Here is a 57,671-nt window from a genome sequence, read left to right as displayed (position 1 = left end):
CGACATTATTTGGTCAGGAAGTGATTGGAGGTATCGCTTTGGGATTGGTATTGGGATACGTGACTTATAAATTACTCAAGTCTATTGACGATTATGAAGTGGAGGTCATTATTACCTTGGCTACAGTTATGGGAGGAAGTTTACTAGCGCATCACTGGCATTTATCAGCGCCATTGGCCATGGTGACTGCTGGCTTAATAGTAGGTAATGATACGGTAAGACAATCGGCTATGTCTCAAATCACTGAGACCTATGTAGATAAATTTTGGGAACTCATAGATGTATTACTCAATACTGTTCTGTTTGTAATGATTGGTATGGAAATGCTTGTACTGACCTTCGATTTTGAATATGTATTGGCCGGATTAATTGCGGTGCCATTAGTGCTTTTAAGTCGATTTGTCTCGTTGTGGTTGCCTATTAAATTCTTTGACAAGAAATTACAATTTGTCAAGCATACCAATGTTATTATGACTTGGGGAGGATTAAGAGGTGGCATATCTATTGCACTCGCGCTAAGTCTTACACCCGAAATGCATCGAGAATTATTTTTATTGATTACTTATATTATTGTCGTTTTTTCCATTATTGGTCAAGGTTTAACTGTAGAACCTATTATCAAGCGCCTTTCAAGGGAAGCAGATTAGTAAATGTTTAAAAACTGACCAACCGCTTCAAAAGGAACGGTAAACTCAATTATGCCTTGTGCATAGGAGGCAATTTCATAAGGATTGTAGAGAATTATTAATCCTTCATCACTGAAACCTAACGACTCTGGAAGTTGAAAATCCTTTCCGAAGAAAGCGTCTTCCATTGGCTGATTGTCAGTCCTAGAAATCATCTCTTTCTTTAAGTGTTCCTCTATGATTTTTGAGAGACCATCAAGGTCGTCTATGAGGTCATTTTTTGAATATTGTTTGCCAGTTTGAGGGTTGAAGTTTAAAAACTTAACATGGGTGTTTCCATGAGCGCCACCTGTATTGAGATAAGAATTAATGGCAATGGAAATGACGTCTGCGGAACGATAAGTGACTTCGCCATCAATAAGAGCTTCCCAAGGTAAGGAGGTTTCAGGAAAGTCGGAATTGAAGGTTTTATAACTATTATGAAACCTCTTAATGGCCTCATCAATGGATATGTGTGATAAGGAATCGGCTTGTAAATTAGTTTGGTTGACAATATAGCCTTCTACGGCATTATTGATACGCTGGGCAACCTCCTTCGTGCCTTCAGCTTTTGGATAATTTATAGCTATAATAGCTGGTTCTGAACTTTCTTTGTTTTCTTCGGAAAATTGAATAGAAACCTCCTTATTGCAAGAAACAACCAAGATTAGAAAAGAAAATAATAGCGTCGCTTTTTTCAAATCACCATAGATTTTGTTAAACATTCAATAAAGGTATTATATAGATTTGAATAGAACGAATTAAACCTTAAATTTGTTGTTCACTACTAAAAACCGAAATGATTTAAGCCAGAGTATGAGCTTAAGGACTTTCAAAACAATGCAATTATTTTATGAAATTTAATACAAAAACAATACACGGCGGACAACAGCATGATCCGGCTTATGGAAGTGTGATGCCACCGATTTATCAAACATCAACATATGCACAGTCTACACCAGGAGGTCATAAAGGCTTTGAATACTCTAGAAGTGGTAATCCTACGCGAAGTGCTTTAGAAAATTCACTAGCGAGTATTGAAAATGGTAATTATGGTCTTGCTTTTGGTTCTGGACTAGCTGCCATCGATGCTGTTATTAAATTATTAGAACCAGGTGATGAGGTCGTTTCTACAAATGATTTGTACGGTGGGACCTACAGATTGTTTAGTAGTATCTTTAAAAAATTTGGAATAAAGTTTCATTTTATTGGGATGGAGAACGCTTCAAATATTGAAAACTATATTAATGATAAGACGAAATTGATTTGGGTGGAAACACCAACCAACCCAATGATGAATGTCATAGATATTAAGGCTACTTCAGAAATAGCTAAAAAACATCAAGTTTTGTTGGCCGTTGATAATACGTTTGCGACACCCTATTTACAGCAACCACTGGATCTTGGTGCCGATATTGTGATGCATTCTGCGACCAAATATTTAGGAGGTCATAGTGATTTAGTCATGGGTGCGCTTATTGTCAAGGACAAAGATCTGGCAGATCGTTTATATTTTATTCAAAATGCGAGTGGTGCTGTTTGCGGACCACAAGACAGTTTCTTAGCTTTAAGAGGGATTAAAACCTTACATATTAGAATGCAACGTCACTGTGAAAATGGCAAGGCAGTAGCTCATTTTTTAGCCAACCATCCAAAAATAGAGAACGTCTATTGGCCAGGATTCGAAACGCATCCAAATCATGATATTGCAAAAGCACAAATGAAAGATTTTGGAGGTATGGTATCTTTCACGACCAAAGGAAATAATTATGAAGAGGCCATAAAAATTGTCGAAAATCTGAAAGTGTTTACATTAGCTGAATCTTTAGGTGGTGTTGAATCATTAGCTGGACATCCAGCGAGTATGACACATGCGAGTATCCCGAAAGAAGAAAGAGAGAAAACAGGTGTGGTGGACTCCCTCATTCGATTGAGTGTTGGAATTGAGGATGAAGAAGATTTAATTGCCGACTTAAAACAAGCTATTGGATAGTTCAATCTTCTAATATACCATAAAAAAAGACCAATTAATTTTGGTCTTTTTTTATGGTATAAAGTGTTGTTATTAATCTAAATAATAAATGTAGCCAAAGTTGAGCCAAACGAGCCAATCATTCGCCTTGTTAGAGCTTAAATTATGGTCAAGCCCATCAACTTCATCATGGAAAAAATATTGCCATCTTAAATCTAACATCAAATCAGAGAGTACCGTTAACTTATAACGTGTACCAACACTGCCTACAACAGACCAAGTTGTTCCGCTTCCATTAAATAAAAAAGGATCTTCATTGGTATTTGGGTTGGCTGCATCTGCCCAAAAACTATAAAAATTATTCATGTTTTCAATATTACCATCTCCATAGGTAGTCTCTACCTCAGGGTTGTAAGAGGTAAAATGAACTCCTAGACTCACGAATGGCGCAAATGAATAACTAAAGGCTTGAAATGACCGAATACTTTTAGGAAAGAACTCAATTTGAGTACCGATGTCAAAATTCTGTGCAACGCCTGTATGGGCACGCAAACGATCAGCATTATCACTTGTTCTCGAGGCATCTACCCACTTACCAAAATGGTTCAAAGATGTTTTATTCCAAGAAATTTCATTGCGTAATTTAAAGTGATCATTAAAAAAAGTATCCGTAGAATAACAGTTACAATCAGCTCTATAGGCAAAATTGATATAGTGTACGATACCAATACCAATACCTGTATTACCAGCATTGGTTTCAAGGTCTTTTCTAACTCCAAAATCAGATTGAAAAGCTACTGGCCCAGCTATAACGCCTATTTCATGAGAAAAACCGAGTTGAGAATAACCTACATTTATGTTTAGTATAAAAACTAAGACAAATGATAATTGTTTAAAATTAAGCGTCATAGGTCTAATTTTACAGAGGGCTTGTTTGTTAACAAATATATAAAAACCGATTTAACTACCAAACAAATAAAAAAATGTAGTGTATTAAAAAACAGATATATATCATAAAATGAAAATTTCACTATGAAACCATTGAGAATATGAAAAAAAATACGCTTACATTTTAAAGATAATGTATCTTTGCGGTGTAAAAATCAACAAAGATTATTAATACTTTAATAAATGAAAGATAAAATTGAAGCTTTTTTAAAACTTGTAGAAGAAAAGAACGGTCACGAGACTGAGTTTTTACAAGCTGTACATGAGGTAGCAGAAACTGTTATTCCTTTTATTGAGGATCATCCTAAATATCAGGGTAAAATGCTTTTAGAGCGCATGGTAGAACCTGAGCGTACTATTATTTTTAGAGTCCCATGGATTGATGATGAGGGGAATACCCAAGTAAATAGAGGTTTTAGAGTAGAATTTAATTCTGCTATTGGTCCTTATAAAGGAGGATTGAGATTTCACCCTTCTGTTAACCTTAGTATCCTTAAATTTTTAGGGTTTGAGCAAGTTTTTAAAAACTCACTTACGACCTTGCCAATGGGTGGAGGTAAAGGAGGTTCAGACTTTAATCCGAAAGGGAAGAGTGATAATGAAGTGATGCGTTTTTGTCAATCCTTTATGTCAGAATTGTTTAGACACATTGGTCCAAATACAGATGTGCCTGCTGGTGACATTGGTGTAGGAGGTCGTGAAATAGGCTATCTATTTGGTCAATATAAAAGATTACAGAATGAATTTACAGGTGTGTTGACTGGAAAAGGAATTTCTTATGGAGGTTCTTTAATTAGACCAGAAGCAACGGGTTATGGTTGTGTATATTTTGCGAAGAATATGCTGGCTACTCAAGATAAGTCTTTTGAGGGTAAAACGGTCATTATTTCTGGTTCTGGTAACGTGGCGCAGTATGCTTGTGAAAAAGCGACTCAGCTTGGTGCAAAAGTGGTAACGCTGTCAGATTCGTCTGGTTATATTTACGATAAAGATGGTATCGACGAAGAGAAACTAGCATTCGTTATGGAACTTAAAAATGTGAAACGCGGACGTATTAGTGAATATGTTGATAAATATAGTTCAGCGACCTACCATGAAGGAGAAAGACCTTGGTCTGTCAACTGTGATATCGCTTTACCGTGTGCCACCCAAAATGAATTAAATGAAGAAGAGGCGCAACAATTAATTAGCAATGGTGTTATTGCAGTAGCTGAAGGAGCTAATATGCCAACGACTCCTGAGGCTATAGAAGCTTTACAAAAAGCAAAGGTGTTGTTTTCTCCTGGAAAAGCATCAAATGCTGGCGGTGTGGCGACTTCAGGATTGGAAATGAGTCAAAACTCGTTACGATTGAGTTGGACGCGAGAAGAGGTCGACGAAAAGTTAAATAAAATCATGAACGACATCCATGAGTCTTGCGTTGAGTATGGCAAGCGATCAGACGGTTATGTTGATTATGTAAAAGGCGCAAACGTTGCTGGATTTGTTAAAATAGCAGATGCTATGCTTGCTCAAGGCGTCGTATAATAATTATTTTTTGAAGAAAATGAGAGCTCTCAGAATTATTCTGAGGGCTTTTTTATTTGCTAACTATATATGATAATCAAGAAAAAGTCGTTAGTTATAAATATATTTGACAAAAATAATGACCATGTTTAAAAGATACTTATTCCTCCTAACTGTGCTGATTTCTTTTGAAGGTATTTCTCAAGATTTTTCAACACTATGGGAAGGGTATTTTTCTTACGCTGAAATAAAAGATATCAGTAAAGGCAACGATAAGATTTTTGCAGCTTCTGAAAACGCTATTTTTAGTTACGATTTGTTGACCAATGAGATAGAGACCATTACTACTGTTGATGGATTGTCTGGAGAAACGATTTCAACCATTAAGTATAGTGAGGCTTTTGACTTGCTAATGGTTGGTTATGAAACGGGGTTGATTGAAATAGTATTTGATGGAGAACAAGATCTACTTTCTGTAGTTGATATATTAGATAAGGAGTCTATTTCTCCTGTCTTGAAGGTTATTAATCATTTTTATGAAGATGATACTGGGCTTGTCTACATTGCAACAGATTTTGGGATTTCAGTATATGACTTAAACCAATTACAATTTGGTGACACCTATTTTATCGGTGATGGCGGAAGTCAAATAGGAGTTAAGGAGATTACAATCTATGAAGACGCTATTTACGCAGCATGTGGTTCTAATGGAGCCATCCGCAAAGCCGCTTTGTCAAATCCTAATTTGATAGATTACCAGCAATGGACTACAGTATCATTCGGTAACTTTAAAGCTATTCAAACCGTGGGAAGTAAGCTTTATGTTATGAGACTTAATAATAGACTATTTGAAATTGTGAACGATAATTTAAGTCTAATTTTTAATTTTGCAGATTTAGTAACAGATATTCGGTCTGTTGATGGTAAATTAGTTGTTACTTTAACAGAGGAAGTTTTTGTTTATGACGAAAACTTTGTGCAATTGCAGTCGGCCTCAACCAATGAGAATTACGACACCAACTTTACAGCGTCCACAATCTCTGAAAACGATTTGTATATTGGCACAGGAACCACGGGTGTTTTAAAAATAATAGATGGTTTTCCAGAGGAATATGAGGTCATTTTACCAGAAGGACCATCCAGCAATAGTGCCTTTAAACTTCAAGCAGGTGACAATACCTTATGGGTGACCTATGGAGATTACACCACTTCATTTAATCCAGCACCACTGAGGTCAAGGGGTGTGAGTGTTTTTAGGGAGGAACTTTGGAATAATATTCCATTTGATAGCTTACTAAACGCGAGGAATCTTGTTGACATCGCTATCAATCCTTTTAATACGGAACAAGTGTTTATTAGTTCATTCCAACAAGGGATTCTGGAAATGAATAATGAGGAAGCCACAGTGCTCTATGACCAAACCAATAGTGGATTAGAATCCTTGGTGGTTGAAGGCAACCCGAATATAATAAGTATAAGGCAATCAGCTTCAAAATTTGACAGAAATGGGATTATGTGGACCTTAACTAGTAAAGTAGACAGAGGCTTGAAGTCTTACGATCCATCATCCAATCAATGGCAAGGTTATAGTTTATCGAATATTATAGCAGATCCTTTATTTGGGGAGGAAGGATTTTCTGATATCGAGATTGGAAATGGTGGGATGAAATGGATTGCCTGTTACTCAAATGGCGTGATTGGCTATAATACAGAAACAGGAGAAAGTAATCATGTTTTTAGTGAAGAACACAATATGCCGTCTCCTTACGCTAAGGCCATTGCGTTGGATAGCCGTAACCAACTCTGGATAGGAACAATTAAAGGCCTTAGGGTGTTGTATAATACTTCAAATTTTGTAAATGATCCCGATCCTAGTGTTAATGAGATTGTCATTTTAGAGAATGGGATTCCTACCGAATTATTGTCGAATCAATTCATAACAGACATTAAAGTGGATGGCTCAGACAACAAGTGGGTTGGGACCTTAGATTCAGGAATCTTCTATTTTTCTCCCGACGGTCAAGAAACTATTTACCAATTTACTAAAGATAACTCACCTTTACCTTCCAATTCAATTTCAGATATTTCCATAGACCCGCAGTCTGGTAAAGTATATATAGCAACGTCAAAAGGCATTGTATCATTTTCTTCGGGAGGCACAAAACCTAAGGAGACTTTGGATGAAGTTTATGTATATCCCAATCCTGTAAGACCTGAATATAATATTTTAGGTTTTGATGATTTAAATAATATCAATAAAGGCATTAAAATTTCAGGTTTAACCGAAAACGTCAATGTGAAAATTACCGATATTGAAGGCAATCTTGTTGCCGAAGCGCAATCTAGAATCAACCAAAGATCTTCAAAAGCTAATTATAATTTTGCTATCGATGGCGGAACAGGGATTTGGAATGGTAAAAACCTAAGAGGAAACATAGTGGCCTCTGGCGTCTACCTCTTTTTGATTTCTGATCTCGATTCCTTCGAGACCAAAGTGCTAAAATTGCTCATTGTTAGACAATAGTTCATATGCTTATAAAGACTAAGGCCATTGTACTTTCCAAATTAAGATATAAAGACAACGACCTAATTGTTAAATGCTTTACGAAGCATAGAGGTGTAGTAAGTTACATGTTGAGAGGGGTTCTGAATAGTAAAAAAGGCACCTCTAAAGCGGCTTATTATCAGCTGTTATCTCAACTACAGATTGAAGAAAATTACAAGCAAACAAAGACACTTCAGACAATTAAGGAAGTTCGTTTAGACTATGCCTTTGAAAGCCTACATACACATATTTTAAAGAGTTCTATCGTCATGTTTCTGTCTGAAGTTTTGTCTACCGTTCTCCGTGAGGAAGAAGAGAACCCATCACTGTATCACTATTTGGAAACGACCTTCAGATGGCTGGATGTGCAAGATGAATTTTCAAATTTCCATTTACTCTTTTTACTCAATTTGACCAAGCATTTAGGATGCTATCCAGACACCACTCTTATGGAAGCTACTTATTTCAATTTAAGTAACGGCTTATTTGAAACGAAAAAGGACTCAAGATATAGTGTTTCTGGGGAAAACTTTATCATCTTGAAGCAGTTGTTGGGCATGAATTTTGATGAAGTAAATGATATCAAATTGAATTCAAAACAAAGACAATCGTTTCTGAATATGTTACTGATGTATTTTGAATTACATTTGGGCAGTTTTAAAAAACCAAAATCATTACAAATCTTCAATCAAGTTTTTAATTAATTTATGAAGTTTTTAATTTCATTTTTCATTATATCATTATCATTCATTGGTCACTCACAAACAATTAAGGTGCTTGATGAAGCCACAAATCAGCCTATTCCTGGTGTGACGCTTTTTAATACTAACAAAACAAAATCAGCAATCACCAACATCAATGGTGAGGCGAGTTTGGAGGTGTTCAATGAAGATGAACTCATATATTTTCAGAATATTCTATACACTAAAAAAGGACTAAAAAAATCTGAAATTATTGCAGGTGATTTTACCGTTTACTTGAGTGCGAGTGTAGAAGATTTAACTCAGATTGTGATCTCGGCATCTAAGTTTGAGCAAAGTAAGCGTGATATTCCGCAAACCATAGTTAATATTAGTGCTAAGGATATTCAGTTTGAAAACCCACAAACTAGTGCGGATTTACTCGAAAGCTCGGGTAATGTTTTTATTCAAAAAAGTCAGTTAGGTGGTGGAAGTCCTATGATTCGCGGTTTTTCTACTAACAGATTATTAATTACTGTAGATGGCGTGAGAATGAATAATGCTATTTTTCGTGGTGGTAATTTACAAAATGTGATATCGATAGATCCTTTCGCTATTAAAAATACTGAAATTACGCTTGGTGCTGGTTCCGTTGTCTATGGGAGTGATGCCATTGGTGGTGTGATGAGTTTTTACACACAAAAACCACAATTATCCTATAGAGACTCTCTATATTTCAAAGCCAATGCTACGGTAAGATATGCCACTGCCAATCGAGAGAAAACAGGTCATATAGATTTGAATTTTGGATTGAAGAATTGGGCGTTTTTAAGTAGTGTAAGTTATACTGATTTTGATGACCTAAGAATGGGAAAGTATGGTCCTGATGATTACCTAAGGCCAGAGTATGTAGAAACAATTGATGGTGTAGATACCATTGTACAAAATGATAATCCCCTTGTTCAGGTGCCTACGGGTTATGATCAAATTAACTTTATGCAAAAGGCACGATATGAACCTCAAGAAGATTTGAGTTTTGATGTTGGCTTGTTCTATTCAACAACCTCTGATTATGCGCGATATGATCGACTTATAAGATATAGAGGAGAAAATTTACGTTCAGCTGAATGGAATTACGGACCGCAACGTTGGTTCATGGGTAATCTTCAAGCAACAAAGTTAAGTAGTCTGTCCAATTTATACGATAAAATTCAGGCGACCATGGCTTATCAAAATTTTCAAGAAAGCCGATCGGATCGTGATTTTGGATCTCAAATTCGAAACATAAGGGAAGAGGCAGTGGATGCGTATTCCTTCAATTTAGATCTGGAAAAAAGCTTAAGTAAAACAAGTAAACTTTTTTACGGCTTAGAGTATGTTTATAACAATGTGGCTTCGTCAGGAACAGAGAACAATATTGAAACTGGTATAACATCGCCTACGGTTTCGAGATATCCATCAGGATCAAATTGGCAATCTTTGGCCGCCTACGGCAGTTTTAAATACAAGCCTCACGAGACCTTTGTATTTCAATCTGGATTGCGCTACAATCATATTATAGCAAATGCTAATTTTTCCGAAAATAATGCTTTTTTAAACCTGCCTTTTGAAAGTACCAATCTGAATACAGGTGCCTTAACAGGAACCGCTGGTATTAGGTGGATACCAAGTGACATGATCCAATGGAAATTAAATGCTTCTACAGCCTTTAGAGCTCCGAATATTGATGATATCGGAAAAGTTTTCGACTCCGAACCTGGCTCTGTAGTTGTGCCAAATCCTAACTTAAAGCCAGAATATGCCTATGGTGGTGAATTGGGACTGCTGCTAAATTTTAATGATGTTTTTATCATGGATATGGCGACATATTATACATTTTTGGACAATGCCCTCGTAAGAAGTGATTTTACTTTAAATGGTGAGTCGCAGATTGAATATGATGGCGAATTGAGCAATATTCAGGCCATTCAAAATGTTTCAAAATCATGGATCTATGGATTTGAATTGGGTGTTCAATTAAAAGTTTCGGAACAGATGAAAGTGATGTCTCAATATAATGTTATTGGTGGTACTGAAGAAGACAACGGCATTGAAGTGCCAGTTAGGCATATCGCGCCAAATTTCGGTAATACACATTTCATCTGGAAAACAGACAAATTGTTAATTGATGCCTTTGCAGAATACAATATTGAATTATCTTTTAATCAATTGGCACCTTCAGAACAATCTAAAACATTTATCTATGCTTTAGATGGCAATGGCAACCCTTTTGCACCTTCATGGTATACATTTAATTTGAGAACGCAATACCAATTATCAAAGGAAACAACCGTTATAGCTTCTCTAGAAAATATTACAGATCAACGCTATCAAACCTATTCGTCCGGAATAGCTGCTGCAGGAAGAAATTTGATTGTATCGTTGCGATATAGTTTGTAAAATAAGATTTGTATGGAAGCCAAAAAATAAGATTCATAGTTTCCGTATTGAAAATAAGAAAAGCGATTTCAACAAGTATATTGAAATCGCTCTCTCATGTAGTACTTAAATTGTTATTATAGTTTTATGGCTTTCTTGGTGATAACTTGTCCGTTAGAAAGCGTCACTTTTGCTATATAAGTTGATTGACTTAACCTTGAAAGATTGTAGACCTCTACGGCATTGTTTCCTGTTAAATCATAAACGATACTTCCCAATAAATCAATAATTTGAACATTTTTAATACGTAGCTGTTGTCCAACTGAAAATTGAACATCACCATCGCCTAAGTCATTAATGATTAAGTCTTGTGAACCAACTTCGTTCTCACTTACTGAAAGTGCCTCAGGCATAAATACAATTTCGAAACGTGCATTAAATTCTCCAACTTCAGAAGTAAAATTATAATCGCTATCACTTAAATTATGAGTAATATTCAACAAGTTATCTTTTAAATAAACTGTATTGTCGTTCATAAAATCACCTTCAAGTTGTGAAATTTTCAACGTATAAATAGCAGGTGTATCAATGATGGTATAAAAGCCTAACGGAATGACTTCGTCGAGTGATAGACTATTAGGAGCTTTCCCTTGAATCGCAAACTTTTTATCGCTATTAATACCATCCAATGAGTATAAAACAGAACTGGCATTTGCTGATAAGTTCTTTCGAGCGTCATAATACATGCCATCATCACCATCAGTGGCTCCATTTACATATCCAATTAATATTTGGTTAAAGATGCCATTATCAGATGTTAAATCTAATCGAATCTTATTATCTGTGTTAGCATTAGACAATCTAAAGAATTGCGCGTTATTACCAGTAACCCTCATGCTGTTGTTGAATACAACATCAGTGGTTCTAATGGTTCCTGAGACTACGGATGATGCTGCAGCATCAGACATTGAAACAAAAAAGCCTTGTCCTGAAGGTATAAAGCGATCTGGTACGATACCATCACCTCCTGCTGTTTCTCCTGTACCATTAATAATTGCATAATCACTTTGAGCGTAATTCAGTACTTCATTACCATTTGTAGTGGCATTAGCACCTGTATTGTGTGACCAAAAGAAAATAGCACCATTTGTAGCACCCACTGTTTGATCTATACTGGCATTGGCCAAGAGAAATGCATCCGCATCAATGGCAGACGGGTAAGGATTACCGATGAAGTTCCAATTATTGTCGTTGGTTTCAATGTCATTTCGATAAATAGGGATATTATAAATACCATTGTTAAACGGACCTTCAAATGTGTATTTGTATTGCGCTGGATTAATAAAACCGACCGCATCATGAGTGGCCGCATAACCAACACCAGGTAACATCGTCATGCCTGCATTAGCAAATTGCCAGTCATTGGCGTCATCATCAATATCATCTTGTCCTAGGGCAGACGTATTATCATTATTGGTTTCTTGTGTAGAATCTCTAAAGTTTTGACCATTGAACCAAAAACGTCTGTCAGCGGCAGATTCATTTAAGCCATCTCCTATGATTTCACCAGATACCGGAGAGCTCCAATACGTGTATTCTTGAGGTGAGTTCATAAAGGCTGTTTCCTTCTCTACAGTAATTCTTGTCTTATCAGATAATACGGCTCCGTTCACTAATCCGCTATTATTATTTTGTACAAAAGAGCCAGCTGTTTCCACTAAAATTTCACCGTTTACAGTCACATTATTTTGAACTTCTACATAGGTGTTATCTGAAATCGTCAATAAATAAGTTGGATCAACTATTAACTGACAGGCACTAAAACTACCATTTGTTCCTGTATCATAATTACCTTGAAGGATGGCAATTGTATTTAAGTCTGGAGGCGTTGAATTGGTCCAATCCGTTCCATCCCAAACAGTGCTATCAATATGGAGTCTTACAGCGTTAGAAGCTTTGTAACAGGTAGCTGTGTCTTCTCTCACTTCACAGTAATACTGGTAATTATCAAGTGTTAGGGCGTCTAAAATATTTAATGTATTACTAGTAGCACCACTATAGGTTGCACCATTCGATACGGCAGTCCAGCCAGCATCACCAGGAGCGCTAAAATACCATTGATAAACAAGTGGATTACCGTTTAAAACCCCTTCAGCGGCAGTAATGCTAATGGTCGCAGTTAAGTCGCAATTGGTAGCTGGTAAATTAGGTTGAGCCGTAATTGAAGGAGGTGTTCCTGTGGAAAAATCATAAATCCCAATGTCTGAATAATCATTCGTACTTTGACAAGATGTTGACCCAGAACCTGTCCAATCGATAATATTCCAATCACTTGCATTAAAGGTGGTTGTAGGCAATGGAGTAGCCGTATTTAGACGTCTAAAATTATAGCCTCTATCTCCTGTAATACCTGTGCCATTCATCCAATTGTTCACACCGAACTCACCAAAAGCGTCAACGAGTGTTCCAGAATTATAAAGCCCGATAAAATCATGCTCATCAGTAACCACATTAACACCAGAAACAGTGTTACTCACTTGGTCTCCATAAGAACCGTCACCACCTGGTGTTGAACATACAGCATTGCCTAATACGCCAAAAGTACCAGTTGTAAGAACAAATGTATCGCCAGAATTGATGGTGCCACTTAAGGTTTGTGATGTAAAAGTACTTGTACTTCCATTGCCATAGACTCTTATTTCATAATTCGCTAAGTTGATAGCAGTACCTGTGGCATTATAAATTTCAACGTATGTCAAACTACCATAAGTAGCATCGGTCACCTCACTAATGAAAAGTTCACTTAAAGCAGAGCCACCTTCACAGGAGCCAATTTGATTATCAATAACAGCAAAAGCCGCTGTACCCGGACAGCCTGAGTCATCTGTGATTTCTAAATTACCAGAAAAGGCACCAGGAGGAACCGTGACTTCTATTACAGTATTCGAGATATTGTTTACTGTTGCTGACACACCATTAAAAGCAGCAGTAGCAGTACTTAAATCGGTGCCAGTAACTGTTACAATGGTTCCAACAGGTCCAGAACTTGGGGAAATAGTGATGGCATTGGCAACACAGTTGCCTGTACCTCTTACCCTAAACGTGTAGGTTCCTTCATCGGCGTCGTTATTGGTTATGATGATATCCGCTTCTCGAACACCAGCTGCGAGAGGTGAAAAGGATACTTCAAAGACAGTAACTCCAGAAACAGCAACGGTCGCGGCTGGAGCAATAGAAATGGTAAAATCACCTGGATTAGTTCCACCTACAGTTATATTAGAAACATTCAGTACATCTGTACCTATATTTTGAATTCTAAATGTTTTTTCCTGTGATGATCCAATAAGTTGCGCCGCAAATAAGGTGTTGTCGAATCCGGCTGGTGTTGTATCACCATCAGCAATGTCTGGAAAACCTCCAATATCACCTTCCACATTTATTTCAGGTTGAGGTGTTGTCCCAATTCCGTCAAGATCAACAGTACACGCAGATTCATCACTATCATCATTATTAATGGTTAGTAATGCTGCTCTTGAACCAATAGCGCTTGGCGTAAACCTGATAGTTACCGTTTGCGTATTACCTGCTGAAATAACGAAAGGTGCAGCAGGCGACACAATTGAAAAGTCACCAGCGTTGGCTCCAGAAATATTAAGAGATGATACCGTTAAATCTGACGAACCAACATTATCAATATCAAAGGTGACGTCGGTATCAAATCCAGTCGCTTGAGAACCAAAATTGATAGTAAAAGCACCACAGGCTCGATCTGTATTTGAAGCATCGACTAATTGCAATTCTGGCATGGTACAAGGAGAGACCAAGGTATTGTTGCCTGGAGATCCTCCTGTAATGACGGCTTGCCAGTTCGAGTTTGTATCAGAATTGTCTAAAGTTGCATCAATCACATGAAAAGAGCTACCGTTACCATCCGTAGCATTACTATCCGCATCGTCATAAACCACAATGTCAGCTACGGAAGTGGTGTTTGGTGCTACCAATTCAACCGTTGCACCTCCATTAGGCAGGAAATTTGTCGTGCCAGGAGGATTTGAATAATCTGGAGTAAACGGACAATCGATGGTTACTGTACCTCCATCATATCCAATTAAAACAGTGATACAGCTATTTGCAGGAATGCTTGTGCTTCCTGGAAACGTAAACCTCACAGTGCCATTCACGTCAATGGTATAATTACTAATATCTTCAGGTGCACCGTTTAAATTACATATTTCAATCCATTCGTAATCATTTCCTGGTGTTGGCGTGTTGTACATGATTTCTGTTATCACAACATCTGCAACAGGAGGATCATTGACAACTAGTGTCCCATTATTATTGGTTGCATCCCAAAAATTACCCGTATTATCAGCCTGAATTCCACCGTAACTAAACTCACTTCCATTAAGTCGGAAACGGCTCGCATAGTAATACGTACCTGCTGGTAGGGCAGAACCAATTTCAGCTATATATTGATCATTTTGTATGCCATTGGCATCAGAATCATAGGTAGCAGGAACCCATGTCCAACCAGTAGTTTGCCATGGTTGGTAGTTGATCCCAATAGTGTTGTAGCCAATCCACGCTTCTAAATTACTACCTTGTCCTGCAGCATCAGTCACGCCAGGCTCGTAAGCCTGCGCATAAACAAAATGGTTATCACCAGTTGTAATCGTAGCCGTTTTTGGAAAATCTACATTACAGAAATTGACTTGGTCAGGATTGACGGTTAATTCAACAGAGTCGTTATTCCAAATTCCAGCAGTTCCTCCATATTCAAAGCCACAACCATTGAGTTGAAATCTACTAGCGTAGTAATAGGTGCCAGGAACCGTAATGGCTGCACCAATATCAGCAAGATATTCGTCATCATTACCTACTTGTACGTTATAGGTCGCAGGCACCCAATTCGTCCAAGTGCTCGGGTTTGTATTATTAGTGCTGTAACCAATCCAAGCAGTAATATTGGCCTGAGGTCCAACAGTTGGTGTAACACCAGGTTCATAAGCGCGCGCATAGACGTTAAGGTTGTCTCCCACAGTAATGGTTTGAGGAGTATTTGGGAATTGTATATTCGCGAAATCTACGGCGTCGGTACACGACGTGTAAACATTACCATTTAAAATTATATCATCTCCTGAGCCTTCAAAACCTCCAGTGCCAAAAGGTGATTCTGCCCAACCATAGACTCTGTAGGTTACAGGAGAGGTCTGATTCGTATGGTTTACAGTAAAATTGATAACCTGTGTTGCAGTATTATCTACTATCACTTTTTCATTATCTATATCTGAAGCATAACCATCTAAGGAACTTCGTAATGCAATACCTCTAGGGCCAGTTCCTGACCTTTGAAAATTTACAACAATGGTAGTGATTTCAAACTGAAATCCAGGTAATGGCGATATTGTGAATTCCATATAGTCATCACCAGAAACAGCATTAGCAATACTAGTGAAAGCCCAATTTGTGGCATTGAATCGGTTAGCATTACCATTAGCTATAAGTCCAGCACCTCTTGTAATAGTAGATGTATTAAGATTAGGATCATTGAAATTTGAAGTTGCAGAAACTTCATCTCCAGTTAAACCATTAAAATCGAAAGTGATTATTTGTCCAAAACAAGACATAACAGCACATAGGAATGCGATTAAGATAAGGGCGTAATTTTTTTTCATAGGGATGAATTAATAATTTTTTTGCGTTTAAGCAAACATGCAAATTTAAGCAAAATTACTTATAAAAGTGTGGTTTTCAGCGTTTCAATTATTAACAAAATGTTATATTTTTACACAATGAATCCACCAAAAACATATACGGTCGACGAAGCGCAAAAAGCCTTAGAAAGGTATTGTGCTTATCAAGATCGATGTCACAAAGAAGTCTCGCAAAAACTTTTTGATATGCGTATGATTCCTGAAGCAAGAGATCAAATTATTGTGCATCTGATACAACATGACTTTCTAAACGAAGAACGGTATGTGAATTCTTATGTTCGTGGAAAATTTAGGATTAAAAAATGGGGGAAACAACGTTTAAAATTAGAGTTAAAAAGAAAAGGCATCCATGCTTCTCTCATTGAGAAAGCACTTGATGCTATAGATTCTGATATGTATCTCGAGACATTTAACGAACTGGCACAAAAGAAGTGTGATGCCACACGTGAAACCAATAAACAAAAGAAGCGAAAAAAACTCGCCGATTATCTGTTTTACAGAGGCTGGGAGTCACATTTGGTCTATGATAAAATAAGAGAATTAGTTCCATAAAAAAAGCACTCATTTTGCAGAGTGCTTCTTTATTTTTGTTATTGGAACAACCTATTACAAATTGAAAGATGCCCCAATATTTACAGCAAATTGGTTGTGAATATAGTAGCCTATATCGGTTTGATCATTGCTATATTTTGCTAACGGAAAGGTTGCTTCAGTAAAAATTCCAAAGCCATCACTAAAAAAGTAACGTGCACCAACATGACCACCAAAGTTTTTAAGGCTTAGACTTAATCCAGGGTAAAGGTCAAAGTTGTCGTCAACATTAATTACGTTTCCGAGGTTCGCATTAAATCTTGCCTTTAAGTCGAAACGGTCGCCAAAATCAGCATTTAATCGGCTATCAATGCCTAAGGCATATGACGAAGAAATACCTACGGAAATGTTTTCTCCTAAGCCATAGTCATAAGTTAAAGTGATTCCTGTAGCTTCGTCCTGAATATTGGCACCCACTTGAAATTTTTGATCACCTTGTCCTTCAAAAACCTGAGCATTCAGCATCGTTGCATTAATCAAAGCGATAAGTAAAATTAATTTTTTCATAATTTATTGTGTAAAAATTCGAGGTTGCAAATATATTATAACTTTTTTTACTGCGAGCTTGATTTAATCAAATCTCTTTGAAGTTCGAGTAATCGCTTGTTCATTTTTCCAATCAATCCATTTTTGCCCTTTAATGCGACGCATCAAATTATCAAAATGCCGCAGGATTAAAACATTATATAAGGCCTTACCTAAATTTTTAGGATGTCTTGCAATAGCCCGTAAACTCATGGAGAAACCAGGAGTTAGATATTTCATATAGTGCCAGTAGCCTTCTGGCATATACAAAACTTCACCATGCTTTAATTCACATTCCCAACCCTTAGCCTTTTTTAAAGCAGGCCATTTGTCAAAATCAGGATTCGAAAAATCGATATCTTCCCGAGTGATTAATGAATGCGGAATCTTGTATAAATAGTCATTTTGTTTCTGATCAAATAAAATGCATTGTTTTTTACCTTCAAAATGAAAGTGAAAAATATTTGCGAGATCAATATCGTAGTGCATGAATGTATGTGAATTGGTGCCACCAAAAAACAACATCGGAAGACTTTTCATTAACTTCAAACCAAAGTCTGGATAGGAGTAATCATTTTGCAACTGAGGAATTTCCTTCAGAATGTTCCAGAGAAAAATGCGATATTTAGTGGGTTCCTTTTTCAGTAAATCCACATAATCGCTCATTTTCATTTTAGCATGAGGCTCATTAAAACCATCTTTGTAATCGACTGGTCTATCATCGTATAGCGGAACTATTTTATCTCCTGCTACAGCTTTCATGTAATCTAAACTCCATTTAGAATAAGCAGGCCAATCTTCTATAAATCGCTCTATAACCACAGGCTTTTGTGGCTTGAAATATTGCGAAATAAATTCCTCCTTGGTTATGGTTTGAACTCGAGGAATGTCTTGAAGATCCAATGCAGACATCGAAAAAAAAGTTAGTTTGCAAAGTTAATAAAACGTTATGAAACCTTATTAATTGCATGTTAAAATTTATGGCAGTTGAGTGCTAGAATTCTTTTGGTATCAACTCAACTTTAACTCAAAAAGAATGGCCTTATTTAGCGGCTTTAGCTTTTTGTTTAGCTTCTTCGTTTCTCTCTATCTTGTGGTCAGGCCTTGACCATTTTGGTTTTTCTCCTAAGGCCTGAAATTGAGAATTTTCAGCCTCAACTGTAGGTGGCTGCATTTTCTTAATGAATGGTTTTTGTGGCTGTAAACCCAGTAGTTTGAACATTTCCATATCTTGATTCACATCTGGATTTGGTGTGGTTAAAAGTTTGTCACCAGCAAAAATAGAGTTGGCACCAGCAAAAAAGCACATCGCTTGTCCTTCTCGAGTCATTTCTGTACGTCCTGCACTCAAACGCACTTGAGTCTCTGGCATCACAATACGTGTTGTTGCCACCATTCTCACCATATCCCAAATTGAAACAGGTTCTTGGCTTTCCATTGGTGTTCCTTCAACGGCCACAAGTGCATTTATAGGCACCGATTCAGGTTGTGGGTTCAAGGTTGACAAAGCCACAAGCATTCCTGCTCTGTCTTCAACATGCTCTCCCATTCCGATAATGCCTCCCGAACAAACTGTGACATTCGTTTTTCTAACATTGTCTATAGTTTCCAAACGGTCTTCATAGCCTCTCGTAGAAATCACTTCCTTGTAATACTCTTCAGACGAGTCTAAATTATGGTTATAAGCATATAAACCAGCTTCTGCTAATCGCTGTGCCTGATTTTCAGTAATCATTCCTAAAGTGCAGCAAACTTCCATGTCCAGTTTATTAATGGTGCGCACCATTTCCAAAACCTGATCAAACTCTTCACCATCTTTCACATTTCGCCATGCGGCTCCCATACAAACTCTTGAACTTCCTGAAGATTTTGCGCGTAAGGCTTGGGCTTTTACTTGCTGTACCGTCATTAAATCATTGCCTTCAATATTGGTATGATATCTTGCAGCCTGCGGACAATATCCACAATCTTCTGGGCAACCTCCAGTTTTTATGGATAATAAGGTCGATACTTGAACAGTGTTGGGATCGTGGTGTTTTCTATGAACCGTTGCGGCATCATACAACAACTCCATTAATGGTTTATTATAAATCTCTAAAATTTCGTCTTTTGTCCAATTATTTCTCGTTTCACTCATGGGGAATTTCATCTTTATTGAATTCAAAAATACCTATTTTATACCCATAAACTCCTCGAAAATCATATAAAATTTTTCAGGTTCTTCAAGGTAAGGGTTATGTCCGCTTTGTTCAAACATTTCGAATTGCGCTTGTGGCATAAATGTCTTGTATTGAATAGCGAACTCTGGTGTGGATACACCGTCATAGCGTCCGGCAACAATGAGTGTTTTTGCTTTTACAGCTTTCAATTGGCGTCGGTAATCTTGATTTATCATACTTCCGGAGACATCGAAGTCACCATCAGGACCTATGATGGTTGTATAGACATCACCAGACCAACCTCTATAGTCTGTTTTAGGCGTTTTGGAGGTTAGTTTGGTGTCATGGTAATAAATATACTTAATAGGAAAATTACCATAGACTGTCTTCAACGGCTCTTCACTTGAGAGATACCCTAAGCTTCGCAAAGAGTCTACAACTTGCCATTTTTCAGGGAAATGTGTTTTTGCATAATGGTTATAGCTATCGCAGTTGGCTTGCCACATAGCACCCGAATGAAAGCCATTGATTAATACCAGTTTATCTACACGATCCTTATACTTAATGGCATATGCTTGAGCTGGAACTGTTCCGTAGGAATGTCCAACAATAGAAATTTTATCGAGTTTTAAGATTTTACGAAGTGCTTCAATCATCGCAACATCATTTTCGACACTGTATTCAGAACTATCCTTGGCATCGTCACTTTTACCGCGACCTAACCAATCGAAAAAGACAACTTGATTTGACTTATAATACTGGCCAAAGGCACCTTGCATATAATCATGGGAATTACCAGGACCACCTGGTAAAAAGAAAATGGGATCTCCTTCTCCAAGGACTTCTACGTTGATGTTATAACCATCAATGGTGTAAAACTTAGATTCAAATTTATCAAAGATGTTAGGGTCTGTTTGAGCTTGAAGGTTCAGTACAGATTGCAAGAGCACACAAATCAAGAAAAGATACGTTTTCATTTTTTTCGATTTATGATAAAGATACTTATAAAGTTAACAACAAAAAAAATCCGCTCTAAAGCGGATTCTCTTATTATTGATGGTCATCTTTTTTTGTCTTTGGAAGCGCATCAGCTTCTTTAGACTCTGACTTGTCTTTACCCTTTAAGTACTCTGGTAAATCCATACCTGCCATATTAAAGACTTCTTGAAGAGGAGGAACCGATTTATACATTCCTGATAAGAAATTGGCAGTTGATGATTTGCCATCTTCACCTTTACCACTGTCCCAAACGGTCACTTTGTCTATCTTGATATTCTTTATGGCATCGGCTTGAGTTTTCACTAATTCTGGTAATTTATCTGCGATTAATAATAATACAGCGTCACGACTAGAATTACCTGCGGCTTTTACAATTTGTTCCATACCTGCTGCTTGCTTGGTAAGGATTTCAAATTGACCTTGAGCTTCCGCTTGCGCTTTGAATAAAATCGCATCTGCTTCCCCTTTTGCTTTACGTCGAATACGCTCAGCTTCAGCTTCTGCATCAATCTCTACTTTGCGTTTATCAATTTCCGCAGGAACAATAACATCTGCCATTTGAGACGAACGTTCACGCTCTGCTCTGGCAGTTTCTGCCTCTTGCTCTGCAGCATAAGATTCTTGCAATGCTTTTGCACTTTGTACTTTTTCAGCAGCGATAGCCACACGCTCTGCTTCTGCTTCACGTTGACGACGCAATGAATCGGAATTAGCCACTGCAATTTTTGCTGTGTTTTCACCTTCAACTGCTTGTGCGTTGGCTGCAGCAACTTGTGTTCTTTCGTCTTGTACAGCATTAGCTTCACCAATGGAACCATCTCTCGTTTTTTCAGCAACTGATTTACGCGCAGCGTTGATGGCATGTGCCGCAGCTTCTTTACCTAGCGCTTCAATGTAGCCTGATTCATCAACGATGTCTGTAATGTTTACGTTGATTAATTTCAGACCAACTTTCTTTAATTCGGTTTCAACACTTTGTGAAATATTGGTTAAAAATTTATCGCGATCGTTATTAATTTCTTCAATGTCCATAGAGGCCACAACCAAACGAAGTTGTCCGAAAATGATTTCCTTTGCCAGTTCTTGTACATCTTGCATTGCCAAACCTAAAAGACGTTCCGCAGCATTTTGCATCACACCAGGCTCCGTAGAGACACCAATAGTGAAACGAGACGGCACATTGACACGAATGTTTTGCTTGGATAAGGCATTGACTAAGTTGACCTCAATGGAGATAGGTGTTAAGTCTAAGAATTCATAATCTTGAATAACTGGAAAAATAAAGGCAGCACCACCATGAATACACTTAGCAGATTGTCCACCACCCACTTTTCCGTAGACCACTAAAATGCGGTCAGAAGGACAACGTTTGTAACGTTTGATCAAAATGATTAAGAAGACAAATACAATAAGGATTGCAATCACGATCACAATCGGAAAGCCTAAATCAAAGTTTTGTTGTGTCAGAAGGTAGTTCATAGGTTTCTGTTTTAATTGGTTCTATAGGTTTTTTAGTTTGTTCAACGATTAGGATGCCGTTGCTGGTTACGTCAACGACTTGGATAAGCGTCCCTGATTTTAGTTCGACCAGTGAGTCTGAAAGCGCTTCCAATTCTCTTAACGATCCTTGGACTCTCACACTTACTTTGCCCATTTTAGTGCGATTTGCACCAACGGTGAGATAAATTTCACCAATAGCACCAATAGCATTTTTATAATTCAATGTCCCACTGTCTGCTAATTTTCGCATTGAAAAAAACATAGCAGCCATGATAGCCATCATTAATAAGCCACAACCAAAAGCTGTAATAACACTTACGGGTTTTGAAAATCCAGCGTTTATGCAGGCGACACCAGTCCACCCAAAAATGGTAAAAAATCCAACGAGATTTTTAAAGGTGATAAATTGAAAACCGATACCTGTGTCAGCATCCATATCCGTGTCTAAGTCGCCTATATCATCACCACCATCCACACCAATAAATGTCGTGATCATTACAAAAACAAACATTAATGAGCCAATGAGTGCAATGATCCAAAAGAATTTAGAGAACCCATCTAAAGCAGAAAACCATTCCATAAGGGTTAGTGTTTAAAATTAATATTGAAATATAAGACCTTTAAATCGGTCTAACAATTTTATTTTGAAAGTAAAATAGACACGGCATTTCCACCAAATCCAACCGCATTAATTAGGATATTTTTGATGTGTTTGGGCGCCACGGATTTTAAATAGGGAACGGGAATAAACTTTTGATGTTGAAGCATCAAAATTGCCATTTCCACACTAAAAAGCCCAGAGGCTCCAAGGCTGTGACCTATCTTCCACTTATTAGTAGTAAGTGCAGGAGTTTTGTTACAAAAAATTTTGTCTATGGCATTTAGTTCAGCCTGATCTCCCTTGATAGTGCCTGGTGTATGAGTCACAATGATATCAATAGCATCAGGGCTTAAATCACCTATAGCCATACGCATGGAATGTTGAAAACAGGTGGCGTTAGCAGATAATGACGCGCCGTGCTCTAATAGTTCTGTAGCGTAACCAATACCACCGATATGTGCTAAAGCGTTGGGTTTTATACCAGGTTCCAAGCAAGCAACAGCAGCGCCTTCTCCCAAAATCATACCGTTATGTTTTTTATGAATATTAAGCGCCTGATTGGGATAGGGTGAATCTTTTAGTTTGTTTAAGTTATTCTCGGGTCTCGCATAAATTTTTAATGATTTCATTTGTGCAATCGTAAAGGGCGTTAATGGAGCTTCACTACCACCTACTAGAAATTTATCTGTCAAACCTGCGGCAATCCATGCGATCCCATTCAGCATGGCATGTAGTGCCGTGGAACAAGTAATAGAATGTGATATTTCTGGACCTTTAGTTTGCAGATCATGTGCGACCCAAGATGAAATGTTACCAAGTGTTGTGGTAGGAGATGTTAACGTTTCTGTACTTTGTTGTTCCAGAAACTGCTTATGATAGTTTTCAAATAGTGATGTGGCACCTCGTGAGGATCCAATATTAATTCCGAAGTTATCGGAGGCGTCCCATTGGGCATTTTTAATGGCCTTGCGAGCAGCATAAATGGCAAATAGCACAGAATCGTCTAATGATTTGTACTTGGGGTTGGCGTTTTTCAGATGATCAATATCCTGTCGTGATTCAGGTTTTATTTTGGCTATAAGACCTTCATCACCGCTTGAAAAACAATGTTCATGGTGGTTATAGTGATTCCAAATATCACTTGATTTTGATCCAAGCGGTGAAATGGAAGCTAGAGCTGTTATGGATATGGGTTGTTTTAGCAAGCACATGGTTTTGTGCAAAAATAGGATATTGTATATTTATGATTAAATAATACCATTAGAATATGGAAGAAAAGAAACAAAAAAACTGGTTTGGAAGAAATTGGTTATGGGTATTACCTGTTGGTGGCTGTTTAACAGTCATTTTACTATTTGTTTTTGGAATTGGAGCTGCTATTTTTGGCGTTTCAAAAATTGTTAAGAATTCAGAGCCGTATGAACATGCCGTGAGCTTGGCCAAATCCAATGATCAGGTGATGAATGCTTTAGGAGCTCCCATTGACACCTATGGTATTTTTAAAGGTAATATCAGTATAGAGAACAATCGAGGCGAAGCAGACCTTAAAATCCCGATTGAAGGAAAAAATGGCGAAGGAACGATTGTTGTTTTAGCCGAAAAGGCTAATGGAACCTGGGACTATGATAGTTTGTATGTACTTGTTAAAGACTCTCAAGAAAAAATACAATTGCAACCCAAGTTACTCGAAGTTGACTAAATAATGTCTAGAGCCGCTTCGATGGTATCATAAACATGTTTTAGTTCTTTATCTGAAATCACGTAAGGTGCTAAAATGTATATCGTGTTTCCTAAGGGTCTTAAAAAGACACCATGAGTCATAAAAAACTGGAATAATTTATCTCTTAAATGACCGTATCGTTGCATTTCTACATCAAGATCTAAAGCGAATATAACACCTGTTTGTCTTGTTGTTTTTACTTTAGGGTGGGATGACATATGTTGTGCAAATGCGTTGTGAGAATTTATGATTCGTTGAATATGCCGTTGTATGTCTTTAGATGTCAATAGTTCTATCCCAGCAAGTGCCGCTCTGCAAGCCAAAGGATTTGCTGAGTAAGTATGGCCATGAAAAAAACCTTTACTCATATCGTCACTATAAAAAGCGTCATAAATCTTATCCGAACAACTCGTAATAGCCATAGGCAATAATCCTGCAGTAAGTGCCTTACTCATACAGATTATATCTGGTTGAGTCGTCATTTGTTCTGAAGCAAAATAAGTACCGGTTTTGCCAAATCCCGTCATGACTTCATCGGCCACGGTAATAATGTCATTCGATTTGCAGGATTGTAAAATCAATTCTAATCCCTCTGCGTTATGCATTTTCATAGCAGCAGCTCCTTGAACCAAAGGTTCGTAGACAAAACCTGCTATTTGATATTTGGCAGCAAGGATTTCGATTTGTTTTAGGATATCTTGATGATTGGTGCCATTTGGTGTTGGAATACGGATGACTTCTAAAAAATATTCCTCAAAAGGACCGTTATAGACAGAAAGCCCAGAAACACTCATCGCTCCGAAAGTGTCGCCGTGAAAGCCGTCTTCAAAAGCTAATAATACATGACGATGTTGTCCTTTGTTATAGTGATATTGAAGTGCCATCTTTATGCCGATTTCAACTGCTGTAGAACCATTATCACTAAAAAACAGCTTGTTTTGGTTTTTGGGAAGTATTTTTATCAGTGCTTCCGAAAGCGCTACAGCTGGCTCGTGGGTAAAGCCACTGAAAACAACTTGATCCAGCTGTTGCATTTGCTCCATGACCTGATTGGTAATGTGAGGGTTGCAATGACCATACATACAGGTATACCATGAGGCAATAGCATCAATATAGCTGTTGCCATCTTCATCCGTTAGAATGCAACCTTTTGCCTTAGAAATTGCAATAGATTCCGGGTGTAATTTGTGCTGCGTCAGAGGATGCCACAGGTGCTTTTGATCGCGTTTTTTTAAACTCATAAATGGTCTTTAAATTTGTTGGCATATTCTTTAATGACATTTCTATCAAAGTAAGGTTCTTCATCAATGCGCCCAATAATATGGACGTTGGTCATTGATTTGATTATTGCTTCGGTTGTTTCATGCTGATTACCGCTAAACACGACGGATACGTCAAACCCTTTATTTTTTAACAAGTTAATGGTTAGTAAGGAATGGTTGATACTCCCGAGATAATGTCTTGATACGACAATCACTTTATAATGCGGTTGAATGAGATCCAAAATGGTATGCGTTTTATTGATGGGAACGAGTAATCCACCAGCACCTTCAATGACCAAATTATTTTTTGTCTTTGGCGGTTTAATGCGCTTTAAGTCTATCACCACGTCGTCAATATCTGCAGCCGCATGTGGACTCATTGGTGTTTTTAAAGCATAGCTATTCCTGTGAAATTTCGACTGATTATTGGAGATGAAACGCGACACCTTATGAGTGTCACTATTGTCAAGTTCTCCAGCTTGAATAGGCTTCCAATAGTCGGCTTCTAGCGCTTCAGTGATGATGGCTGAAGCAATTGTTTTTCCAACGTCGGTACCAATACCTGTGATAAAGTAAGTGTTCATTTCAAATTAAATTCTGTTTGGCAATTTTCACATTTGTACTTGTAGCGCGTATGAAATGGTAAGGTGCCTGATAGAAAGCCAATCAAAAACGCAAAAAACGACTTCAAATCGGTGATGGTAGAGACTAATTCGGCCTTTTCACTTTGACAATTCGGACATCGAATCGGGTTACCTTCATCATCTAATGCATACGGTTTAATCATGCTCAATATGTGCTGAGCCTTCATAGCGTCTTCCGCACGAACCTTCATTTTTACACCACCAATCGCATGGCTTACTAAAGGATCGGTATCAATGGTCATATGATCTTGTAAAAAGACTTCTATACCTTCAGCTTCCAAACGACCTTTGATTATTTGGGCTTCAGTGGTATATTGAAACCTTGCAATGGTTTTAAAAGTTGGGCTCATTCATCTTCCTTAAAAAAGGGTTTCATAATGTTTTTACAAAGGTACTAAGTAAGAACAAGACTTCCGATATTTCTTCTTCAGTATTGAAACTATGTAAGCAAAAACGTAGTCTTTCTGTCCCTTTAGGAACTGTAGGTGAACGAATGGCTTTGACATTAAAACCTTGATCTTGAAGAAGTGCTTCTCCTTTTTTAACCATCTCATTACTAGGAATAATACAACTTTGGATGGCGGATTCACTATGAATAAATAACGGTTGAAGCTGCATTGTTTGAACCGTTTTCTTGAAACATAAAATAAGACGCTGTAAATGGTTTCTTTCAGAAGTTTTAGCCAGCAACTCATAAGCTATTTTTATATTCGCCAAGCTGTGTGGAGGGAGTGCCGTGGTATAGATAAGTGATCTTGAAAAGTTGATAAGATACTTTTTAAGGTCATGGCTACCTAAAATTGCGGCACCATGACAGCCAAGTGCTTTACCAAACGTAATGATTCTAGCAAACACTGAGTTTTCAAGATGATGCTGGTTTACTAGTCCTTCACCTGAGGTTCCAAAAAGTCCAAAGGCATGAGCTTCATCTATAATAAGGTGAGCATTAAATGTGTTACAAATAGATGCTAAAGCCTTTAAATTTGGTGTGTCACCATCCATGGAAAATACAGATTCAGTAACGACAAATACGGTATGTTCCTTATCATTTTTTTCAATTAATTCTTTTAAATGAGATAAATTATTGTGTTGAAATTTGTAAGATTTGGCATTGCTCATGATAATCCCATCGCGTATAGAGGCATGGCAGTATTCATCGTATAATACGATATCATGACGCTGAAGAACACATGAAAAAAACCCTAAGTTGGCATCGTAGCCAGAATTAAAAATGAGAGCGCTATCAGCTTTATGAAACGCGCTTATTTGTTGTTCTACTTGTGAGTATAGTGGGTGGTTTCCTGATAAGAGTCGGGATCCCGTTGCTCCATTTTGGTTAATGTTTCGTTCTTTAAGGAATTCGTGAGTCTTATCAAAGAGCTCCTTAGACTTGGCAAAGCCCAAATAATCGTTAGAGCAGAAATCAATGCCGCGGTTCGATGCATCTAATGATCGTAAGCTTTGTTCCTCGGCTCTTTGATTTAATTTATGTTGGAGTTTTTGGGGAAGCATGATCTAAATTTATTCTACATAAACAATTTTTCCTTCGTCCCTTAGGATGTTTTTGTCTACCCATTGATAATCTCCTTTTTTCGTCGCGTCCAATACATCTATTAATAAGGCATCAGCAATATGGGAAGCCACATCGAAAGCATCTTTAAGATTATTAGTTGCGTAAATAGGAAATTTTTTATTGCGATCATAAAATAGATTCAATAATATAATGTCTCTCGTATTGGTGGTTTGAGCTGAAACAGCTCTTACCGTGATGTCTTCAGTAGTTGCAAATACAGAGATATATTCGGCTTGAGGTAGCGGTTGCCATTTACCAATCCTTATCCCGAGGAATGATTGTATTTTTCGGTAGGTTTTTGACTCCAAATCAATCTCTGATCCTTCCGTTTTCATTAGTAAGAATGCCAATATAATAAATATAATGCCATTAAAGACGCTGACGAATATGAAGCCATATACGCTCATAAACACTAATGCAAAACCTAGTATAACTTTCCAAGTAGGTACTTTTCTTGTGTATCTTATAACTGAATCCATGACACAAATATAGTCATTGTGTTTTTATGATTTGGCAGCGGTTTTTAATCGTTATTGTCGCCTATTAGCTAAGAGTGGAGGTGGTTCTCCGGTAAAGGGGTTCCAGCGACTAATCGTTCTAGCCTGCATTCCAGCCGCAGAAATTACAGCTCTGTCACCATAGCGTTCACGCATTTTATCGATAGCCTGACTCAAGTGTAGCAGTTTTTCGTCATCCTCAAACAAATGAATTTGATGACCGCCTTCCACTAGGTGACTAAATTTGACACCAACCAATCGCACTAACAATCTACGGTTGTAGAGTTTTTGATATAAATCTAAAACGACTGGGATGATGTTATGATCCATGGCACTATACGGAATGCGTTGTTGTTGCGTATAAGTTTGAAAATCGGAATAACGTATTTTAAATGTAATACAGGCCGTTAGTTTATTGCCGCGACGTAACTGATACGCTAAGTTTTCGGCCATGGCAATGACGATGCCTTTTAATTTAGAGACATCAGTTGTATCCTTGTTGAAGGTGCGTTCGGTAGAAATGGATTTGCGTTCGTGATACTGGACTACTGGACTATTGTCGATGCCATTGGCTTTTTTCCAAATGGAAAGTCCGTTTTTACCTAAAACTTTATGCATCAATTCCATAGGCATTTCTTGTACCGTCTTAATCCGTTTAACACCCAAATCACAGAGCGCTTTGTAAGTGACATGACCTACCATTGGAATTTTTTTTACTGAAAGAGGAGCTAAAAAAGGTTTTTCGGTTCCTGACAGTACACGTATTTCATTGTTGGGTTTCGCTTCACCTGTAGCAATTTTAGAGACCGTTTTATTGAGAGATAACCCAAATGAAATGGGTAAGCCTGTTTCTTTTATAATGCGTTGTCGCAATTCGGATGCTAGCTTATGGCATCCAAAAAACTTATCCATGCCTGTGAGATCCAGATAGAATTCATCAATAGAGGTTTTTTCATATAAAGGAACACTTTCTTTGATTACTTCGGTCACACTTTGAGAAAATTTAGTGTATACTCCCGAGTTTCCTCTAAGGATAATCGCTTCAGGACATAATTGTTTTGCCATACGCATGGGCATGGCAGAATGAACGCCAAAGCGTCGTGCTTCATAACTACATGATGCTACCACACCTCGATCACTAGTACCACCAATGAGTACTGGTTTTCCATTGAGACGACTGTCGAGTAAACGCTCACAAGACACAAAAAAAGTGTCCAAATCCATATGTACTATTGAACGCTCATTTCTCATAAGGCTTTCAGGTCTTCAAAGCTTTTTTTCTTCTGAAATGTAGGATTTAAAGATTTTATGGCATAGCGAGGGTCTTCAATAATCGCAGCGCGTTCCATCGTTGATACTTCAATCGTGACACAGTCGAATTCTAACATAACCTTTCCTGTGATAGTATAGATACCGTTTCCTCGAAACGGATACTTTTTTGCGACAGGAGGGAAGTGAACGGTGTCAATAAAATCACCATCATAGTCTAAGAACGTACCGAAATACATACGCTTTCCGTTAGAGGTACTGGTGTTTTTAGTGCTGACCAGATACCCTTCAATGGTGACTGTTTTATGCTGAAGCTGTGTGAGATGCTTAGCACGCAAATCATTTGTGGATGGCTGTTCCAATAGGTGAAACGGATTGCATAGTGGGAACCCTAAGAGTTCTATTTCGTCAAAAGCATTTTCTAAATCCGTACTGGAAAGTTGAGGTGTTTTATAGCTAATTTTTTCTGTTTTAAACAAGGTCATAACATGTTCCTGAACCACTGTTTTACTGATTTTTAAATGTGCTTCCCAAAGCAGTTCTCGTTTATTAATTCCTGTAAATCTAAAAGCATTAATTTTAATGAGAATGGTTATTTGTTCTATGGAGATAGTGACCCGTTCGAGAAAGTCATTCAAACTCTTAAACATGCCATTTTGAGTGCGTTCCTTGACAATCGCTTTCATGAGTTTTGACTCAAAGGATTGTAAGAACATGAAGCCTAAATAAATAGTTTTTCCTTTAATAATAGCTTGTGTATAACTGGTGTTGATACATGGTGGTTCTATAATGCCTCCATGCATTCTGGCTTCATGAACATAAAGTTCGGTACGATAAAAACCTCCAAAGTTATTGATGGTTGCTGTCATATATTCCAAAGGGAAATACGCTTTTAAAAACAAGCTTTGGTAACTTTCAACAGCATAAGATGCCGAGTGGCCTTTAGCAAAGGCATAACCCGCAAAACTTTCAATTTGTCGCCAAACATCGGCTGTAAAGACCTCTGGAGTACCATTGTTTTTGCAATTATCAAAAAACCGCTGTTTCACTTTCAAGAACTCTTCCCGCGAACGAAATTTTCCAGACATTCCACGACGTAACATGTCGGCTTCTCCTAGGGTAAGTCCGCCAAAATGATGAGCTACTTTAATGACATCTTCTTGATAGACCATAACGCCATAAGTTTCTGGCATAAGTTTGGCCAATATAGGGTGGGCTTCTTTACGCTTTTCAGGATAACGATATCTCAAAATATAAGCTCGCATCATACCACTTTTAGCAACTCCAGGTCTAATAACAGAACTTGCTGCTACCAATCCAAGATAGTTATCCACTTGCAGTTTTTTGAGGAGCATTCGCATGGCTGGTGATTCTACGTAAAAGCACCCAATAGCCTTGGCATTTCGAAGTAAGTCTTTGATACGTTCATCTTTTTTAAATCGCTTGATATCATGAATATCGATAGCTGGTTTTTTAGGATGATTATACCGAGCAATTTCTACGGCTTCCTTAATTTTTCCTAAGCCACGCTGACTTAAAATATCAAATTTATACAGGCCGATGTCTTCAGCAATGACCATGTCAAACTGGGTCGTGGGAAATCCTTTAGGAGGCATAAATGTGGCACCGTAATAATGAATAGGCTTTTCTGAAATTAAAATACCTCCTGCATGAATGCCTAAATAGTTTGGGAACCCTTCGATGTAGGTACTATACTTAATGACGAGTTGTGATAGCTTATCAAGTTGATTTATTTGATATTTTCCCCTTGTAAGAGTGTCCATTTCCGATTTTGGCAAACCAAATACTTTACCCAATTCACGGATAGAAGCTCTGAATTTAAAGGTGTTGTACACTGTGATGAGTGCGGTATTCTTAAATGTTTTAAAAATAAATTCTGTAATATCATCTCGGTCTCTCCATGAAAAATCTAAATCAAAGTCGGGCGGATTTTGACGAAAGAGGTTAATAAAACGCTCAAAATACAAGTCAAGTTCAACAGGATCAACATCGGTAATGCGAAGTAAATAGGCCACAATACTGTTGGCGCCACTCCCACGACCAACATAGAAATAGTTTTTGCTTCTGGCATATTTTAAGATTTTCCAATTGATTAAAAAGTAAGATACAAAGCTTTTTTCTTCAATGATTTTGAGTTCTTTTTCAATGCGTTCAAAAATGCGATTACCAGGTCTTTTATAACGATAATGTAAACCTTGATAGGTAAGCTTCTTTAAAAGTCTAAAATCGAGTTTTTCATTATTGGTATAAGTACTTTGATTGTTGGGTGTTTTTGGTGAAAAATCGAAATGGATGGCACAATTGTTCACTAGACGCTTTGTGTTTTGAATAAGCTTTGGAAACTCTTGATAGGTGTTGAGCAGTTGCTCGTAGGGTAGCATCATATCATTTTGTTGACCTTCTTCAGATTTTGATAGTTTGCTTAGTAAGGTGTTATTGTCGATAGCTCTTAGTAGACGATGCGTATTAAAGCCCTTTTTATTTTGAAAGGAGACCGTTTTTAAAATGACCAATTTATCTTGTAAAGTAGCCCATTTTGAAAATTTCAAGGCATTTAAATCTTTAGGAGCTATTCCTAAAAATTCGTTGTGTTTTAACTTGTAATCTTTCCCTTTTTGATAAGGATATATCACATAGCAATCTGCAATTTCTTGTTCTGGTCGACTAGGAATTTGTAATTCTTGATTATGGAGAAAGCGAGATAAATAACTATTGATGTTTTGAAATCCACGGTTATTTTTTGCGATCAAAATAAACTGTTGTTGTGCACCATTTCTAAAATCGACTCCAATGATTGGTTTGATTTTATAATTTTTAGATAAACGCACAAAATCCAAACAAGCAGAAGTCGTGTTGATATCGGTTAGTGCCAGTGTGTTCACCCCATTTTCTGAAGCAATGGCTAATAATTGCTTTGGAGCAATAGTGCCATAACGCAAGCTGTAATATGTGTGACAATTGAGATACATCATTAGGATTAACAAAATTAACTACTATATGTAGTTATTATTGCTTATATTTGTAGTAATTAATGTTAAAGTTGAAATTGTAATTATGAAGAACATACAAGCCAACATTAGGCATTTACGGTCGTTGAAGGGATTATCTCAAGAGCGTTTCGCTGACGAACTAGGTTGGTCTAGATCGATGGTTGGGTCTTATGAAGAAGGTCGTTCTGAGCCACCAATAGAACGGCTTATAGAATTGTCTGAGTATCTTAATATCCCTATAGATATCTTGGTTAAAAACGATTTAAGACGTGCCAAGGACACTTCTTTTATACAAATAGGGAATAAGCGTGTTTTATTTCCAATTACCGTGAATGATGACAATGAAGACTTGATTGAGATCATTCCAGCAAAGGCGTCTGCTGGGTATTTATCAGGATATGACGATCCAGAATATATAGAGCAACTTCAAAAGATAAAGCTTCCTTTTTTACCTACAGGTACCCATCGAGCGTTTCCAATCAAGGGAGATTCTATGTTGCCAGTAAAAGATGGTGCCTTTGTCGTTGCTAAATTTGTGGAGTCTATGGATGATGTAAAAGGAGGTCGAACCTATATAGTTTTGACCAAAGATGATGGATTGGTTTACAAGCGTATTTATCTGCCAGAAGGTGATGATTTTAATTTATTGTTGAGTTCAGACAATACATCATACCAGCCTTATTTGGTTCCCAAAGACCAAGTTTTAGAGCTTTGGGAGTTCACCTGTTGTATCAATACACAAGAGTATGATGAAAAAGAATTGAAGATGAGTAATATTATGGCAATGTTTCAAGACTTAAGAGTAGAATTGGAGGCCATAAAGAAATTATAGCATAAAAAACGCCAAACATTGTTTGGCGTTTTTTTATTAGATGTTAACTGTTTTAGTCGGCTAAAACAATCACTTTATTATCTTTCATTTCAACGGTTCCAGAATTAATCTTAACCGTAAGGATTTTGTCGTCATCAGCTTGAGGGACTACTGTTGCATGTAATTCATCAAATACTAAATGCGTTTGAGAATGTGTATGAATTTTAACTGTTCCAGCGGTTAATAAGGATACAATAGGAGCGTGATTATTCAACATTTGAAATTCTCCATTGGCACCTGGCACAACAACTGAGTCTACGTCACTACTAAATAAGGTAGCTTCTGGTGATACAATTTCTAGATACATGTTTCAGTAATTTTGGATTACGCTTCTGCAAGCATTTTTTCTCCAGCCTCGATAGCTTCTTCAATAGTTCCTTTAAGGTTAAACGCAGCTTCAGGTAAGTGATCTAATTCACCATCCATAATCATGTTAAATCCTTTAATCGTTTCTTTGATATCAACCAATACTCCTGGGATACCTGTAAACTGTTCTGCTACGTGGAATGGTTGTGATAAGAAACGTTGTACACGTCTAGCTCTACCAACAGCCATTTTATCTTCTTCAGATAATTCTTCCATACCTAAGATGGCGATAATATCTTGTAATTCTTTATAGCGTTGTAATAACTCCTTTACACGTTGTGCACAGTTATAGTGATCTGCACCTAAGATTTCAGCTGTTAAAATTCTCGATGTAGAATCTAATGGATCTACTGCAGGATAAATACCTAACTCAGCGATCTTACGAGATAATACTGTCGTTGCATCTAAGTGGGCAAAGGTTGTTGCAGGAGCAGGATCGGTTAAATCATCCGCAGGTACGTAAACCGCTTGTACAGATGTAATAGATCCTTTTTTAGTTGAAGTAATACGTTCTTGCATCGCACCCATTTCCGTTGCTAAAGTTGGTTGGTAACCTACCGCAGAAGGCATACGACCTAACAATGCAGATACCTCAGATCCAGCTTGTGTAAATCGGAAGATGTTATCTACGAAGAACAATACATCTTTCCCTTGACCATCACCAGCACCATCACGGAAATATTCAGCAATCGTTAATCCTGAAAGTGCCACACGTGCACGTGCTCCAGGAGGCTCATTCATTTGTCCGAAAACAAACGTAGCTTTTGATTCTTTCATTGCCGCTTTATCTACTTTGGATAAATCCCATCCACCTTCTTCCATAGAGTGCATGAAGTCATCACCATACTTGATAATTCCGGATTCTAACATTTCACGAAGTAAGTCATTACCCTCACGAGTACGTTCTCCAACACCAGCAAATACAGAAAGTCCACCGTGTCCTTTTGCAATGTTGTTAATCAGCTCTTGGATTAATACGGTTTTACCTACACCAGCTCCACCAAATAAACCAATCTTTCCACCTTTAGCATAAGGCTCAATAAGATCGATGACTTTAATACCTGTAAAAAGGACTTCAGTAGACGTTGATAAGTCTTCAAATTTTGGTGCTTGTCTGTGAATTGGTAAACCACTGTCACCAGCTTTCGGCAAATCACCAATACCATCAATTGCGTCTCCAATAACATTGAATAGACGTCCATAGATATCACCACCAATTGGCATTTGAATAGGTGCTCCAGTTGCAACAGCTTCTGTTCCTCTACTTAAACCATCGGAAGAATCCATAGCGATTGTACGAACCGTATCCTCACCAATGTGGGATTGAACTTCAAGTACCAAGATGGAACCATCAGCTTTTTTAATTTCTAAAGAATCATAGATTTTTGGAAGTTCAGCACCTGCTCCGAATTCAACATCGATAACTGGACCTACTATTTGTGCAACTTTACCTGTAACTTTTGACATTACTTATGTGTTTAATGTTTAGATATTTTGATCGCAAAAACATTCGTTTTTCGCGCTGCAAAGATATATTTTTTAATTTAATTCTAAAGCAAATTTTATGGCTTTTTTGTGTATAAAAAAACACCGACATTCAAGAGCTATGAATGTCGGTGTTTGTCATGTTTATTTATTCGTTACTTACTGTAACGTAGGTGAATAATTGGTTGGGTAATTACCAACATTAACGAAATTTCCTGAGGCTTCAAAATTAGAACCATAGGTTACATCAATGGCTCTCATGAATTCATTTGCAATAAGTGCATACCCTCTGGAATTAGGGTGAACGCCATCCAATGAAAACGCACCTCCTGTAACTAAGTTTGCAGTTAATGTGAATTCGCCACTGGTAATACCACCATTTGCTAATTGTGTTAATAACGCATTGGCATCAACAAATGCTAAACCAGCTGAGCTCGCACTAGCAGATATTGTTGCATTAAAGCCTGCTGTTGCTGTTGCCACTTCCGCCTGTTCTGTAGGTAAAAGCACCCATTTATCTTCTAAAGGTAAGGACACACCTTCCACAGCAAATTGTGCGGCTAAAGCAGGTGATAAGCCTTGTGATTCAAGAAATCCTGCAAATACCTCATTGACTTCTCCGATAGTTGATGCACTTGGCAATACTAATAAATCATCGGCAGTTGCTTGTCTCGCTTGTCCGTAAACTATTCCAAATAAATTCGCTACGATTGGTGCAGCTGCTGCAGGCAAACCAAACGATTGTACAAAGGCTGGAAATGTTGGACTCGCATTGAGTACACCTGTGATTTGAGCTGAAAGGTTTGGCAGGCTTTCATCAGAAATTACTACGGCACTTGCCTCAGTTTCTGAAAATACAATAGAACGTTCAGGAACGCCTAAAAAGGCAAACACCTGATTTAATTGTCCAAACACACCATTAAGCGTCGGAATTTGAGGCCCAAAATCTTCATTTGTTGGGTCTAAAGGATTATGAGGTACTGTTGTAAAGTAAGGTATGGTCGTAACGTCAGGAATGTTAGCAACTACACCTTGTGCACCTTGCGACGTTAAGGTGCTAATCAACGTTGAATACGCAAAATCAAATGTTGCTTGGTCTGTTAATGCTCCAGAGGCACCACCAGAAGTCGCATATCCTAAAACATCATTATTACCAATCCATAATGAGAAAAACGTTGGAGATTGTGCCATAGCCAACTCCAATATGGACGCATCCGTATTGCCAGTTATTCTGACGGCATAAGGATTAGCTGCAGTTGGGAAATTAGCTAAATTTCCGTAGCCTGGAGCCAGTAAGTGAAAACTTGCTGCACCAGGAACACCTAAATTGTTAAATGGTCCTGTAGGATTATTCAACGCAAAATCTGTAGTCGGTAAAATAGGCCCTACGACATCTGCTAAATTTACAGGTCCTGCTCCTCCAAACACTAATCTTGGTTTAAATAAAGTATCCATAGTCACAGGATTTACAACAACGTTACCGCCTAATATGAGTCCGCCTATATTATCGTTGGTTAAGGGTTGTGTAAAACTTCCACCACCGACTAAGGCAAATTTTTCTGAAAGTATTTTAGGAAATGAATTTTCTTGACTTGCAATAAATAAGGCATTGTCTGTAAATCCAGCTGTCAATGAATTTCCTAAGGAAACATAATTTGAAAAGTCAGCAGAACCAGCAGTCAATTCAGGAAGGACTACTGCTTCTTCAGTCATATCAAAATCTTCCTCATCGTTACATGCTGTGAAACCTATAAGGATTGCAGAGAGTACTATATATTTTATCGTTTTCATTATGATATTTTTTATAAGTTATTAATTGTCCAAGATGCGTAGTACATTGATCCAATGAATCCAGTACCGAAAGCTGTAAAGTATTCTTTTCCAGTTAGGTTTGTAGCACCTACTTTGAAAGACGATTTTAAACTTGGTATTCTGTAGTTAAGCTGGGCATCTAAGACATGGAATTCTGGCACCACTCCATTTCCGAAAGTTGCTTCCCAGAAATAATCATCACTAAATCTGTAAGCTACATTGAATCCGAAGTTTTTAAACAAATCGGTATTACCGAAAGAGGCTTTGAATTTATGCTCAGGTGTATTGAAGTTAGTCATGAAATCAGGATTAGCTTCTTGATCAAAATCTTGCTTGGTAAAGGTATAACTACCACCTAAGTCGAAGTCTTTAAAAATCTTGGTTGATAATCCAATAGATGCACCATAAGAACTGATGTCAACGTTGGAGTTGGTATAACCACTATAGGCTTGAAAATCGCCATTAGAAATTGCAGCCACAGATAAGGAGCCATCACCTACTGTTCCGTAGAAAGGCGCAATTACAACCTCTTGAGAGATAAAGTCTTTATACTGGTTATAGTAGGTACTAAAATCAATCACGATGTTGTTGAATTTACCACGATATCCAATTTCAAAGGATGTTACTTGTTCTGGCTTCACCAAATCAGGATTGGCAACTTCTAAAACCGCTGGGTTACCAGTTGCAGATAAGGCTTCTACAGAACTTAATGTATAAGAGTTGTTGTAAGCAGCAGCACCAGTTTGCGTAATCGTTGCTGGTTGCCCTAGAGCTTGTCCACCACCACTAACAGAAAAGTTTCTTACATAACGATCTAAATTGTCAGGCGCAGAACCAACGAGGATAGCACGACCAGCATCTAATCCGATAAATAAATCTTGAGTTGTTGGGTTTCTGAAACCTGTTTGAACAGACGCTCTTATGTTATGATTCTCATTAACTGTTAATCCAGCTGATAATCTTGGCGAGAAAAACCCGTCAAAGAACTCTGATTTATCATAACGAACAGAACCTGTTAATTTCAAATCCATCATTTCGTTCAAATTAAAATCTTTTTGGATCTGAGTATACACACCAAATTCTGAGTAATTGATAGGACCATCACGATCTGTATAAATCGTTCCTCCAGAGTTTAAGCTATATCTTCTGTAAGATCCACCTACTTGGATGTCGGCAAAATCGGTTAAATGACTGAAGTTATAATTACCATCGGCATGGTAATATTTAGAGGCGTCTTGAAACTTTGATCCACGTGATAAATCTGGATTTGATATACTGTTTTCAAATGCTTGTTGAAATTCTGGACTTCCTGGTTCAAATCGACCAGTTTCCGCTTGAGCTCTTGCTAAAGCATGCGCTTGTTCGTTTGTAGCACCTGATAAAGTTGCCTGGACATAAGTTCCAGTATATTCACCAAACCACGTATTATCATCTTTCCATGCTCTGTTGATATTAATACCAGTGAACACCATATCGTAAGAATCTCCAGCTTTGTCAGCTACCACATATCCTCTTAAGAAGAAGTTGTCATTTCTTACTTCTAATTTATGTTGTTCTTGGAAAAACCCATTAATATTGTATCTGTTAGTACCTTGATAAATAGTGGATCCTGTACCAGCTTTACCAACATATGACAATTCTAAACTATTGTCTTCAATTGGGCGATAGAAAAGTCCCCAATCCGCTTTAATACTTTCAGCATTATAATTGGTAAGTGTGCGCTCATTATAACCTGTTCTACTTACTTGAACGGAAGGAACCAATGCATTAGCACCAGCAGGCAAGATGCCTAATCCTTCTAAAGTTACAGCAACGTCCTTGATATCTGTTGAAACCTCATCGCCATATACATTGATACCATTATAATTTAAGTTGGTTTGTCTGGTCCCACCAGGCATATCACTATCAACTTCACTAGTCGCAGCCCAGTCGGTACCTTTTAAATAACCGAAGTTGATTTTAGCTGCAAATTTATCACTGAATTTATAGGCTGCACGAAACCCTAAATCTGTATATGGATTGTCGCCAGCTGCTTCTTGAGAAGTAATACCGCGTTTTATGTAGCCACTAATACCTTGGTGATCAAATGGATTTTTACTTCGCATGAACAAGATACCATTAAATGCGTTGGCACCATATAAGGCCGAAGATGCTCCAGGCAAAAGCTCAACGCTCAGTACATCCGTTTCGGTCATCCCAACAAGGTTTCCAATCGGGAAGTTTAAAGCTGGTGTGGAATTATCCATTCCATCTACCAATTGCATAAACCTCGTATTCGCAAAAGTTGCAAAACCTCTTGTGTTAATAGATTTAAAAGTTAAACTGTTGGTATTGACATCAACACCTTTAAGATCTTCCAAACCACCATAAAAATCTGCAGATGCCGTATTTTTGATTTCTTTTAATCCGAATCGTTCTACGGTTACTGGTGATTCAAAAATTCGTTCTGGAGTTCTTGAAGCTGAAATAACTACTTCGTCTAGAGAAGTTCCTTCAACCATTGTGATATCAATTGTTTGAGGATTCGTCGTCACTTCTTTTGTCACTGTTTCAAAACCAACACTACTTACTTGAATAGAAAAGGGAGGGTTTTGATTGACCAACAATGTGTAGTTTCCGTCGAAATCTGAAATTGTACCTGTCGTAGTTCCAACCACTATGATGTTAGCTCCAGGAAGCGGAACACCATTATTGTCTGTAACTTTACCTTTTACTGTTGTTTGCGAAAAAGTTATCGCACAACAAAACAGCATCATAATCTTGAATATTGTCTTCATTTTAGGGAATTAGTTAAATTTAGTAAAGCAATATAAATAATTAAATGATAATGAAATGAAAAAAAGCAGAAAAATTATGCACGCATAATAGTTTTTTAACAAAAAAAACAGGCTTAAATTTGGTATAATTCAAAAAAAAGCGCTGAAAATAAGATATTTATATTTTCAGCGCTTTTTTAAAATATGATGATTTATGTTATTCTACGGTAACTGCCTTAGCCAAATTTCTTGGTTGATCCACATTTTTACCGAGCATCAAGGCGATGTGATACGACAACAGTTGTAATGGAATCGTGGTTAACAAAGGTGTTAATGATTCTATGGTTTCAGGCACTTCGATAATATGATCAGCTAGTTCTTTTACTTGCTTGTCTCCTTCAGTGACGATACCTATAATTTTACCTTTGCGAGATTTAATTTCCTGAATATTACTCACAACTTTTTCATAATGACCTTTTTTAGTTGCAATGACCACAATAGGCATGTTCTCATCGATAAGTGCTATGGGTCCATGTTTCATTTCAGCTGCTGGATATCCTTCGGCATGGATATAAGATATTTCCTTTAGTTTTAAGGCCCCTTCCAAAGCTACAGGGAAATTGTAACCTCTTCCTAAATATAAAAAGTTGTGAACGTCTTTGTAGATTGCCGCAACCGTTTTTACATAATCATCAGATTCTAATGCTTTTTTAACTTTTTCTGGAATCAATTCCAACTCAATCAAATTATGTCTATAATCTGAGCTAGATATGGTGCCTTTCGCACGAGCTAATCGCAGGGCAATTAATGTGAGAACTGTGATTTGCGTTGTAAATGCTTTTGTTGATGCAACACCTATTTCTGGTCCAGCATGTGTATATGCTCCAGCATGCGTTTCTCTCGCGATAGATGATCCAACGACATTGCAAACACCAAAAACAAAAGCGCCTTTAGATTTTGCTAATTTAATAGCGGCAAGTGTGTCTGCGGTTTCTCCCGACTGAGAAATAGCTATAACCACATCATTTTCTGTAATGATTGGATTTCTATATCTGAATTCTGAGGCATATTCAACTTCTACCGGAATTCTAGCTAAGTCTTCAAAAATATATTCTGCTACCAACCCAGCATGCCATGATGTACCACATGCTACGATGATAATTCTATGAGCATTCAGGAATTTTTTCATGTTATCCTCAACACCTGCCATTTTTATAATCGCTTTATCCGTCAATAAACGTCCGCGAAAAGTATCAAGAATAGCATTGGGCTGCTCATAAATTTCTTTGAGCATAAAATGATCATAACCACCTTTTTCGATTTGTTCAAGATTTAATTGCAACTCTTGCACATAAGGTGCCACTAAAGAATCATCCTTAATTTTTCTTATTTTGACATTTTTATTGCGTCTTACAATCGCCATTTCCTCATCTTCGAGATAAATAGCATTTTTGGTATATTCTATAAATGGTGAAGCATCACTGGCAATGAAGAATTCATCGTCGCCTATACCTATGGCCAATGGGCTACCTAGTCTTGCGACGACAATTTCATTGGGTTTGTTTTTATCAAAAACAGCAATAGCATAAGCGCCAATGACTTGGTTCAATGCAATTTGAACGGCTTTTCCAAGTTTAATATTTTCATTCTTTTTAACATCCTCAATAAGATTGATTAAAACTTCTGTATCGGTATCCGATTTAAAAGTGTAACCTCTTTTGATTAACTCTTTTTTTAAGGATTCATAATTTTCAATGATACCATTATGGATGATGACTAAGTCTCCGGAGTTTGAATAGTGCGGATGGGAATTAACATCATTAGGGACACCGTGAGTAGCCCATCTGGTATGACCAATACCCAAGGTTCCTTTTGTAGATATTTCACTTTCAATCTTGGCTTCTAAATCTGCAACTTTACCCTTTGTTTTCGAAAGCTTGATATCAGTCCCGTCGTACAATGCAATACCTGCACTATCATATCCGCGATATTCAAGTCTTTTCAATCCCTTTAAAATTATTGGGTAAGCATCTCTATGTCCAATATAGCCTACGATTCCACACATGTGATCTAGTTGTTTGGTTCAGTATATATTATCTCCAAATATAATTTTTTTTCTTCGTTGGAAGTGTTGTTTCCGTACAAAACTGTTCCTCGAGGTGTCACGATAGAACTTACGGGTACCTTTTCCTCGGTGTTGTCTCCAGTCAAAACATCAAATTGAAGCGTGCTAGCTTCTAAATTGACATTTCCGGAAACAGACAGTCCAAGCTTTACATTTGTAGAATCTCTTAGTAGTAAGTTGTTGATATGTTCCGTGATTCTAATTTTATACTTGACGCCATTCCCAGTCGATTCGCCATTTTCTCTCTGTAAACGACCTAAATGGTTGGATCTTGAAATGATAGGAAAAGCCGTGTTGGAATTATCCAAGAAAAAATCAGATAAAGGTGTGTGGTTTTCAGCATCATAAAGAAAGACTCGCTCAGGTTCATGCGCTTCACCCACGGCATCTTGATCTACATAAAACACAAGGTTAGCCTCATTAATGATTCTCTTACTGCTGGTAAAACGTCCATTGGCATCAGTTTCAACGAATTCATTCTTGAAGGATTCAAACATATTGTTCGTCGTATTGTCTTCATCAATATCTTCGCCATCGAACAATTTTATTTCAGCAACCGACCCTTGTCCACCTTTAAGAAATAGGTTAGCATCACCATTTGTCTCATCACCTTGATTTATGGTAAAATCGTTAGAAATAAAATTCACACGGTTTTGTGTAAAGTTTAAGACGTAGGTTGAATTCACGCGTTCACCATCTTCGGTAGCACTATCTTTGGAATAGTATAGTGTGATATTTGCAGCCGAAGCGCCAAAATTTAAGAGTGATAAGTTTCCTTGGCTACCTGTAGGTTCTGCCTTGAAATAAATACCTCTCAAATAATTTTTGAAATTATTTTGGTTACTTAATTCAGGTTGGCCTTCCATAAGGATTATCTTGTTATACCAATACCCAGGACTTAAATTAAGTCTTAGGGCTGGTGCTAATCTTGTAGTCACAACCTCTTCTTCATCCCATAATGGAATTTGCAAGGGACTAGGAACAAAATTGTCTAAATCAATGGTTGGACTTGTGCCATTTAGTTCAATACCTTCTAATTGGTTTGAATTAATGTTGTCAACACCAGTCGTCATATTGGCATAATACAATTGTGGATCACCTAAATTGGCATTTTCTTCCGGGTTAAAATCCCTCAAATAGTAATTACTCTCAAAAATGGACAATTTTATGGGATCGCTTCCGTAGACAGAATCTAAGTCAAAAGAAGCAACGCCTTCTTCATCAACCTCTGTAAGCGTACTAAAGTAAGGTACTGTTAATACCACAGAATCAAGTACGACACCTGTTCCGAAGTCTGGGTCTAATAGATTTGGTTCCACTTGAGTTACGATACTGGCTGTTGTATTACCGTAAATAGGATCATTGTATACGCCTAACATGTTAACTGGCAAGTTGTTGGTTTGCACAGGACTTAATGGCTTGGTGTAGGCAATGACTTCAAAATCTTCAGCAATAGTGTTAAAATGAGTGGCATTTTCATTATTGATAATATCGGAATCGATATCAGCAAAATCTTTATCACAAGCAATGAAACTAGAAATTAGCAGTGCTAACATTGCTAAGTTTCTTAGGGCAATTTTTCTTTTCTTCATATATGTATTTCCTAATCTAAAACTTTAGTCTTGTAAAATTCAGTGTATTGATCGGCAAAGTCTTCTAACGGATAATAGTCTAATACTGGTTTATCTGCTGCAGAAAGATAGTCCTCAAGTTCCTTTGGTAATTCATCAGATCCTTTAATCAAGGCATCCGAATGATCTATAGCTACCTTCATTAAGTTGCTATAGGTTGGCTCTTTTAAAGACTTAATTTTACTTTCATCCACATTGTCAAATTTGACTTTGTCAATCATGTTTTTATCTAACGTACCATCAAAGCTTTGATTGTATACTGAGGTCACAATTTTACTTTCTGTGAATAATGGCTCGTTTTTATAAAATTCCTTTAAGTATAAAGGCAATAAGGAAGCCAGCCATCCATTAACATGGATAATGTCTGGAGACCAGTTGAGTTTTTTAACAGTTTCTATCACGCCCTTGGCAAAAAATATAGCACGTTCGTCGTTGTCTGGAAACAACTTCCCATCTTCATCTGTTAATGTTGCTTTTCTTTTGAAGTACTCTTCATTATCGATAAAATATACTTGAATTCTTTCTTTCGGAATAGAGGCTACCTTAATGATAAGTGGCATATCCAAATCGTTGATGACCAAGTTGATTCCAGATAATCGAATGACCTCATGAAGCTGGTGTCTTCTTTCATTAATATTTCCATAACGAGGCATAAATATTCGTATTTGTCCACCTTGTTTATTTACCATCTTTGGAGCTTCAAATGACATTGAAGAAATCTCAGTTTCCGGTAAATAAGGTACCACCTCAGATGACACATACAATATTCTCTTATCTTTCATAAATCTATCGTTTTTGGAATTAAAAATAAAAAACATGCAAAATTACAAAATTTTATGCAGATTGCCAGTAAAATATTAAGTTTGCACGCTGTTAAACTTTTGTTAGCGTATGAAGATTTTTAAAAACAAAGCAGATCTTCGCACCTATTTGGATGCGGTAAAGTCTGATAAAAAATCACTTGGTTTTGTGCCTACTATGGGTGCTTTACATCAAGGTCATGCGTCATTGATTGAGAAGGGTTTAGAGCATAATGATGTGGTGGTCGTGAGTGTATTTGTAAATCCGACACAGTTTGATAATCGCGAGGATTTAATTAAATATCCTAGAACACTTGAGGATGATGTTCAGTTACTGAAAAAAATCTCCAAGGATCAGATTGTGGTATTTGCACCGACTGTTGCTGATATTTATGGCGATAATGTGACATCCGAATCCTTTTCCTACGATGGTTTAGAGCACGAAATGGAAGGTAAATTTAGAGATGGTCATTTTGATGGTGTTGGAACGATTATAAAGCGTCTTTTTAATATTGTGAAGCCTGATCGCGCTTATTTTGGTGAGAAGGATTTTCAACAATTAATGATTATCAAGAAATTAGTCGAGAAACTAGATTTGCCTGTACAAGTCATCGGTTGTAAAATTCACAGAGATGAAGATGGTTTAGCAATGAGTTCTCGAAACACCAGATTGAAACCAGAGTATAGGTTAGCAGCCCCTTTTATCTACAAAACTTTAGTAACGGCCAAGGAAAAATTTGGCACAATAAGTGCTAATAAAGTTACGGAATGGGTAGAACAACAATTTGAAAAACACGATTTATTGGAATTGGAGTATTTTATAATTGCAAATTCGGAAACCCTAAAAACCGTTAAACGAAAATCGAAATACAATTCATACAGAGCGTTTATAGCTGTATATGCAGACGATATCAGACTTATTGATAATATCGCTCTAAATTAATTATCTTTGCCTCATGCAAATTCAAGTAGTAAAATCTAAGATTCACCGTGTAAAAGTAACTGGAGCAGACCTTAATTATATAGGCAGTATTACCATTGATGAAGACCTCATGGAAGCGGCCAATATTATTCAAGGAGAAAAAGTCCAAATTGTTAATAACGATAATGGTGAACGTTTGGAAACCTATTGTATTCCTGGACCACGAAACAGTGGAGAGATCACTCTTAATGGAGCGGCTGCAAGAAAAGTAGCCGTAGGAGATACGCTGATACTTATTACGTATGCATTCATGGATATCGAAGAAGCCAAAAACTTCAAGCCTTCTTTAGTTTTTCCTGATGAAGCCACTAATTTGTTAAAATAAATAGTTGAAAAAAAAAACAAGTCATATCCTAAGAATAGCATTGCCTTTATTGTTAGGAGTGGCGCTGGTATGGTATTCATTGTCTAAAATTTCTATCAAGGAGCTTTTAGGCTATTTTAAAAATGCCAATTATGCCTATATATGTTTAGGACTTTTTTTCGGACTGTTGAGCCATTTATCACGTGCGTATCGCTGGAAATACATGATTGAACCTATGGGCTATACCTTGAGATTGGGTAATAGTATCATGGCCGTATTTACAGCCTATTTAGTCAATTACACAATTCCGAGGGCTGGAGAAATATCAAGAGCAACGGTTCTAACCAACTACGAAGGTGTTCCTTTCGAAAAAGGGTTTGGAACCATTGTCGCTGAACGTATCGCCGACATGATTGTTATGATGGGCATCATCCTCATTACTTTATTTTTGGAATTTGACTATATCTATAATTTCTTCATTGAAAGATTTGATCCTTTCAAAATTGCTATGGGTGTTGTTGGGCTCGTGGTATTAGGAGGCCTGTTTTTGTGGTTTATAAGACAAAGCCAAAGTACATTTGCTTCTAAATTGCGTTCGTTTGCTACAGGTCTGATTGAGGGTGCCTCCGCCATATTTAAAATGAAATATAAATGGGCATTTATAGGTCATACCTTATTTATTTGGAGTATGTATATTCTGATGTTTTATGTCACGACATTCGCTTTAACTGAAACTTCAAATATTCCGTTTGCCGCCATCTTAATTGCTTTTATTTCTGCTAGTTTTAGCATTGCCGCTACAAATGGTGGGATAGGCTCGTTTCCCGAAGCAATTGTGATCGTATTTGTGACTATTTTTGGTTTGCCTGAGGATCCAAGTAGAGCATTTGGATGGATCATGTGGTCCTCTCAGACTTTTATGATTATTGTTTTGGGTGGATTATCCTTATTTTACTTGCCGATATATAATAAAATTAAATAATTTTTTACCTTGCTCTTATTAAATTCAAGCCATCATGAATAAAAGTATCTGCATTTTACTCTTTGGGATTTTTTGTCAAATAGCAACATCTCAGGTTAGTTATGAAACTATTGAATCTTCAAAGTTGGGAACTTCAAGGGATGTTAAGATTCAACTTCCTAGAGGTTATGATCCTGAAGGGGATATACTTTATCCTTTGATAATTGTTTTAGATGGTGATTATTTATTTGAGCCTATGATTGGTATTGCTGATTACCATTCTTATTGGGGAGATATGCCTCGATCTATCATTGTGGGCGTTAATCAAGCAGAAACTAGAAGTTCAGATTTGTCCTATAGTGATGAGACAAAATTCCCATCGGATGAAGGAGGCGCTCAGTTTTTTGAATTCGTGGGCATGGAACTCATTCCTTATATCAATGAACGCTACCTCGCGTCAGAATTCAGAATCGTAGTTGGACATGATTTAAGTGCCAACTTTTTAAACTATTGGTTGTTTAAAGACAAGCCATTGTTTAGAGGTTATGTTGCTTTTAGTCCGGACTTATCACCTGAAATGGTCGTGAGATTGCAAGAGCGATTATCAACAACCTTAGAAGATACCTTTTATTATTTGGCAACAGCAGATGGCGATGTGAATCGATTGAGGGAAGAAACACTCGCTTTTAACACGGCACTGAGCGCCATAGATAATTCTAAAGTACACTACAGATTTGATGATTTTACCGATGCAGATCATTATTCATTAGTCGGACTAGGAATTCCTAAAGCAATCAATGAAATTTTTGGTCTTTATAAACCTATTAGTAGAAAAGAGTATCAGGAAAAACTGCTTACCTATGAAGGGAGTCCGTATGAGTATCTCATAAAAAAGTATGAAGATATAGAGTTTTTCTACGGTTTTGAAAAGAAGGTAGTTGAGAATGATTTACGAGCCGTTTTAGCCGCAGCTAAGAAAAAGAACGATATAGAAGCAGCTAAGGATTTATCAAAATTAGCGAGAAAGGAATATTCAGAATCTATGATTAGTGCTTATTATTCTGGTCAATACTATGAAATGGAAGGCAATTATAAAAAAGCACTTCAGCATTACCAATCAGGTTTGCTTTTGGAAGAATCTGAATTTATATCTAAAGATATGCTACTAGATAAAATCTACGAAATTCAGGACCAGAAATAAAATTTTGTGCATTTCATCGAATAAATTGGCGTTTTAACTTATTTTAGGTATATTTACAGTCCCCAATTTAACCTACTTAAGATGAAAAACGCCCTACGTTTTGTATGCTTCTTGTGCTTTTGTGCGCAATTATCTGCACAAGTTATTTATGAGAAGTTTGAATCCCGAAAACTTAATTCCACGAGAGAATTAAAAATTAAACTACCCGAAAATTACAATCCTGATTCAGAATTAAAGCATCCTGTCATTATTGTCTTTGATGGCGAATACCTATTCGAACCTGTTAAAGGACTGGTAAATTATCAAACGCATTTTGATGAAATGCCAGAGTCTATCATTGTTGGTATTATTCAAGGTAAAGAACGTTTTTACGACAGTTATTTTGATGAGGTCTCTGGCCTTCCATTTGAATCGGGTGACCGCTTCTATAAATTTGTTTCTCAAGAATTAATTCCATATTTGGATGCCAATTATAATACGAGCAAGTTCAAGGTCGCGGTAGGTCATAACTTGATGGGTAACTTTATCAATGCCTTTTTGTTTCACGAAACTCCTTTGTTTCAAGCTTATATCAATCTGAGTCCTGATTTTAAAGGGACGATGAGCCAAAATGTAGTTACCAGATTAGAATGGCTCGAAGATGACATCTTCTATTACATGGCAACTTCAGATAAAGATATCAATGCGATAAATAGTACGGTTACAAAAACGAATCAGCAATTGAAATCTATCAATAATCAGCATTTAACCTATTATTTCGATGAGCTTAAGGGCGACACACATTACCAATTAGTAACTGGTGCCTTATCTAAAGCTTTGGATCGTATTTTTGAACTTTACAAGCCTCTAGATGAAAAAGAACTCAAGGAAAAGGTGCTCCCTTATGTTGGCACACTCGATGATTTTATTGTAGATCGCTACAAACGTATCGATGATTTGTTTGGAATTTTTAAGCCCATTTCAGAAGAGGAATTACAACAATTAATAGTAGTAGCTGAAGAACGTAAGGATCTGGAGTCGGTTTATAAAATAGGGAAATTAGCCAATAAACTGAATCCTAATTCATCGTTTGGAACCTACTACATGGCTTTACATGCCGAAAAACTAGGTAAGACTAAAAAAGCACTAAAACTTTATGAATCGGCACTGACTTTGGAAGACATGGCGCATATTGATAGAGATTTTATCATGTCACATTTAGAAGATTTAAAAGTGGTTGAAGACGATACAGAAATAGATGAAGATGATGAAGAAAACTAAACTCAGTATTTACTCTACCGATTATTTCTTTGAGTGGTTGTACCTTAAGGTGAAACGCTTTTTGTCTACAAATTCCTCCCGTCTTGTGGTTGTTAAAACCTTGGCAATTCTCGGTTGGTTTAAAGATATCAATTAAAAAAATCTTAATTTAGCTGAAAATTAAATTCTAGACTTTCCGTTGATTCGGGCATTGAATATGGCTAAAGTAAAAACAGCTTTTTTTTGTCAAAATTGTGGAACCCAATATGCCAAGTGGCAAGGGCAATGTACGTCATGTAAAGCATGGAACACCATAACAGAAGAAGTCATTGCAACACCCGAAAAGAGTGATTGGAAACCATCTTCAAATACGACCAAGCGTGTTTCAAAACCCCTGAGAATTAATGAGATTGATGCCTCAAAGGAAGCGCGACTAAATACACGCGACGAAGAATTTAATCGTGTTTTAGGTGGTGGATTAGTACCTGGTTCCTTAACACTTTTAGGTGGTGAACCTGGTATCGGGAAAAGCACATTACTCCTGCAAATATCCTTGCTATTGCCTTACAAAACCTTGTATGTTTCAGGAGAAGAAAGTCAGAAACAAATAAAGATGCGTGCCGAACGTATCAATCCTAGTTCCAATAATTGTTATATCTTAACAGAGACTAAGACCCAAAATATTTTTAAGCAAATTAGTGAGCTTGAACCTGATATTGTGGTCATAGATTCCATTCAAACACTTCATAGCGATTATATAGAATCTTCCGCCGGAAGTATTTCTCAAATAAAAGAATGTACTACTGAGCTTATTAAGTTTGCTAAAGAGACAGCCACACCAGTGATACTTATTGGTCATATTACAAAAGATGGAACGATCGCTGGACCTAAAATTCTAGAGCATATGGTAGATACTGTTTTACAATTCGAAGGCGACCGAAATCATGTATTTAGGATTTTAAGAGCGAACAAAAATCGCTTTGGTTCTACCAACGAATTAGGGATATATGAAATGCAAGGATCTGGTTTGAGGGAAGTTTCTAACCCTTCGGAAATTTTGATTTCTCAAAAGGATGAAGAGTTATCTGGTCATGCGGTGGCAGCAACATTGGAAGGGATGCGTCCACTGATGATTGAAGTACAAGCTTTAGTAAGTACGGCCGTTTATGGAACACCACAGCGCAGTGCTACTGGTTTTAATGCCAAGCGTCTCAATATGATACTTGCCGTTCTTGAAAAACGCGCTGGATTTCGATTAGGCGCAAAAGATGTGTTTTTAAATATTACTGGAGGTATTACCGTAGATGATCCTGCTATCGATTTAGCAGTGGTAGCAGCCATACTTTCTTCCAATGAAGATGAAGCCATCCAAAGGGATTTTTGCTTTGCTGCTGAAGTGGGTTTGTCTGGTGAAATTCGACCAGTACAACGTGTAGAGCAACGTATTTTAGAAGCTGAAAAATTAGGGTTTTCAACGATTTTTGTATCTAAGTATAATAAAATAAGTCTAAAGAATACCGCTATCAAAATTCAATTAATCTCGAAGATTGAGGATGTCGTAGCCGCCATTGTGTAACTAGAAAATTATGAAAAAAAACAGTGTAATAATTATAGGGTTGGTGCTTTTATTGCTATCCTGTGGGAATAAAGTTGCCTCTGATGCTGATGTCATCAAGACCATCGATTCATACCGATCTAAGGTTGATAATGATCAATCTTTGACCAAGGAAACAACTGAAGGAGCACTTACCGATGAAGAAGGTTATGAAGATATTGGTCGCTTTGAATATTCAGTATTTTTCAATCAAAATCCAAGAGCGCTCTATAAAATTACTAATAAAGAGATAACAGATCAAACCATAAGTGAGTCCTATTATTTTCAGGACCACAATTTGGTGTTTATAGAGAAGACAAACTCTGGCAGCGCTCCTCAAAAAATGTATACAAAAGGCGATAAAAACGTGTTATCATCTTCAGAAATAAATGATGATGACATCGAGGTATTACTAAAAAAAGCCCGACGCTTTAAGAATGCTTTTTACAGAAGTGAATAAAAATAACTTATGAGAAAACAGCTTCTAAGCCTATTATTCCTATTCCATGCGTTGAGTTATGCGCAAATTCAAGAAGCCACCATTCATTTTAACGACGGGACTTCGGTATTTGGTTATGGCGAGATAAAAGATGACTGGAAAATTAAATTTCGGGTGTCTAAAGATGTAGAACCAGATATTTGGACGGATACGATGGTTTCAGGGATTACATTTCACGGATTTGAAATGGATGTGGAATATCGGTATATGTATGAAAAAGAGGATCAGAGATATCCTTTACTTTTAGAAGTATTGACGGAAGGCGAAGTCACCCTTTATGCCGATGTCAACAGTTCAAACATGATATTAGTGGCTGGATTCACAAGAGATTCATTTTCTCTATCGGGTTATCAACTTCCTGAGACTACTAAATTGTATGTCAACAGACGATCAGAGTTTGTAATCTATAGTTTGCAAGGTGGATTCAAAAGAAAAGTGAGAACCTATTTTGCCGATTGCCCTCAGTTATTAGAAAAAGTGAATAATAACGAATTTGGGCGACCTCAAATTATTGAACTCGTCAATTACTACAATGATTATTGTACAGACTGGCAAGAATCTAAAAACTAGCCAATCTACTACCACATTTTTATCAAAATTCCTTAATTTCGCGACTCGAAATGAAATAGGATACCATGAGTACTAAATTTCCTGAATATAAAGGACTTGACTTACCAAATGTTGCAGAAGACATTCTGAACTATTGGGAAGCGAATAATATCTTTAAAAAAAGTATTTCCACGAGAGAAGGCAATGCACCTTATGTGTTTTTTGAAGGACCGCCTTCGGCAAACGGTTTGCCTGGAGTACACCATGTTTTAGCACGAGCAATTAAAGATATTTTCCCACGCTATAAGACGATGAAAGGGTTTCAAGTGAAACGAAAAGCGGGATGGGATACTCACGGATTGCCGATTGAACTTGGGGTTGAAAAGGAATTAGGCATCACTAAAGAGGATATTGGAAAAACCATTTCTGTTGAAGATTATAATGCAGCATGTCGTAAAGCCGTGATGCGCTACACGGATGTCTGGAATGACCTCACTCAAAAAATGGGGTATTGGGTGAATATGGATGACCCTTACATTACCTACGATCCAAAGTATATGGAAAGCGTGTGGTGGCTACTCAAACAAATTTACAATAAGAATTTACTTTATAAAGGTTATACAATCCAACCTTATTCACCCAAAGCTGGAACTGGATTGAGTTCGCATGAATTGAATCAACCTGGAACTTATCAAGATGTAACAGATACAACAGTCGTTGCTCAGTTTAAAGCCAAAGCTGAAACACTACCTGAATTCTTACAGGATGAAGGTGATGTGTATTTTTTGGCTTGGACAACCACACCTTGGACACTGCCTAGTAACACAGCCCTAACAGTTGGACCTAAGATTGATTATGTGTTGGTAGAGACTTACAATCAATATACGTTTCAACCTATGAATGTGGTGCTCGCTAAAAAATTGGTCAATTACCAATTTTCAGGTAAATATCATTTGGTTGAGGAGAAGTCGGCGTTATTAGACTATAAGTCAGGAGATAAAAAAATACCATATCATGTCGTTAAGGAATTTAAAGGTGCAGATTTAGTCGGTATTTCTTATGAACAATTATTACCTTATGTCTTGCCTCATGATAATCCAGAAAACGCTTTCAGAATTATTTCAGGTGATTTTGTAACCACGGAAGACGGTACAGGAATTGTCCATACAGCACCAACATTTGGAGCCGATGATGCCTTAGTAGCAAAACAAGCGACGCCTGAGATTCCTCCGATGTTAGTTAAAGACGATCATGACAATTTAGTGCCATTGGTGGATCTGCAAGGACGATTCAGACCTGAAGTTGGTGAGTTTGCCGGAAAGTATGTGAAGAATGAATATTATGCCGAAGGTGAAGCGCCAGAGCGATCGGTAGATGTAGAAATTGCCATTAAATTAAAAGAAGAAAATAAAGCCTTCAAGGTTGAAAAATACAAGCACAGTTATCCTAATTGTTGGAGAACCGATAAACCGATTCTTTATTATCCGTTAGATTCTTGGTTCATCAAAGTAACCGATGTAAAAGAACGTATGGTGGCCTTAAATAATACCATCAATTGGAAACCTGAATCTACGGGTACTGGTCGTTTTGGAAATTGGCTGGCCAATGCCAATGATTGGAACTTATCACGCTCGCGCTATTGGGGAATTCCATTACCTATTTGGAGAACTGAAGATGGTAAAGAAGCAATCTGTATTGGCTCTGTGGAAGAATTAAAATCTGAAATGGCTAAGGCTGTTAAAGCAGGCGTCTTACAAAAAGACATCTTTGAGGACTTTGAAGTTGGTAATTATTCAGATGATAACTATGCGACCATCGATTTACATAAAAATATTGTAGATGAGATCATTCTTGTTTCTGAAAGTGGACAACCTATGAAACGTGAAAGTGATTTAATAGATGTTTGGTTCGACTCTGGTTCGATGCCATACGCACAATGGCATTATCCATTTGAAAATAAAGAACTCATCGATGATGGTTTGTCTTATCCAGCCGATTTTATTGCTGAAGGTGTCGATCAAACGAGAGGTTGGTTCTATACTTTACATGCTATTGGAACCATGGTATTTGATTCAGTAGCTTATAAAAATGTGGTGTCTAATGGACTCGTATTGGATAAGAATGGCCAAAAGATGTCGAAGCGTTTAGGGAATGCGGTTGATCCTTTTGAAACCTTGAGTACTTATGGTGCTGATGCCACGAGATGGTATATGATCATGAATGCGAATCCTTGGGACAATTTAAAGTTTGATTCTGAAGGTATTGAAGAGGTGAAAAGAAAGTTTTTCGGAACACTTTATAACACGTATTCATTCTTTACACTGTATACAAATTTAGACCAATTTACCTACAAGGAATCAGATATACCGTTAGCAGACCGACCAGAAATTGATCGCTGGATTTTATCTGAGTTACATACCTTGATACAAAAGGTGGATGATTTTTATGCCGAGTATGAACCTACGAAAGCAGCGAGAGCCATCTCTGATTTTACTCAAGATTATTTGAGTAACTGGTATGTGCGTTTGAGTAGAAGACGTTTTTGGAAAGGCGATTATCAAAGTGATAAAATTTCGGCTTATCAAACGCTGTATACATGTATGGTGACCATTGCCAAATTAGGAGCTCCTATTGCACCATTTTTTATGGATCGATTGTATATGGATTTGAACAATGTGACCAAAAAAGAAGCATTCGAAAGTGTTCATTTGGCAGAATTTCCAAAATTTGATGAAGCATTCATTGATAAAACTTTGGAGCGCAAAATGGAAAGTGCACAGACAATTTCTTCATTGGTTTTGTCGTTAAGGGCTAAAGAAAAGATTAAAGTACGCCAACCCTTGCAAAAAATAATGATTCCAATAGATTCACAAAAGCAACGGGAGGAAATTTTAGCAGTTTCAGAATTAATTAAATCGGAAGTTAATGTCAAGGATGTTGAGGTGATGGATGATGCTTCAGACATCTTAGTGAAACAAATCAAACCTAATTTTAAAGTGTTGGGACCACGATTTGGACAAGATATGAAAGCTGTCGCTCAAGCCATTAATACTTTTACGGCTCAAGACATTAAAAAAATTGAACAAAATGGTAGTTTAGAGGTTGAAATTAATGGAAAAAGCATTACTTTAGAACAATCGGATGTTGAGATTACCTCTAAAGATATTGAAGGCTGGCTCGTCGCTAGTTCTGGAGCCTTAACGGTCGCTTTGGATGTGACTTTAACAGACGATTTGAAGAGAGAAGGTATTGCGAGGGAGCTCGTGAACAGGATACAAAATTTACGAAAGGATTCTGGTTTTGAGCTTACTGATAGGATTGCAGTACAATTTAGAACAGATAAACAAATTATTAACGCGATAAACAAAAATTTGGAGTACATAAAAACAGAAACTCTAACCGATAAGTTGGAGATTTTGGATGACTTAAATAATGGTATAGAAATTGCTTTTGATGATGTAAATACCAAATTGTTTATTAAAAAATTATAGAAATTATGGCAGGAGATAGCACCGTGAGATATTCAGATAAGGACCTCAATGAATTTAGAGCACTTATTCAAGAAAAGATTGATAAAGCACAGCACGATTTAGAACTCATTAAAAGTGCCTACATGAACGATCATAATAATGGTACAGATGATACATCACCTACATTTAAGGCTTTTGATGAAGGCAGTGCCGTTATGAGTAAAGAGTCCAATTCACAATTGGCTATTCGTCAAGAAAAATTTATTCGAGATCTCAAGAATGCCTTAATAAGAATTGAAAATAAGACGTATGGTATTTGCCGTGTCACTGGAAAGCTAATCAATAAAAAACGTTTGGAGTTAGTGCCACATGCTACGTTGAGTATTGAAGCCAAAAACATGCAAAAATAACAAGGTTTAGCCTTGAAGAAACGTCTCAGAAGAGGCGTTTTTTTATGACTATCATTTTGAATTCTTCAAATTCCATTTGGAATAATTATACGTATTTTTGCCTTAACTAATGACTAAGAATGACTTTAAAAAAAGCGACGATTTTAATCTTGCTGATCTTATTGATTGATCAAATTAGTAAGTTTTATATCAAAACCCATTTTGCACTTAATGAAAAATTGGAAGTGCTGAGCTGGTTCCAAATTGCATTTGTTGAAAACGAAGGGATGGCTTGGGGTACTAAACTTAGCGATTTTTTTCCGAGTATATCGGATAGAACAGCTAAAGTTGCTTTAACCATTTTTAGAATTCTTGCAGTGTCCGGAATTGGGTATTGGTTATACCGTTCAGTAAAAAACCATGGAAGTAAAACACTCATATTCGCTATCTCATTGATATTTGCTGGAGCCTTAGGGAATATTATTGACTCGGTGTTTTATGGTGTTATTTTTGATTCGAGTAAAGGGCAAGTGGCTTCATTTTTGCCTGAGCAAGGCTACGACACCTTGTTTCATGGAAAGGTTGTAGATATGTTGCATTTTCCTATATGGAGTGGTCATTTGCCAAATTGGATGCCTTTTATTGGTGGACATTCATTTAGTTTTTTCGACCCTGTTTTCAATATCGCAGACATGGCGATCAGTATCGGAATTGGGATTTTAATTTTTTTCAATAAACGTGCTTTTCAAGCACAATCAGAACGCCAAAATTCCTGAGACTTTAAAAAATATAGATCCTTTCTGGCGTGACGCAATAGTCTAGTTTAACATCACCTTCGAAAACATCTTGAATACCGTCTTCAGAAGCAAAAAATGAGAGACCTATCTTAATGGTTTCCGAACGGCATTTATCCAAGAATTTATCGTAAAATCCCTTGCCGTAACCCACTCTATGTCCTGATTTATCAAAGGCTAGTAAAGGGATAAACACAATGTCAATCTGATCTGTACTGATAGGAATCCCATCAGTGGGTTCTGGAATTTGCCATTCGTTAATTGTTATTTTGGTGCTGTCAGTTAAAAGATAATGTGTCATTTCTAGGGTTGTAAAATCACTCTTTGATATGACTATATGCTTATCTTTTCCCGATAAAATATTTAGAATATAGTCGGTATTAACTTCATTGTGCGTTTTTATGGATAAAAAAATATGGTAAAATGAGGCGGACCAAATAGGTAATGTTAAGAGTTGGTTAGCAATCTGTATGCTCAGATCCTCAACTTGAGCTTCTGTAAGCTGTTTACGAAGCATTTTATACGTCTTGCGCAATTCAGCTTTCGTCATCTTTTAATTTCTTTGAAATATGAAAAATGGCATCGCCTTGATATATGATAGGCGATTCATTAATATTGAATATATAACCGTCATTGGGTGCTTTTACGAAGTGATTAAAACTCCCGTAAGGATCAGTAATGTTTCCAATCACATCGCCTTTGCTAACTTTAGAATTTATGGTGACTGTAGACTTAAACATCCCTGAGTAGTTAGCACGTATCCATTTACTATCTGAAATATAGATACATGGTTTTTTGGGTTTAGAAACCTTAAACTTACTATTAAGCATGCCTAAATGGTGAAGTACACGTTTGACACCATTAACACCTGTATTTGTAATAGTTGCATCAATATTGAAAGATTTACCACCTTCAAAGAGCAGAATAGGAATCCCTAATTTATAGCAGGTGTTTCTAAAAGATTTATTGAGATTTTTAGAATAAAGAACAAAGGGAGCACCAAAAATTTTGGCCAATTCTTTAAGATTCTTTTCGCCTTTAACA

At 37.1% G+C, this 57,671-nt stretch carries 46 protein-coding genes (2 of these 46 running past the window's edge); 20 read left to right on the top strand and 26 right to left on the bottom strand.

The annotated features are described in order from the left end of the window. A protein-coding gene (locus ACU8DI_RS03010) for a cation:proton antiporter (RefSeq protein ID WP_447111254.1) crosses the window boundary here: on the top strand, positions 1-647 show its 3' portion. Its footprint begins 601 nt before the window's first position; 647 of the gene's 1,248 nt are visible here — the last part of the coding sequence; the start codon falls outside the window, past its left edge; the stop codon is at positions 645-647. Here the strand turns inward: ACU8DI_RS03010 and ACU8DI_RS03005 are convergent. Continuing rightward, positions 644-1,390, bottom strand: a complete 747-nt coding sequence (locus ACU8DI_RS03005; RefSeq protein WP_447111253.1) for a DUF3298 and DUF4163 domain-containing protein — start codon at positions 1,388-1,390, stop codon at positions 644-646. The genes ACU8DI_RS03010 and ACU8DI_RS03005 overlap by 4 nt on opposite strands. Before the next feature lie 128 nt (positions 1,391-1,518). Here ACU8DI_RS03005 and ACU8DI_RS03000 point away from each other — a divergent pair, with 128 nt between their 5' ends. Continuing rightward, positions 1,519-2,658 carry a cystathionine gamma-synthase gene (locus ACU8DI_RS03000; RefSeq protein WP_447111252.1) on the top strand — a complete coding sequence of 380 codons (1,140 nt, stop codon included), beginning with the start codon at positions 1,519-1,521 and terminating at the stop codon, positions 2,656-2,658. A 72-nt stretch (positions 2,659-2,730) separates the two neighbouring features. On the opposite strand, the gene ACU8DI_RS02995 is transcribed toward ACU8DI_RS03000, so the two are convergent. After that, on the bottom strand, positions 2,731-3,546 hold the full coding sequence (locus tag ACU8DI_RS02995) for a THC0290_0291 family protein (protein ID WP_447111251.1): 816 nt from the start codon (positions 3,544-3,546) through the stop codon (positions 2,731-2,733). A gap of 222 nt (positions 3,547-3,768) precedes the next feature. Between ACU8DI_RS02995 and gdhA the strand changes: the two genes are divergently transcribed. From gdhA to ACU8DI_RS02975, 4 genes are all read left to right on the top strand, one after another. Then, positions 3,769-5,112, top strand: coding sequence for an NADP-specific glutamate dehydrogenase (gene gdhA, locus ACU8DI_RS02990; protein ID WP_447111250.1), 1,344 nt, complete (start codon positions 3,769-3,771; stop codon positions 5,110-5,112). 124 nt (positions 5,113-5,236) lie between these two features. Next, on the top strand, positions 5,237-7,615 hold the full coding sequence (porZ, locus tag ACU8DI_RS02985) for a type IX secretion system anionic LPS delivery protein PorZ (protein ID WP_447111249.1): 2,379 nt from the start codon (positions 5,237-5,239) through the stop codon (positions 7,613-7,615). Between the two features lie 5 nt (positions 7,616-7,620). Next, the gene (gene recO, locus ACU8DI_RS02980; protein WP_447111248.1) at positions 7,621-8,340 is read left to right on the top strand and encodes a DNA repair protein RecO; all 720 of its coding nucleotides are present in this window, start codon (positions 7,621-7,623) and stop codon (positions 8,338-8,340) included. 3 nt (positions 8,341-8,343) lie between these two features. Then, positions 8,344-10,755 carry a TonB-dependent receptor gene (locus tag ACU8DI_RS02975; RefSeq protein ID WP_447111247.1) on the top strand — a complete coding sequence of 804 codons (2,412 nt, stop codon included), beginning with the start codon at positions 8,344-8,346 and terminating at the stop codon, positions 10,753-10,755. Between the two features lie 116 nt (positions 10,756-10,871). On the opposite strand, the gene ACU8DI_RS02970 is transcribed toward ACU8DI_RS02975, so the two are convergent. Next, the gene (locus ACU8DI_RS02970) at positions 10,872-16,409 is read right to left on the bottom strand and encodes a choice-of-anchor D domain-containing protein (protein WP_447111246.1); all 5,538 of its coding nucleotides are present in this window, start codon (positions 16,407-16,409) and stop codon (positions 10,872-10,874) included. A gap of 117 nt (positions 16,410-16,526) precedes the next feature. Between ACU8DI_RS02970 and ACU8DI_RS02965 the strand changes: the two genes are divergently transcribed. Beyond that, positions 16,527-17,000 carry a regulatory protein RecX gene (locus ACU8DI_RS02965; RefSeq protein ID WP_447111245.1) on the top strand — a complete coding sequence of 158 codons (474 nt, stop codon included), beginning with the start codon at positions 16,527-16,529 and terminating at the stop codon, positions 16,998-17,000. A gap of 54 nt (positions 17,001-17,054) precedes the next feature. Here the strand turns inward: ACU8DI_RS02965 and ACU8DI_RS02960 are convergent, their stop codons facing one another. From ACU8DI_RS02960 to ACU8DI_RS02930, 7 genes are all read right to left on the bottom strand, one after another. Then, entirely contained in the window at positions 17,055-17,546 is a 492-nt protein-coding gene (locus ACU8DI_RS02960) for a DUF6646 family protein (RefSeq protein WP_447111244.1), read from the bottom strand. A gap of 63 nt (positions 17,547-17,609) precedes the next feature. After that, positions 17,610-18,476: a cupin-like domain-containing protein gene (locus tag ACU8DI_RS02955; RefSeq protein WP_447111243.1), complete on the bottom strand. Its 867-nt coding sequence runs from the start codon at positions 18,474-18,476 to the stop codon at positions 17,610-17,612. A gap of 130 nt (positions 18,477-18,606) precedes the next feature. Continuing rightward, complete coding sequence (bioB, locus tag ACU8DI_RS02950) at positions 18,607-19,701, bottom strand: biotin synthase BioB (RefSeq protein ID WP_447111564.1); 1,095 nt, start codon at positions 19,699-19,701, stop codon at positions 18,607-18,609. 33 nt (positions 19,702-19,734) lie between these two features. Next, complete coding sequence (locus ACU8DI_RS02945; RefSeq protein WP_447111242.1) at positions 19,735-20,700, bottom strand: alpha/beta fold hydrolase; 966 nt, start codon at positions 20,698-20,700, stop codon at positions 19,735-19,737. Between the two features lie 73 nt (positions 20,701-20,773). Then, a complete protein-coding gene (locus ACU8DI_RS02940) occupies positions 20,774-22,201 on the bottom strand; it encodes a flotillin family protein (protein WP_447111241.1) in 1,428 nt (475 codons plus the stop codon). Beyond that, positions 22,170-22,802: a hypothetical protein gene (locus tag ACU8DI_RS02935; RefSeq protein WP_447111240.1), complete on the bottom strand. Its 633-nt coding sequence runs from the start codon at positions 22,800-22,802 to the stop codon at positions 22,170-22,172. The genes ACU8DI_RS02940 and ACU8DI_RS02935 overlap by 32 nt, the downstream gene beginning before the upstream one ends. Positions 22,803-22,861: 59 nt before the next feature. Next, positions 22,862-24,028, bottom strand: a complete 1,167-nt coding sequence (locus tag ACU8DI_RS02930) for a beta-ketoacyl synthase N-terminal-like domain-containing protein (protein WP_447111239.1) — start codon at positions 24,026-24,028, stop codon at positions 22,862-22,864. Positions 24,029-24,090: 62 nt separating this feature from the next. Between ACU8DI_RS02930 and ACU8DI_RS02925 the strand changes: the two genes are divergently transcribed. Further along, the gene (locus tag ACU8DI_RS02925; protein ID WP_447111238.1) at positions 24,091-24,522 is read left to right on the top strand and encodes a cytochrome c oxidase assembly factor Coa1 family protein; all 432 of its coding nucleotides are present in this window, start codon (positions 24,091-24,093) and stop codon (positions 24,520-24,522) included. On the opposite strand, the gene bioA is transcribed toward ACU8DI_RS02925, so the two are convergent. From bioA to ACU8DI_RS02890, 7 genes are read right to left on the bottom strand one after another with little or no spacing between them, the layout of a single operon-like run. Continuing rightward, a complete protein-coding gene (gene bioA / locus ACU8DI_RS02920; protein WP_447111237.1) occupies positions 24,519-25,784 on the bottom strand; it encodes an adenosylmethionine--8-amino-7-oxononanoate transaminase in 1,266 nt (421 codons plus the stop codon). The genes ACU8DI_RS02925 and bioA overlap by 4 nt on opposite strands. Continuing rightward, a complete protein-coding gene (gene bioD / locus ACU8DI_RS02915) occupies positions 25,781-26,389 on the bottom strand; it encodes a dethiobiotin synthase (RefSeq protein ID WP_447111236.1) in 609 nt (202 codons plus the stop codon). Before bioD ends, bioA begins: the two co-directional genes overlap by 4 nt. Next, complete coding sequence (locus tag ACU8DI_RS02910; protein WP_447111235.1) at positions 26,386-26,799, bottom strand: putative signal transducing protein; 414 nt, start codon at positions 26,797-26,799, stop codon at positions 26,386-26,388. Before ACU8DI_RS02910 ends, bioD begins: the two co-directional genes overlap by 4 nt. Positions 26,800-26,821: 22 nt before the next feature. Then, positions 26,822-27,961, bottom strand: a complete 1,140-nt coding sequence (locus ACU8DI_RS02905; RefSeq protein ID WP_447111234.1) for an aminotransferase class I/II-fold pyridoxal phosphate-dependent enzyme — start codon at positions 27,959-27,961, stop codon at positions 26,822-26,824. A gap of 9 nt (positions 27,962-27,970) precedes the next feature. Beyond that, positions 27,971-28,501 (bottom strand): hypothetical protein, encoded by a 531-nt coding sequence (locus tag ACU8DI_RS02900; RefSeq protein ID WP_447111233.1) that lies wholly within the window; start codon positions 28,499-28,501, stop codon positions 27,971-27,973. Positions 28,502-28,552: 51 nt separating this feature from the next. Continuing rightward, positions 28,553-29,770, bottom strand: a complete 1,218-nt coding sequence (gene dinB, locus ACU8DI_RS02895; RefSeq protein WP_447111232.1) for a DNA polymerase IV — start codon at positions 29,768-29,770, stop codon at positions 28,553-28,555. Next, complete coding sequence (locus ACU8DI_RS02890; RefSeq protein WP_447111231.1) at positions 29,767-32,781, bottom strand: DNA polymerase III subunit alpha; 3,015 nt, start codon at positions 32,779-32,781, stop codon at positions 29,767-29,769. Before ACU8DI_RS02890 ends, dinB begins: the two co-directional genes overlap by 4 nt. Before the next feature lie 82 nt (positions 32,782-32,863). Between ACU8DI_RS02890 and ACU8DI_RS02885 the strand changes: the two genes are divergently transcribed. Next, positions 32,864-33,631 (top strand): XRE family transcriptional regulator, encoded by a 768-nt coding sequence (locus ACU8DI_RS02885; protein ID WP_447111230.1) that lies wholly within the window; start codon positions 32,864-32,866, stop codon positions 33,629-33,631. A 52-nt stretch (positions 33,632-33,683) separates the two neighbouring features. On the opposite strand, the gene ACU8DI_RS02880 is transcribed toward ACU8DI_RS02885, so the two are convergent. From ACU8DI_RS02880 to ACU8DI_RS02850, 7 genes are all read right to left on the bottom strand, one after another. Next, the gene (locus tag ACU8DI_RS02880) at positions 33,684-33,977 is read right to left on the bottom strand and encodes a F0F1 ATP synthase subunit epsilon (RefSeq protein ID WP_447111229.1); all 294 of its coding nucleotides are present in this window, start codon (positions 33,975-33,977) and stop codon (positions 33,684-33,686) included. A 17-nt stretch (positions 33,978-33,994) separates the two neighbouring features. Next, the gene (gene atpD / locus ACU8DI_RS02875; RefSeq protein ID WP_447111228.1) at positions 33,995-35,503 is read right to left on the bottom strand and encodes a F0F1 ATP synthase subunit beta; all 1,509 of its coding nucleotides are present in this window, start codon (positions 35,501-35,503) and stop codon (positions 33,995-33,997) included. Between the two features lie 177 nt (positions 35,504-35,680). Beyond that, complete coding sequence (locus ACU8DI_RS02870) at positions 35,681-37,312, bottom strand: G-D-S-L family lipolytic protein (protein ID WP_447111227.1); 1,632 nt, start codon at positions 37,310-37,312, stop codon at positions 35,681-35,683. Positions 37,313-37,323: 11 nt separating this feature from the next. Beyond that, entirely contained in the window at positions 37,324-40,110 is a 2,787-nt protein-coding gene (locus tag ACU8DI_RS02865) for a TonB-dependent receptor (RefSeq protein WP_447111226.1), read from the bottom strand. Between the two features lie 196 nt (positions 40,111-40,306). Continuing rightward, on the bottom strand, positions 40,307-42,154 hold the full coding sequence (gene glmS, locus ACU8DI_RS02860; protein ID WP_447111225.1) for a glutamine--fructose-6-phosphate transaminase (isomerizing): 1,848 nt from the start codon (positions 42,152-42,154) through the stop codon (positions 40,307-40,309). 5 nt (positions 42,155-42,159) lie between these two features. Next, positions 42,160-43,806 carry a DUF4270 domain-containing protein gene (locus tag ACU8DI_RS02855; RefSeq protein WP_447111224.1) on the bottom strand — a complete coding sequence of 549 codons (1,647 nt, stop codon included), beginning with the start codon at positions 43,804-43,806 and terminating at the stop codon, positions 42,160-42,162. Positions 43,807-43,817: 11 nt separating this feature from the next. Then, positions 43,818-44,627, bottom strand: coding sequence for a glycogen/starch synthase (locus ACU8DI_RS02850; RefSeq protein ID WP_447111223.1), 810 nt, complete (start codon positions 44,625-44,627; stop codon positions 43,818-43,820). 109 nt (positions 44,628-44,736) lie between these two features. Here ACU8DI_RS02850 and panC point away from each other — a divergent pair, with 109 nt between their 5' ends. From panC to ACU8DI_RS02795, 11 genes are all read left to right on the top strand, one after another. Beyond that, on the top strand, positions 44,737-45,588 hold the full coding sequence (panC, locus tag ACU8DI_RS02845) for a pantoate--beta-alanine ligase (protein WP_447111222.1): 852 nt from the start codon (positions 44,737-44,739) through the stop codon (positions 45,586-45,588). Positions 45,589-45,601: 13 nt separating this feature from the next. Then, complete coding sequence (gene panD, locus ACU8DI_RS02840; RefSeq protein WP_447111221.1) at positions 45,602-45,952, top strand: aspartate 1-decarboxylase; 351 nt, start codon at positions 45,602-45,604, stop codon at positions 45,950-45,952. A 4-nt stretch (positions 45,953-45,956) separates the two neighbouring features. Beyond that, entirely contained in the window at positions 45,957-46,913 is a 957-nt protein-coding gene (locus tag ACU8DI_RS02835) for a lysylphosphatidylglycerol synthase transmembrane domain-containing protein (protein WP_447111220.1), read from the top strand. 34 nt (positions 46,914-46,947) lie between these two features. Further along, a complete protein-coding gene (locus ACU8DI_RS02830) occupies positions 46,948-48,093 on the top strand; it encodes an alpha/beta hydrolase (RefSeq protein ID WP_447111219.1) in 1,146 nt (381 codons plus the stop codon). An 81-nt stretch (positions 48,094-48,174) separates the two neighbouring features. Then, complete coding sequence (locus tag ACU8DI_RS02825; protein WP_447111218.1) at positions 48,175-49,353, top strand: alpha/beta hydrolase-fold protein; 1,179 nt, start codon at positions 48,175-48,177, stop codon at positions 49,351-49,353. 196 nt (positions 49,354-49,549) lie between these two features. Further along, positions 49,550-50,908: a DNA repair protein RadA gene (gene radA, locus ACU8DI_RS02820; protein ID WP_447111217.1), complete on the top strand. Its 1,359-nt coding sequence runs from the start codon at positions 49,550-49,552 to the stop codon at positions 50,906-50,908. A 10-nt stretch (positions 50,909-50,918) separates the two neighbouring features. Next, positions 50,919-51,386, top strand: coding sequence for a hypothetical protein (locus tag ACU8DI_RS02815; RefSeq protein ID WP_447111216.1), 468 nt, complete (start codon positions 50,919-50,921; stop codon positions 51,384-51,386). A 9-nt stretch (positions 51,387-51,395) separates the two neighbouring features. Further along, complete coding sequence (locus tag ACU8DI_RS02810; RefSeq protein WP_447111215.1) at positions 51,396-51,995, top strand: hypothetical protein; 600 nt, start codon at positions 51,396-51,398, stop codon at positions 51,993-51,995. 65 nt (positions 51,996-52,060) lie between these two features. Beyond that, the gene (gene ileS / locus ACU8DI_RS02805) at positions 52,061-55,465 is read left to right on the top strand and encodes an isoleucine--tRNA ligase (RefSeq protein WP_447111214.1); all 3,405 of its coding nucleotides are present in this window, start codon (positions 52,061-52,063) and stop codon (positions 55,463-55,465) included. A gap of 5 nt (positions 55,466-55,470) precedes the next feature. Further along, the gene (locus tag ACU8DI_RS02800) at positions 55,471-55,854 is read left to right on the top strand and encodes a TraR/DksA family transcriptional regulator (protein WP_447111213.1); all 384 of its coding nucleotides are present in this window, start codon (positions 55,471-55,473) and stop codon (positions 55,852-55,854) included. Between the two features lie 119 nt (positions 55,855-55,973). Next, entirely contained in the window at positions 55,974-56,609 is a 636-nt protein-coding gene (locus ACU8DI_RS02795; RefSeq protein ID WP_447111212.1) for a lipoprotein signal peptidase, read from the top strand. A 4-nt stretch (positions 56,610-56,613) separates the two neighbouring features. Here ACU8DI_RS02795 and ACU8DI_RS02790 read toward each other — a convergent pair whose 3' ends face one another. Both ACU8DI_RS02790 and ACU8DI_RS02785 read right to left on the bottom strand, forming a co-directional pair. Next, positions 56,614-57,177 carry a 5-formyltetrahydrofolate cyclo-ligase gene (locus ACU8DI_RS02790; protein ID WP_447111211.1) on the bottom strand — a complete coding sequence of 188 codons (564 nt, stop codon included), beginning with the start codon at positions 57,175-57,177 and terminating at the stop codon, positions 56,614-56,616. After that, on the bottom strand, positions 57,164-57,671 hold the 3' portion of the coding sequence (locus ACU8DI_RS02785) for a succinylglutamate desuccinylase/aspartoacylase family protein (RefSeq protein ID WP_447111210.1). Its footprint extends 470 nt past the window's final position; 508 of the gene's 978 nt are visible here — the last part of the coding sequence; its start codon lies off the right edge, out of view — the gene reads right to left on this strand; the stop codon is at positions 57,164-57,166. Before ACU8DI_RS02785 ends, ACU8DI_RS02790 begins: the two co-directional genes overlap by 14 nt.

It is taken from the genome of Psychroserpens sp. BH13MA-6 (genome assembly GCF_052983595.1).
Note: the sequence above shows the minus strand (reverse complement) of the source record. Positions and strands in the feature narration are given on the sequence as shown.

Bases quoted from the DNA above. Each gene is read 5' to 3' on its own strand.
- ACU8DI_RS03005 (WP_447111253.1), bottom strand. From the start codon at position 1,390: ATGTTTAACAAAATCTATGGTGATTTGAAAAAAGCGACGCTATTATTT.
- ACU8DI_RS03000 (WP_447111252.1), top strand. From the start codon at position 1,519: ATGAAATTTAATACAAAAACAATACACGGCGGACAACAGCATGATCCG.
- ACU8DI_RS02995 (WP_447111251.1), bottom strand. From the start codon at position 3,546: ATGACGCTTAATTTTAAACAATTATCATTTGTCTTAGTTTTTATACTA.
- gdhA (WP_447111250.1), top strand. From the start codon at position 3,769: ATGAAAGATAAAATTGAAGCTTTTTTAAAACTTGTAGAAGAAAAGAAC.
- porZ (WP_447111249.1), top strand. From the start codon at position 5,237: ATGTTTAAAAGATACTTATTCCTCCTAACTGTGCTGATTTCTTTTGAA.
- recO (WP_447111248.1), top strand. From the start codon at position 7,621: ATGCTTATAAAGACTAAGGCCATTGTACTTTCCAAATTAAGATATAAA.
- ACU8DI_RS02975 (WP_447111247.1), top strand. From the start codon at position 8,344: ATGAAGTTTTTAATTTCATTTTTCATTATATCATTATCATTCATTGGT.
- ACU8DI_RS02970 (WP_447111246.1), bottom strand. From the start codon at position 16,409: ATGAAAAAAAATTACGCCCTTATCTTAATCGCATTCCTATGTGCTGTT.
- ACU8DI_RS02965 (WP_447111245.1), top strand. From the start codon at position 16,527: ATGAATCCACCAAAAACATATACGGTCGACGAAGCGCAAAAAGCCTTA.
- ACU8DI_RS02960 (WP_447111244.1), bottom strand. From the start codon at position 17,546: ATGAAAAAATTAATTTTACTTATCGCTTTGATTAATGCAACGATGCTG.
- ACU8DI_RS02955 (WP_447111243.1), bottom strand. From the start codon at position 18,476: ATGTCTGCATTGGATCTTCAAGACATTCCTCGAGTTCAAACCATAACC.
- bioB (WP_447111564.1), bottom strand. From the start codon at position 19,701: ATGAGTGAAACGAGAAATAATTGGACAAAAGACGAAATTTTAGAGATT.
- ACU8DI_RS02945 (WP_447111242.1), bottom strand. From the start codon at position 20,700: ATGAAAACGTATCTTTTCTTGATTTGTGTGCTCTTGCAATCTGTACTG.
- ACU8DI_RS02940 (WP_447111241.1), bottom strand. From the start codon at position 22,201: ATGAACTACCTTCTGACACAACAAAACTTTGATTTAGGCTTTCCGATT.
- ACU8DI_RS02935 (WP_447111240.1), bottom strand. From the start codon at position 22,802: ATGGAATGGTTTTCTGCTTTAGATGGGTTCTCTAAATTCTTTTGGATC.
- ACU8DI_RS02925 (WP_447111238.1), top strand. From the start codon at position 24,091: ATGGAAGAAAAGAAACAAAAAAACTGGTTTGGAAGAAATTGGTTATGG.
- bioA (WP_447111237.1), bottom strand. From the start codon at position 25,784: ATGAGTTTAAAAAAACGCGATCAAAAGCACCTGTGGCATCCTCTGACG.
- bioD (WP_447111236.1), bottom strand. From the start codon at position 26,389: ATGAACACTTACTTTATCACAGGTATTGGTACCGACGTTGGAAAAACA.
- ACU8DI_RS02910 (WP_447111235.1), bottom strand. From the start codon at position 26,799: ATGAGCCCAACTTTTAAAACCATTGCAAGGTTTCAATATACCACTGAA.
- ACU8DI_RS02905 (WP_447111234.1), bottom strand. From the start codon at position 27,961: ATGCTTCCCCAAAAACTCCAACATAAATTAAATCAAAGAGCCGAGGAA.
- ACU8DI_RS02900 (WP_447111233.1), bottom strand. From the start codon at position 28,501: ATGGATTCAGTTATAAGATACACAAGAAAAGTACCTACTTGGAAAGTT.
- dinB (WP_447111232.1), bottom strand. From the start codon at position 29,770: ATGAGAAATGAGCGTTCAATAGTACATATGGATTTGGACACTTTTTTT.
- ACU8DI_RS02890 (WP_447111231.1), bottom strand. From the start codon at position 32,781: ATGATGTATCTCAATTGTCACACATATTACAGCTTGCGTTATGGCACT.
- ACU8DI_RS02885 (WP_447111230.1), top strand. From the start codon at position 32,864: ATGAAGAACATACAAGCCAACATTAGGCATTTACGGTCGTTGAAGGGA.
- ACU8DI_RS02880 (WP_447111229.1), bottom strand. From the start codon at position 33,977: ATGTATCTAGAAATTGTATCACCAGAAGCTACCTTATTTAGTAGTGAC.
- atpD (WP_447111228.1), bottom strand. From the start codon at position 35,503: ATGTCAAAAGTTACAGGTAAAGTTGCACAAATAGTAGGTCCAGTTATC.
- ACU8DI_RS02870 (WP_447111227.1), bottom strand. From the start codon at position 37,312: ATGAAAACGATAAAATATATAGTACTCTCTGCAATCCTTATAGGTTTC.
- ACU8DI_RS02865 (WP_447111226.1), bottom strand. From the start codon at position 40,110: ATGAAGACAATATTCAAGATTATGATGCTGTTTTGTTGTGCGATAACT.
- glmS (WP_447111225.1), bottom strand. From the start codon at position 42,154: ATGTGTGGAATCGTAGGCTATATTGGACATAGAGATGCTTACCCAATA.
- ACU8DI_RS02855 (WP_447111224.1), bottom strand. From the start codon at position 43,806: ATGAAGAAAAGAAAAATTGCCCTAAGAAACTTAGCAATGTTAGCACTG.
- ACU8DI_RS02850 (WP_447111223.1), bottom strand. From the start codon at position 44,627: ATGAAAGATAAGAGAATATTGTATGTGTCATCTGAGGTGGTACCTTAT.
- panC (WP_447111222.1), top strand. From the start codon at position 44,737: ATGAAGATTTTTAAAAACAAAGCAGATCTTCGCACCTATTTGGATGCG.
- panD (WP_447111221.1), top strand. From the start codon at position 45,602: ATGCAAATTCAAGTAGTAAAATCTAAGATTCACCGTGTAAAAGTAACT.
- ACU8DI_RS02830 (WP_447111219.1), top strand. From the start codon at position 46,948: ATGAATAAAAGTATCTGCATTTTACTCTTTGGGATTTTTTGTCAAATA.
- ACU8DI_RS02825 (WP_447111218.1), top strand. From the start codon at position 48,175: ATGAAAAACGCCCTACGTTTTGTATGCTTCTTGTGCTTTTGTGCGCAA.
- radA (WP_447111217.1), top strand. From the start codon at position 49,550: ATGGCTAAAGTAAAAACAGCTTTTTTTTGTCAAAATTGTGGAACCCAA.
- ACU8DI_RS02815 (WP_447111216.1), top strand. From the start codon at position 50,919: ATGAAAAAAAACAGTGTAATAATTATAGGGTTGGTGCTTTTATTGCTA.
- ACU8DI_RS02810 (WP_447111215.1), top strand. From the start codon at position 51,396: ATGAGAAAACAGCTTCTAAGCCTATTATTCCTATTCCATGCGTTGAGT.
- ileS (WP_447111214.1), top strand. From the start codon at position 52,061: ATGAGTACTAAATTTCCTGAATATAAAGGACTTGACTTACCAAATGTT.
- ACU8DI_RS02800 (WP_447111213.1), top strand. From the start codon at position 55,471: ATGGCAGGAGATAGCACCGTGAGATATTCAGATAAGGACCTCAATGAA.
- ACU8DI_RS02795 (WP_447111212.1), top strand. From the start codon at position 55,974: ATGACTTTAAAAAAAGCGACGATTTTAATCTTGCTGATCTTATTGATT.
- ACU8DI_RS02790 (WP_447111211.1), bottom strand. From the start codon at position 57,177: ATGACGAAAGCTGAATTGCGCAAGACGTATAAAATGCTTCGTAAACAG.